Source organism: Streptomyces roseoverticillatus (genome assembly GCF_000719265.1).
Taxonomy (GTDB): domain Bacteria; phylum Actinomycetota; class Actinomycetes; order Streptomycetales; family Streptomycetaceae; genus Streptomyces; species Streptomyces roseoverticillatus.
This window is the reverse complement of record NZ_JOFL01000026.1, coordinates 1-56,697: the sequence shown is the minus strand read 5'-3', so window position 1 is coordinate 56,697 and position 56,697 is coordinate 1. Positions and strand designations below refer to the sequence as shown.

Genomic DNA, 56,697 nt, shown 5'->3' with positions numbered 1-56,697 from the left:
CCTGGCGCAGCCCGGCGACCTCCGCCCCGCGCCGCACCACGACCCCGGCCTTCAGGGCCCGCTCCTCCAGCACCCGCTCGGTCTCGTACTGCGGCGTGAGCAGGACGCCGGGGAAGCGGCTGGGCAGCCGGGACAGGTCGATCCCGACGCGGCCGAAGAACCGCACGCCCGGCATGAAGGACCCCGTGGCGATCAGGGCCTCGGCGATGCCGCGGGCGTCGAAGGTCTCCAGCGTGCGCGCGTGCACGGCGAAGGCCCGCGTCAGGTTCGACTCCTGAGCCCGTTTCTCCACCAGCGTCACCCGCACGCCGGCGGCGGCGAGATCCCCGGCGAGCAGCAGCCCGGTGGGTCCGGCGCCGACGACGAGGACGTCGGCGGGGGTGGCCTGGGAGGAGAGCGAGGAGGACATGACGGCACCTCGGATGGCTCGTGCGGGCATCTGGCCTTACAGCCAGTGCACACCCGCGTCCGAGATATGTCAACGCTTGTTGAATTAATCTGCGGCCCCACCCCCGCAGACGGCGCCGCCCACTCCAGAAGCCCCGCCTACGCGGGTAACACCGACTCCAGGAACGACTCCACGGCCTGGCGCCAGCCCTCGGGATGTTCGTAGTGGACGAGGTGACCCGCGTCGGGCACCTCGGCGTACTTGCCGCGGGGCAGGACGCGGACCATCTCCTGGGCCTCGGCGCGGCCGAGCTCGCCATCGGGGCCGCGGACGACGAGGGCCGGGCACTCGACGAGGGCGAGCTCCTCCCAGTGGGCGTCGTGGGCGTAGGTCTCGCGGGCCTGGAGCATCTGGCGGCGGGAGAAGGCCGGGCGCCAGCCGTCGGCGCGCTCGGCCATGATCTCGGCGTAGTAGTCCCCGCGGGCGGGCCTGGGGCGCTCCAGGGTGGGGTCGCCCTCGGCGAACCACTTGCGGACGTCCGCGAGCGTGGCGAACGGGACCGGCCACGAGCGGAACCACTCGCCCCACTCGCGCTGGGTGGTGGCGCCCAGAGCGGACGCCCGCATGTCGCAGATGACCAGCGCGCGGACCAGGTCCGGGCGGCGGGCGGCGAGCTGCCAGGCGGTGAGCGCGCCCATGGCGTGGCCGATCAGGACGACAGGGGCGAGATCCAGGCACTCGATCGCGGCCACGGCGTCGGCGATGTAGGCGTCCCGGGTGTACGGGCCCTCGGCCGGGCGCTCGCTGCGGCCGTGCCCCCGCTGGTCGAGGGCGACCGCGCGGTGCCGGCCGGACAGCCAGCGGGCGGTCTCCGCCCAGTGCGCGGCGCGGCCCATCAGACCGTGGAGCAGCAGCACCGCGCCGGCGCCACCCTCTCCGCCCCCGCAGGGGCGCTTGGGCGGATCGGCGAACTCCCAGGCCGCGAGCCGTACCCCGCCGCTCCCACTCACGTCGATGCGCCGAACCATGAGACCTGGCACCTCCTACTCTTCCCCGAGCAGTTCCACGATCACGATATAGAACCTGCGTTCGATTGCATGCTCAACGCGCACAACACCCCTCGTTCGAGTGACCTCAGGGAAGGGTTGACCGGCGGCGCCCAGGGGATTAATCGACCTGGGCGCGGACTGCTCGGGGAAGAAGGTCCGCGGGGCGGACCCTGGGAGCTCGGGGCTCCGGGTCGCCACGGGGGTAAATGGGGAGGCAGGGCCCCGGCTGCCCGCAAGGGCGCCGGGGCCCTTGTCACGCCCCGCCGGCCTCATCGCAGCCCCCCTCCCCGAGACAGCGGCGTGCCGCGCATATGCGCGCCAGCGCCAGCGTGGCACGGCCGGGGCGGCTCCGTGCCGGTTCCGCCGACTCCAGCCAGATTCAGGGGAGTTGACGCAGCAAGACGCCCCGCGGCGGGCTGCACGGGGCAGCCCGGTCCGGCGGGGCGTGAGTGAGGCGCGAGGCGGCGGCTCAGTGCTCGGCGGCGAAGCGGCTCAGCGCTTGGCGACGAAGACGTGCGCCGCGATGTCCGGCTCCAGCTCCGTGGCCTCACCGCTGCTGCCGACGATCACACCGCCCGCCGAATCCGTCACGCTGACCACCGCGCCGGGCTGCACGCCCGCGCGCCGCAGCGAATACATCAGCTGGGCGTCCGTCTGGATGGGCTCACCGATCCGGCGTACGACCACGGTCTTGCCGTCGGACCCGGCGTCCAGGTCCATCAGGCTGACCATGTCCTCATTGAGCAGCGGGTCCGGCTCGGCCTTCTCGCCCAGCTCCTCCAGGCCCGGGATGGGATTGCCGTACGGCGACTCGGTGGGGTGGCGCAGGAGCTCCAGCACGCGGCGCTCCACCGCCTCGCTCATCACGTGCTCCCAGCGGCAGGCCTCGGCGTGGACCTGCTCCCACTCCAGGCCGATCACGTCGACCAGCAGGCACTCCGCGAGGCGGTGCTTGCGCATGACGCGCGTGGCCAGCCGGCGGCCCTCCTCGGTGAGCTCCAGGTGCCGGTCGCCCGCGACGGACACCAGGCCGTCGCGCTCCATGCGTGCCACGGTCTGGCTGACCGTCGGGCCGCTCTGGTCGAGCCGCTCGGCGATTCGGGCACGCATGGGGACCACACCCTCCTCCTCCAGCTCGAGAATGGTGCGGAGATACATCTCCGTGGTGTCGATCAGTCCGGACATGCGTGCCCCTCGATAAGTCGTGCGCGTGGCCCCTGGACCCAATTCTGACGCATGCCACCGAGAACGGTGGCGGGCACGGCCCCGGGCCGCCCGCCGTATTGACAGGGCCCTGGTCCAGACCGCAACGTGATCCGCGCCACGAGCGTACGCCCAGACCGTACGCGCCACCGGATCTCGATCTAAGGAGCCCCGCAGCGATGAGCGAGAACAAGCTGGCCGGGCAGTTCTTCGACGCCGCGATCGGGCTGCTGCAGCGGGTGCGCGACGAGGAGGCGGAGCACATCACGGCCGCGGCCGCCCTCCTCGCCGACACCGTGGCGGACGGCGGCCGGCTCTTCGTCTTCGGCGCCGGCCACTCCTCGCTCCCCGCCCAGGACGTCGTCTACCGCGCGGGCGGCCTCGCGCTGATCAACCTCCTCGCCGTCCCCGGCGTCGTCGGCCTCGACGTCATGCCGGCCACGCTCGGCAGCGCCCTGGAGCGCGTCGACGGCCTGGCCGGCGCGGTCCTCGACACCAGCCCCGTCCAGGCCGGCGACGTCCTGGTCGTCATCTCCCTCTCCGGCCGCAACTCCCTGCCCGTCGAGATGGCCATGAACGCCCGCGCGCTGGGCGTCCGCGTCATCGGCGTCACCTCCCTCGCCTACGCCGAGCACACCAAGTCCCGCCACTCCTCCGGCACCTTCCTGAAGGACCACTGCGACCTCGTCATCGACAGCAAGATCGGCATCGGGGACGCGGAGCTCACGGCGGACGGCATCGCGGCCCCCTTCGGCCCCGCCTCCACGGTCGTCACCAGCGCCCTGATGCAGGCGGTCGTCGCCACCGCCGCGGGCGAACTCGCCGCCCGCGGCATCGACCCGCCGATGCTTCGTTCCGGGAACGTCGACGGGGGGCACGACTGGAACGGGCGGGTGCTGGACGAGTACGGGGACCGGATCTTCTTCCGGCGCCGGTGACGCTCCGCGGGGCGGGGGTTACGGCGTCGGGCCCGCCAGGTCGATCGACGCCGCCACCCGGCACGAGATGTCCTCCGCGTACGTCGCGTCCGAGCGGTCGAACGGGCGGCGGGACGGGCCGCGGAGGAAGGTGACCGCGCCCAGCGTCCGGCCGCGGCTGCGGAGGGCCGTGGCGAGGGCGTGCACGGTGCCCTCGGGCCACTTGCGGGCGGTGGCCCAGGTCTCGGTGCAGTCGGAGGCCGCGCGGACCGAGCCGCAGCGTTCGACGGCCTGCAGGGCGGGGTGGCCGTCCGGGTACGGCACCGGGAGGCCGCCGCGGCCCGTGGCCGGGCAGGGGCCCGGCGTGCCGGCGGGCGTGGCGGTGGCCCTGATCAGCCGGACCGGGGAGCCGGGGGTCGCCTGCGGCTCGGGGAGCAGGTCGATCAGGGCGTGGTCGGCGAAGCCGGCGAGGGCGAAGTCGAGGTAGAGGGAGGCCGCTTCCATGGGGTCCTCGCACTCGGCGACGGCCCGCCCGGCCCGGTGCAGCTGGCTGGCGCGGAAGCGCAGCCGGGCGCTGTCCTGCTCGGTGAGGCGGGCGGCGGTGACGTCCAGGAACAGCCAGGCCACGCCCAGCGGCACGGGTTCCTCGGCGAGCGGCGAGGCCAGCCGCACGAAACCGCTGCGCCAGCAGCGCCGCTCGGGCGGGGCGCCGCCCTGGTCGCGGAGGGTCACCCACAGGTCGGTGGGGGCGGGCGGGGCGCCCGCCGCGAGGACGTGCTGGAGGGCGCCCTCGACCTCCTCCACGCCCTGCTCCAGCAGTTCGCCGAGCGGGCGGCCCAGGAGCGCGGTGCGGCCCGTGCGCAGGGCCCGCGCGGCGTGGGCGTTGGCGAGGGCCGGCCGCAGGTCGGCGTCGACGAGCACGACGCCCCATGACGCGTCCCCGAAGAGGGCCTCGCTGAGCGCGATGGAGCGCTCCAGGTCGATCTGGGTGTGGACCTCGCTGAACGCGCAGTACACCCCGGCGGGCCGTTCGCCCGCGCCCGGAACGGCCGACAGCTGGGTGCGGACCAGCACCCGCCCGCCGTCCTTGGTCAGCAGCGCGAACTCGTGGACGTGCCGCCCGGGGGTTGCCATCGCCCCGTCCAGCCGCGCCGCGACCTCGGCGGCGTCCGCGGGCCGCACCGCCCAGCCGGCCAGGCCCTGCCGGCCGACGGCCTCCGCCGCGGTCCAGCCCAGTATCCGTTCGGCCTCGCGGTTCCAGTGGGTGACCGTGCCGTCGGCGTCGAAGGCGCACAGCGCGGTGTCCATGCCGTCGAGGAGCGCCGCGAGGAGGCCGGAGTCGTCGCTGTCGGGGGCTCGTTCGGAGGCGCGTTCGGCGTCGCCCGCGGCTTCCCCGGCACCGGGCGCCGGGGTCGCCGGGCGGGCAGGGCCTGATTTGTGTGGTGCGGTCACGAGGTACCCCCAGCTGGACGCGTCTGCATGTCCTGCACGACGGGTCATTCAACTCGACCGTGATGGGCACCACACCGTCTTCGGGGAAATCGTTGCCCACCGGAAATTCGGTTGTCGCTCACCCACGCGCTTCCTAGGGTGGTGCGCACACGAGAAGGGAGGTGGTTCGGGACATGGTTTCATTCCGGACGCGTGAGGTGACTGCGGGCTAGCGCCCGTCGTCGCGCCAAGCGCAGCGCCGGGGCCTCCCAGGCTGCAGCTGGGGGATCTGCCGGCCAATCCCAAGCAGTCACCCGATCCGTGGGCCGCCGAGTCGTCCGCTCGGCACCGCCGCGCCCCAGGGCGCGGCGGTAACCGGCCCACGGATCGCCTGCTTTATCGCTTTATCGCCTTTCGGGCCCCGCAAGCCTTACGGGCCTCCCGAGACATGAGACCGCAACGGGCCTCGCAAGCCTTACAGACGGACCATACGAGGCTTACGGGCCGAGCCGTTCCACCCGCCAGCTCTCGCCGCCCTCCCTCACGTACCGCAGCCGGTCGTGCAGCCTGTTCTCGCGCCCCTGCCAGAACTCCACGCTTTCCGGGGTCACGCGATAGCCGCCCCAGCCCGTCGGCACGGGCACCGGCTCCCCTTCCGGATAGCGGGTCAGCAGCCGCTCGTACGCGGCGTCGATCTCCTCGCGCGACGACACGACGGCCGACTGCGCGCTCGCCCACGCGCCCAGCTGCGAGCCGCGCGGCCGCGAGTGGAAGTAGACGGCCGTCTCCGCCACATCCACGCGCTCGGCCGTGCCGGCGACGATGACCTGACGGCCGATCGGGTGCCAGGGGAACAGCAGCGAGACGTACGGGTTGCGCGCGAGGTCGGCGGCCTTGCGGGAGCCGTAGTTGGTGTAGAAGACGAAGCCGTGGTGGTCGTAGCCCTTGAGGAGCACGGTCCGGGAGCTGGGCCGGCCGTCGGCGTCGGCCGTGGAGACGACCATGGCGTTGGGCTCCCGGAGCCCCGCGGCGAACACCTCGGCGAACCAGATGGCGAACTGCTCGTACGGATCGGGGGCGAGGTCCGACTCCGAAAGGCCTTCGGAGCGGTACTGCTCGCGCATGGCTGCGGCGTCCAGCGCGCCGCCGTGGAACTCGGGGGCGGGGAACTCGTCGGCGTGGGTCACGGGCCCATCCTGACAGCAGGCGCGCCCGGATCAGCAGATGTACCTGCCCTCCGGCGGCCCTCCGTAACCCTCCCGCGGCCAAAACCCCCACTGTGCCGGACATCACCTTTCGCCGCATGTGGCGAACCCCCCAAAATCGCAGGGCGGGAAGCTGTGGTACCCGCACATCACCGGCTATCGTTTCCGGCCGGAATCCGGAACGAGCCCGCCCGTCAGGGGTCCGGGCGCGGAACCGGGTGAAGACCCGCCGCACGGGGCATGACCCGGTTGACCGATGACGGATCGCAAGGCCGTACGCAGCGACGCACGGACCGCGGACCGCACCAGGGACAGGCAGCAGCCGCGCCCGACCGGGCCTCGCGCCCCAGCTGTCGCACACGTCATGAGGAGCCGCCTGATGTCCGACTTCGTACCCGGACTCGAAGGAGTCGTCGCGTTCGAGACGGAGATCGCCGAACCCGACAAGGAAGGCGGCTCTCTCCGCTACCGAGGCGTCGACATCGAGGACCTGGTCGGCCAGGTGTCCTTCGGCAACGTCTGGGGCCTGCTGGTCGACGGCTCGTTCAACCCGGGCCTGCCGCCCGCCGAGCCCTTCCCGATCCCCGTCCACTCGGGTGACATCCGCGTCGACGTCCAGTCCGCACTCGCGATGCTGGCCCCCGTGTGGGGCCTCAAGCCCCTCCTCGACATCGACGAGGCCACCGCCCGCGACAACCTCGCCCGCGCCGCCGTCATGGCCCTCTCCTACGTCGCCCAGTCGGCGCGCGGGCAGGGCCTGCCGATGGTGCCGCAGCGCGAGATCGACAAGGCGGAGACCGTCGTCGAGCGCTTCATGAAGCGCTGGCGCGGGGAGCCCGACCCCAAGCACGTCAAGGCCGTCGACGCCTACTGGACGTCCGCCGCCGAGCACGGCATGAACGCCTCCACGTTCACGGCCCGCGTCATCGCCTCCACCGGCGCGGACGTGGCCGCGGCGCTGTCCGGCGCGGTCGGCGCCATGTCCGGCCCGCTGCACGGCGGCGCGCCGTCCCGCGTCCTCGGCATGATCGAGGAGATCGAGCGCACGGGCGACGCGGTGGCGTACGTCAAGCGCGCCCTGGACAACGGCGAGCGCCTCATGGGCTTCGGCCACCGCGTCTACCGCGCGGAGGACCCGCGCGCCCGCGTCCTGCGCCGCACGGCCCGCGAGCTGGCCGCGCCGCGCTACGAGGTCGCCGAGGCCCTGGAGAAGGCGGCCCTGGAGGAGCTTCACAACCGCCGTCCGGACCGTGTCCTCGCCACGAACGTCGAGTTCTGGGCGGCCATCGTCCTGGACTTCGCCGAGGTCCCGGCGCACATGTTCACATCGATGTTCACCTGCGCCCGCACCGCCGGCTGGAGCGCGCACATCCTGGAGCAGAAGCGCACGGGCCGCCTGGTCCGCCCGTCGGCCCACTACGTGGGCCCGGGCCCGCGCGACCCGCGCGAGATCGAGGGCTTCGCGGACATCACGGGGAAGACGGCGTCGGCGGCCTGACCGCGAGGGCGGTTGCGCGGCAGGCGCAACCGCCCTCCCTCACAGCAGGTTGCTGAGGACCGCCGTCCAGTGCCGGACCACCCGTTCACGGCGGGCGGTGTCGTCCGTCAGGAGGTGGGCGAGGCCCAGGCCGCGGCACATGTCGAGGAAGCCCTGGACGGTTTCGCGGACGCCGGGGCGGCGCTCGTCGGCGCCGAGGAGTTCCACCGCCATGCGGTGCACCTCGCGGCCGACGCGCGCCTCCAGTTCGGTGACCGGGCCCCGCAGCGCCGCGTCGTTCGCGGCGGCCACCCACAGGTGCAGGGCGGCGCGGAACAGCGGTCCCGTGCACAGCTCGACGAGCTGGCCGACGGCCATGTGCGTACGGGCCGGGCCGGTGATCAGCTGCACCTGGGGCAGCAGGCCGCGCACGGCTGCCGACCGCTCTTCGGCGACGTACTCGACGGCCGCGGTGAAGAGCTCCTCCCGTGTGCGGAAGTGGTGCTGGGCGGCCCCGCGCGAGACGCCGGCGCGCTCGGCGACGACGGAGACCGTCGACCCGGCCCACCCGTGCTCGGCGAGGCAGGCGACCGCCGCCTCAAGGAGCCGCTGCCGCGTGGCGCGGCTGCGGTCCTGCTTGGGGAGGCTCAGCGGGCCCATACCGGTTCCCTGCGCTCAAGAAAGGCGGTCATGCCCTCACGGGCCTCGGAGGAGGCGAAGAGCCGGGCGGACAGGGCGGTGAGCCCCTCCGCGTCGCGGTCGAAGGCCCGCCGCACATCAGCCGTGGCCAGGGCCTTCGACTCGGCGAGGCCCTGGGGCGAGCCGCGCCGCAGCCCGTCCAGGATCGCGTCCAGCTCCTGTTCGCCGGCGGTGACGAGCCCGATCCGTACGGCCTCGTCGGCACCGAACCGCTCGCCGGTCAGGTAGTAGCGAGCCGCGGCGCGCGCGTCGAGGCGCGGCAGCAGCGGCAGGGATATCACCGCGGGCGCGAGCCCGAGCCGGGCCTCCGTGAAGGCGAACGTGGCGCCCTCCCCCGCCACGGAGATGTCACAGGCGCCCAGCAGCCCCAGACCTCCGGCACGCGCGTGGCCGCCCACCCGCGCCACGACCGGCTTGCGCAGCTCGACCACGGCGCGCATGAGCCGCACGAGGGCCTGCGGCCCGTCAGGGCCCGCCTCCGTCAGATCGGCCCCGGAACAAAAGGTGTTGCCGGTGTGGGTCAGCAGAACGGCACGCGCCTCAGCGTCCTCCCCCGCCTCCTCCAGCCCTTCCAGCAGTCCGGCGACGAGGCGGGACGACAGGGCGTTGCGGTTGTGCGGGGAGTCCAGGGTCAGGGTGGTGATGCCGTGCTCGGAGGAGCGGCGGACCAGCGTCACAGAAAGCCACCTTTCTCAGTACGACTTGGGGAGGCCCAGGGTCGTGTGCGACACGTAGTTGAGGATCATCTCCCGGCTGACCGGGGCGATCCGCGTCACCCGCACCGCGGTGAGCAGGGAGGCCAGTCCGTACTCGCTCGCCAGGCCGTTGCCGCCGAGGGTGTGCACGGCGTGGTCGACGGTGCGGACGGCGGCGTCGGCGGCGGCGTACTTGGCCATGTTGGCCGCCTCGCCCGCGCCCATGTCGTCGCCGGCGTCGCAGAGGTGGGCCGCCTTGAGCATCATCAGCCGGGCGAGCTCGATCTCGATGTGGGACTGGGCCAGGGGGTGCGCGATGGCCTGGTGGGCGCCGATGGGCTCGCGCCAGACGGTGCGCGTACGGGCGTAGTCGACGGCGCGGGCCAGGGCGTAGCGGGCCATGCCGAGGGCGAAGGCGGCGGTCATGATGCGTTCGGGGTTGAGCCCGGCGAAGAGCTGGAGGAGCCCGGCGTCCTCGTCTCCGACGAGGGCGTCCTCAGGCAGCCGCACCTGGTCGAAGGTGAGCTCGAACTGCTTCTCGGGGGCGGCGAGTTCCATGGGAATGGGAGCCTTCAGAAAGCCCGGAGCGTCCCTCTCCACGACGAACAGACAGGGCTTGAGCTTCCCCGTGCGCCTGTCCTCCGTACGGCCCACGATCAGCGTGGCGTCCGCGATGTCCACACCCGAAATGAAGACCTTGCGGCCGTTGAGCACCCACTCACCCCCTTCCCGGCGCGCGGTCGTCGTGATGCGGTGGGAATTGGATCCCGCGTCCGGCTCGGTGATGCCGAAGGCCATGCGGTACGTCCCGGAGGCGATGCCGGGAAGCCACTTCCGCTTCTGTGCCCCGGTGCCGAAGCGGGCGATGACGGTGCCGCAGATGGCGGGTGAGACGACCATCATCAGCAGGGGGCAGCCCGCGGCGCCGAGCTCTTCCAGGACGATGGCGAGCTCGGCCATGCCGCGCCCGCCGCCCCCGTACTCCTCGGGAAGATTCACGCCGAGGTACCCGAGCGCGCCGGCCTCGGCCCACAGTTCGTCGGGGTACCGGCCGTCGCGGACGACCTCGGTGACGTAGTCGCGCCCGTAGCGCTTGCCGAGCGCGGCGACGGCGGCGCGCAGGTCGCGGTGTTCCTGGGATTCGATGAAGCTCATGGCGTCGGCTCCTCGGTGACGACGGCGAGCAGGGACCCGACCTCGACCTGACGGCCGGGGGCGGCGTGCAGGGCGGTGAGCGTGCCGGTGGCCGGCGAGACGATGCGGTGCTCCATCTTCATGGCCTCCAGCCACAGCAGGGCCTGGCCGGCCCGGACTTCACGGCCTTCGGCGACCCCCTCGGCGATGCGGACCACCGTGCCGGGCATGGGGGCCAGGAGGGACCCGGGGGCGGCGGGCGCGGCGGTGGGGTCGGGGAAGCGGGGCAAGAGGGTGAAGGTGTGGGCGCCGGACGGGCCGTCCACGTGGATGCGGTCGCCGTAGTCGGAGACGTCGTAGCGGGTACGGAGGCCGCCCGCCTCCAGCACCACGTGATCGCGGGACGCCTCCAGAAGGCGGACTCCGCCTTCGGCCTCCAGGCCGTTCCGGGTGAGGCGGTACCGCACGGTGCACTCCTCGCCGTCCGGCTCGGAGCGATAGCGCTTCTCCTGCGGCTGGGAGGGGAGGCTGCGCCAGCCGCCGAAGCGGGAGCGGCCTTGGGCATCCGCGATGGCGGCGGCGAGGGCCGCGGTGGCGACGTTCTCACTTCTCGGCGCGGTCAGCTCGGCCAAGTGCCGGTCATAGAAGGCGGTGTCCATACGAGCACCGGCGAACTCCTCGTGCCGGAGGGAGCGTACGAGGAGATCGCGGTTGGTTACCGGGCCGTGGATGCGGGCGCGCTCCAGCGTGCGGGCCAGCAGGCGGACGGCCTCCGGCCGGGTGGGGGCCCAGGCGATGACCTTTGCGAGGAGGGGGTCGTAGTGAGAGGTGACGGTGTCACCAGGCCCGAACCCCGTATCCACACGGACGTATCCCGCACCTGCGGCGCGGCTCTCCGCCCGCCTACCCGCCCGTTGAGGTTCGTCCGGCCCCGGGCCCCCGCCCCGGACCCCCACGGACAGCTCCCGCACCACCCCCACCCGCGGCCGCCACCCCGCCCCGGGATCCTCCGCGTACAGCCGGGCCTCCACCGCATGCCCCACCGGCACCGGCACCGGCGCCGGCACCGCGGAATCCAGCGCCGCCCCCTCCGCCACCCGGATCTGCAGCGCGACGAGATCCAGCCCGTACACCGCTTCCGTCACCGGATGCTCCACCTGCAGACGCGTGTTCATCTCCAGGAAGAACGGCCGCCCGTCCCCCGTCACGAGGAACTCCACCGTTCCCGCACCCACGTACCCGACCGCCCGCGCCGCGGCGACCGCCGCCGCGGTCAGCTCCTCGGCCAGCCCCGCGCCCAGCCCGGGCGCCGGCGCCTCCTCGATCACCTTCTGGTGCCGCCGCTGCAGCGAGCAGTCCCGCGTCCCCAGCGCCCGCACCGCACCGTGCGCGTCGGCGAGGATCTGCACTTCCACGTGCCGCCCGCCCTCCACGTACGGTTCGACGAACACCTCGTCGTCGCCGAACGCGGCCATGGCCTCGGCCCGGGCGGAGGCGACCTCGGCGTCGAGCACGGCGAGGTCCCGCACGACCCGCATCCCCCGCCCGCCCCCACCCGCGGCGGCTTTGACGATCAGCGGCGGCTCCCCCGCCACCAGCACCGGAACCCCCGCCTCCGCCATGATCCGCTTGGCGCGCGTCTTCGAGGCCATGGCCTCGATCACGGAGGGCGGCGGCCCGATCCACACCAGCCCCGCATCAACAACGGCCCGCGCGAACGCCGCGCTCTCGGAGAGGAACCCGTACCCCGGATGTACGGCGTCCGCGCCCGCGGCGAGCGCGGCCCGCACCACCAGGTCTCCCCGCAGGTACGTGTCCGCGGCGGCAGTCCCCGGCAGCCGGACCGCCACGTCCGCCTCCCGGACGTGCAGCGCACCGGCATCGGCGTCCGAGTGGACGGCCACGGAGGCGATGCCCAGCTCCCCGCACGTACGGAAGACACGGCAAGCGATCTCACCCCGGTTAGCAACCAGAAGCGATCCGATCATCGATCCCACACCCCCGAAGACCTTCCGAAGACCTTCACATCCGAAAGACGCCGAACCCGCCCCGCACGCCCTCGACCGGTGCCGAGTGGATCGCGGACAGGCAGATCCCCAGCACCGTCCGCGTGTCGCGCGGATCGATGACACCGTCGTCGTAGAGCCGCCCGGAGAGGAACATCGCGAGCGACTCCTCCTCGATCTGCCGCTCGACCAGCTCCCGCAGGGCCGCATCGGCTTCGTCGTCGTACGGCCGTCCCCTCGCCACCGCGGACTGCCGGGCGACGATGGACAGGACACCGGCCAGCTGCTGCGGGCCCATGACGGCCGACTTGGCGCTGGGCCAGGCGAACAAGAACCGGGGGTCGAAGGCGCGCCCGCACATGCCGTAGTGCCCGGCCCCGTACGAGGCGCCCATGAGGACCGACAGATGCGGCACGCGGGAGTTCGCCACCGCGTTGATCATCATCGCGCCGTGCTTGATGATGCCGCCCTGTTCGTAGTCGCGCCCCACCATGTACCCCGTGGTGTTGTGCAAGAAGACCAGCGGCACGTCACGCTGATTGGCGAGCTGAATGAACTGCGCGGCCTTCTGCGACTCCTCGCTGAAGAGAACGCCCTGCGCATTGGCGAGGATCCCCACGGGATACCCGTGAAGACGGGCCCAGCCCACCACCAGACTGCCCCCGTACCGCGCCTTGACCTCATCGAAGTCGGACCCGTCGACGACGCGCGCGATGACCTCACGAGGATCGAAGGGGACCTTCGGATCAGCCGGAACGACACCCAGCAACCCTTCCTCGCCGTACAACGGCGGGTCCGCGGCGCCCGGATCCTGGTGGGCCTTGCGCCAGTTGAGCCGGGCCACCACCCGCCGCGCGAGCCGCAGCGCATCCCGCTCGTCCACGGCGAAGTGATCGGCGAGGCCGGACACCGAGGCGTGCATCTCCGCCCCGCCCAGCGACTCGTCGTCGCTCTCCTCGCCGGTGGCCATCTTCACCAGCGGCGGTCCGCCGAGGAAGACCTTCGCCTGCTCCTTCACCATGATCACGTGATCCGACATGCCGGGCACGTACGCACCACCGGCCGTCGAGTTGCCGAACACGACCGCCACCGTGGGGATCCCGGCGGCCGACAGCCGCGTCAGGTCCCGGAACAGCCCGCCTCCCGGGATGAAGATCTCCTTCTGGCTGGGCAGGTCGGCTCCGCCGGACTCGACGAGCGAGACGACCGGCAGCCGGTTGGCGAACGCGATCTCGTTCGCGCGCAGGGCCTTCTTCAGCGTCCAGGGGTTGCTGGCGCCGCCCCGCACGGTCGGGTCGTTGGCGGTGATGACGCATTCGACGCCCTCGACGACACCGATGCCGGTGACGATCGACGCGCCGACCGCGTAGTCGCTGCCCCAGCCCGCCAGCGGGGACAGCTCCAGGAACGGCGTGTCGGGGTCGAGGAGGAGTTCCACGCGCTCGCGGGCGAGGAGCTTGCCTCGCGCCCGGTGCCGAGTGACGTACTTTTCCCCACCGCCCGCGAGCGCCCGCGCATGCTCGGCCTCGACGGCGGCGAGCCGCTCCAGCATGGACGTCCGGTTCGCAGCGTAATCGGCACCCGCCGCATCAAGGCGGGACGACAACACCGTCACAGCAACACCTCCGGTATGTCCACGTACCGGGAGCGCAGCCACTCCCCCAGCGCCTTGGCCTGCGGGTCGAAACGGGCCTGGGAGGCGACGCCGGCGCCGAGCAGCCCGTCGACGGTGAAGTTGAGGGCGCGCAGCCCGGGGTACGCGTACCGCGCGACGGGCAGCCGGGCGACCTCGGGCAGGAGCTGCCGGAAGCGGGAGCCGGTGAGCTCGTGGGCGAGCCATCGCCACGCCGCGTCGGACCGGACCCACACGCCCACGTTCGCCGAGCCGCCCTTGTCGCCGCTGCGTGCCCCCGCGACGAGCCCGAGGGGGGCGCGGCGGACGGGCCCGGGCGGCAGTGGGGCGGGCAGCGCGGGCGGCTCTACGGGGAGCGGCTCTTCGGCCGCCACCGGAGCCGCGGGCACCCGCAAGCGCGTCCCGTCCGGCAGTACGGCCGTGTGCCGGACGGCGTACGCGTCCACGGACGCGGCTTCGAACACGCCGTACGGGGAGCCCGGGCCGGGCGGCGCGGTCACGTGGAAGCCGGGGTAGCCGGCCAGGGCCAGCTCGACGGCCGCCCCGCTGACGGCGCGGCCGACCGCTTCCGGGTCGGGGTCGCGCACGGCCATGCGCAGGAACGCGCTCGCCTCCTCCTGCACGTCCGCGTCGGCGTGATCCGTACGGGCGAGGGTCCACCGGACCTCCGCGGGCCGGCGCTTCGCCAGGGCGTCCTCCATCTGCGCCCGTGCGAGACGGGCCTTGGCCTCGATGTCGAGACCCGTGAGTACGAACACGACCTCGTTGCGCCAGCCGCCCACCCGGGTGAGCCCCACCTTGAGCGACGAGGGCGGGGCCTCCCCGCGGACGCCGCTGATCCGTACGCGGTCGGGGCCGTCGTCCGTGAGCCGGACGGTGTCCAGCCGGGCGGTCACGTCGGGTCCCAGGTAGCGGGGGCCGCCCGTCTCGTAGAGGAGCTGGGCCGTGACCGTGCCGACGGTGACGGCGCCGCCCGTGCCGGGGTGCTTGGTGATGACGGCCGAGCCGTCGGGGTGGATCTCGGCGATGGGGAAGCCGGGCCGGAAGACGCCCTCCCTGGTGGCGCGTCCGGTGGCGCGTCCGGTGCCGTGACCGCTGCCGCGCTCGGCGACGCGCCCGGTGACGTGCCCGCTGCCCCGCTCGGCGCCATGCTCGCTGACGTGCTCAGTGACGTGCTCGGTGAAGAAGGAGTAGTTGCCGCCGGTGGCCTGCGTGCCGCACTCCAGGACGTGCCCGGCGACGACGGCGCCCGCGAGCCGGTCCAGGTCCTCGGCGAGCCAGCCGAAGTGCGCGGCGGCGGGGCCGGTGACGAGGGCGGCGTCGGTGACGCGCCCGGTGACGACGACGTCCGCGCCGGCGCGCAGGCAGGCGGCGATGCCGGCGCCGCCGAGGTAGGCGTTGGCGGTGAGGACCTCGGGGCCCCAGTCGCGCCCGGGCTCGTGCAGCAGGTCGTCGCCCTCGACGTGGGCGACGCGGACGTCGGCGCCGACGCGGCGGGCGAGGGCGCGGATCGCCTCCGCGAGGCCGGCGGGGTTGAGCCCGCCCGCGTTGGTGACGATCTTCACGCCGCGGTCGGCGGCGAGGCCGAGGCCCTCCTCCAGCTGGCCGAGGAACGTCTTCGCGTAGCCGCGGGAGGGGTCCTTGAGGCGGTCGCGGCCGAGGATGAGGAGGGTGAGCTCGGCGAGGTAGTCGCCGGTGAGGACGTCGAGGGGGCCACCGGTCAGCATCTCGCGGAAGGCGTCGAAGCGGTCGCCGTAGAAGCCGGAGGCGTTGCCGATCCGTAAGGGACGTGTCTGTAAGGGGCGCGTCCGTAAGGGGCAGGAGGGGTCTGTCACTGGGGGCCGCTCCCTCGGGAGGTCGTGTCAGGACGGAGAGAGCGTGTCAGTGCCAGGAAAAACAATCAAGCGTGCTTGCCTTTATTTTTCGGCCAGTTGTGGTCAGGCGCGGAGCGCCTCCGCGAGGAGCTCCGCGAGGTGCCGTGCGCGGGGGCCGTCGCCCGCGAGCTGGGCGATCTGCGTACGGCAGGAGAATCCGTCGGCGAGGATCGCGGTCGCGGCGTCGCCGCGCCGGGCCTCTCGCAGGGAAGGCAGCAACTGCTCCTCCGCGCAGGCCGCGGACACCTCGTAATGCCCCTTCTCGAAGCCGAAGTTGCCCGCCAGGCCGCAGCACCCGCCGCTCAGCTCGCCCACCAGGCCGGCGCGCTCGCGCAGGCGGCGCTCGGCGGTGTCGCCGAGGACGGCGTGCTGGTGGCAGTGGGTCTGCCCGGCCACGGGGCGGTCCAGGCGGGGCGGCTGCCAGTGCGGGGCGAGCTCGTCGAGAGTCTGGGCGAATGTACGGATGCTCCCGGCGAGTTGGCCGGCTCGGGGGTCGTCGGGGAGCAGTTCGGGGAGGTCGGTGCGGAGGGCGGCGGCGCAGCTGGGCTCCAGGACGGTGACGGGGAGGCCGGCGTCGAGGGCGGGGGCCATCAGGTCGAGGGTGCGGCGCAGGGTGCGGCGGGCGTGGTGGAGCTGGCCGGTGGAGATCCATGTCAGGCCGCAGCAGGGCGCCTTCGGCGGGAGGGCGACGCGGAGTCCGGCGTTGCGCAGGACGGTGACGGCGGCGCGGCCGACCTCCGGGGAGAGGTGGTTGGTGAAGGTGTCGGGCCACAGCACGAGGTCCGCTCCGCCGGCGCGGTCGTCTTCCCGCCCGTCCGCCCGTTCCCCGGGACCGGGCCTGTTACCGGCGGGGCCGCCGCCGAAGCGGCCGGCGCCGCCGGATGAGGAACCGCGGCCCCCGGAACCGGGCCGGCTGCCGGCGGGACCACCACCGGATGACGAGCCGCGTTCCCCGGATCCGGACGGCCCGCCAGCAGAAGGACCGCCACTTCGCCCTGGGGAAGCCGCCGGGCCCCGCCGGGGAGCCGGCTCCTCGCCGGCCGCCGGCCCACCGCCCGCGGGAGCCCCGCCGACCGGACCGGCCCCCGTCCGTGGGGCCGCCGAGGCCGACCCCGCGCGCCCCCGCTCAGCCCACCACCGCAGGAACGGCTCATCAGCGAGCCGCGGGATCGCGCGTTCCGGTGCGATCCCCCCGAGCCGCTTCGCGGCCGCGGCCACCGGCCCGACCGCGGTCAGCCGGTTGACGACCGACGCCCCGCGGACCGCCGCGACGCCCCGCAGCCACACCGGCAGCCACCCCATCGCGTAGTGCGCGGCGGGACGCAGCCGCCCCGCGTAGTGGTGGTGGAGGAACTCCGCCTTGTACGTGGCCATGTCGACGCCGACGGGGCAGTCGCTGCGGCAGCCCTTGCAGGCCAGGCAGAGGTCCAGCGCCTCGCGGACCTCCTCGGAGCGCCAGCCGTCCGTGACGACCTCGCCGGCCAGCATCTCGTGCAGGAGCCGGGCGCGGCCGCGCGTGGAGTGCTGCTCCTCGCGCGTCACCCGGTACGACGGGCACATCACGCCGGCCCCGTTCGCCGTCGTCTCACGGCACTTGGCCACGCCCACGCACCGCCGCACCGCGCCCGCGAAGTCGCCGCCGTCGTCGGCGTAGCCGAAGACCACCGGCAGCGGCCGCCGCGGCAGCACGTCGAAGCGGAGGTTCTCGTCCAGCGCGTAGGGCCGTACGAGCATGCCCGGGTTGAGGCCGGCGTCGGGGTCCCAGAGGTCCTTGAAGCGCTCGAAGAGCCGGACGATCTCCGTCCCGTACATCTTCGGCAGGAGTTCGGCGCGCGCCTGCCCGTCGCCGTGCTCGCCGGACAGGGATCCGCCGTGGGCGACGACCAGCTCCGCGGCCTCGCCGGAGAAATCGCGGAAGCGCCGCACCCCGTCCGCGCTCAGCAGGTCGAAGTCGATGCGGACGTGGATGCAGCCGTCGCCGAAGTGGCCGTAGGGCGCGCCGTGCAGGCCGTGGCGGCGCAGGAGGGCGCGGAAGGCGCGCAGGTAGGCGCCGAGGCGGGCGGGCGGGACGGCGCAGTCCTCCCAGCCGGGCCAGGCCTCGGTGCCGTCGGGCATGCGGGTGGCGGTGCCGGCGGCGTCGTCCCGTACGCGCCACAGGGCGCGCTGCCCGGCCTCGTCGGTGACCACCACGGCGCCGGTGGTCGCCGGGGCGGCGGCCCGTACGAGCTCCTCGGCCCGCGCCCGGGCCTCGGCGGCCGTGGCCCCGCCCGTCTCGGCGAACAGCCACGCCGCGCCCTCGGGAAGCCCGGCCGCCGCCGCGCGGCCCACCAGGTCGGCGGCCATGCCCTCGACCGTCAGCGGCCCGTGCGGCAGGAGCAGGTGGGCGGCGTCCGCGGCGGCGCTCTCGTCCGCGTACGCGAGCACGGCCAACGCGCGGGCCCGCGGCGCCTCCACGAGCCGTACGGTCGCCTCGGTCAGCACTCCGAGCGTGCCTTCGCTGCCGGTGAAGGCGCGGGCCACGTCGGTGCGCCGCTCCGGCAGCAGGGCGTCCAGCGCGTAGCCGGAGATGCGGCGCGGGAGGTCGGGGAAGCGGCTGCGCAGGGCCGCCGGCTCGCCTCCGACCAGGGCACGGAGGCCTTCGGCGAGCCGGTCCGGCAGCCCCGTCCACCCCTGTCCGAGCCGGGCCCGCTCCCCCGCGTACGTGAGGACGTCCAGCGCGTGCACGTTGTCGGCCGTCGTCCCCCAGGCCACGGAGTGCGCGCCGCACGCGTTGTTGCCGATCATGCCGCCGAGCGTGCAGCGGGCGTGCGTGGACGGGTCGGGGCCGAACGTCAGGCCGTGCGCGCCCGCCGCGTCCCGGAGCGCGTCGAGGACGACGCCGGGCTGGACGACGGCCGTACGGGCCTCCGGGTCGATCGCCGTGATCGCGTTCATGTGGCGGGTGAAGTCGAGCACCACGCCCTCGCCCGTGGCCTGGCCGGCGATCGACGTGCCGCCGCCGCGGGCGACGACCGGCACGCCGTGCGCGCGGCAGACGGCGAGCGCGGCCGCCACGTCGCCGGCGTCGCGCGGGGCGACCACGCCCAGGGGCACGCGCCGGTAGTTCGAGGCGTCCATGGTCACGAGAGCCCGGTCGGCGGCCCCGAAGCGGACGTCGCCGCGCACGTCCTTCCGGAGCGCGGCGGCCAGCTCCCCGCGCAGCCCTTCGCGGTCCGTACGGCCTACGCCACCGTCGCCGTCGCTGCCGCCGCCATCAGCGTCACTCTCCACAAGATCAGCCATACCCCCCATACTGCACAGCCCCCACCCGCCCCCGTCTCACCGAACGGACGTTTTACTGATCGGAAACTCCGCACGGACTAGGCTGCCTCCGTGGCTGATATCCAGATCCCCGCTGACATCAAGCCCGCCGATGGTCGCTTCGGCGCGGGCCCGTCCAAGGTGCGTACGGAGGCGCTCGCCGCGCTGGCTGCCACCGGAACCTCTCTGCTCGGCACGTCCCACCGCCAGGCCCCGGTCAAGAACCTGGTCGGCTCGGTGCGCGACGGCGTGCGCGAACTCTTCTCCCTGCCCGACGGCTACGAGGTGATCCTCGGCAACGGCGGCTCCACCGCCTTCTGGGACATCGCGACGCACGGCCTGATCGAGAACAAGTCGCAGCACCTCTCCTTCGGCGAGTTCTCCTCCAAGTTCGCGAAGGCCGCGAAGCTCGCGCCGTGGCTGGCCGAGCCGACCGTCATCTCCTCCGAGCCCGGCACCCACCCGGAGCCGAAGGCGGAGGCCGGCGCCGACGTCTACGCCCTCACCCACAACGAGACCTCCACCGGCGTCGCCGCGCCGATCCGGCGCGTCGAGGGCGCCGACGAGGGCGCGCTCGTGCTGGTCGACGCCACGTCCGGCGCGGGCGGCCTGCCCGTCGACATCGCCGAGACCGACGTCTACTACTTCGCCCCGCAGAAGTCCTTCGCCTCCGACGGCGGCCTGTGGCTCGCGGTCTTCTCCCCCGCGGCCCTGGAGCGCGCGGCGCGCGTCCACGCGTCCGGGCGGCACGTCCCCGAGTTCTTCTCCCTGCCGACCGCGATCGACAACTCCCTCAAGAACCAGACGTACAACACCCCGGCCCTCTCCACCCTCTTCCTGCTGAACCAGCAGCTGGAGTGGCTGAACGGCCAGGGCGGCCTGGACTGGGCGGTCCGCCGCACCGCGACCTCCGCCCGCACGCTCTACGGCTGGGCCGAGGCCTCCAAGCACGCGAGCCCGTTCGTGGCCGACCCGGCCAAGCGGTCGGCCGTCATCGGCACGATCGACTTCACGGACGACGTGGACGCGGCGGCCGTCGCCAAGGTCCTCCGCGCCAACGGCATCGTCGACACCGAGCCGTACCGCAAGCTCGGCCGCAACCAGCTGCGGATCGCGATGTTCCCGGCGATCGACCCGTCCGACGTCGAGGCCCTGACGGCCTGCGTCGACTACGTGATCGAACAGCTCTGACGGCTGGTCCCCTCCGGGGAGCGCCCCGGGCCTGACGGCGCCTCGGCGCGGTCAGGCCCGGCGGGGTGCCCCCCGCGTCCTTGCCGCAGGCAAGAACCCCCGCCGCAACGGCGAGCGGCCACAGCGGACGTATCCGGCGGCGCCGAGCCGGCCCGAGCCCGTACGGCACGGCCGGTCTCCGCCATCGCGGCTGATCGCCGCCGCGGCCGATTCAAGGATGCGAGCGCATCCTTGACCTGCCAGGGCCGGTGCAGGGGCGCGACCGCCCCTGAGCCCGTTCCCCCGCCGCAACGGCACGCAACCGAACCGGCGCGTACCGGCGGTGCCGCCGGACAACCCCGCGCCCGGGCTACCGGCCGCGCACAGCGCAGCGGCAACCGCAGCGGCAACCGCAGCGGCAACCGCGTCAGTCCCGGCGCCGCAGCAGCCGTCGCAGGCCCACCGCCGCGCCCGCGGCCACGGCGAGGGCGCCCGCGCCGATGAAAAGGGTGCGGTCGCCGTCGCCCGTGCCGCTGCCGGACGACGCCCGGGAGCCGCCGTCGCCGTTCTTCGCGTCGTCCGCCCGCTTGGGCACCGAGTCCGGCAGCAGGTCACCGTCCAGGGTGACCGGCTGCACCGTGCTGCGCTTGCCCTCCGAGCCGTACATCAGGGCCCGGCCGTCCGCCGTGAAGGTGACCGACTCGCCCTGGCGCTGCAGCGGTACGGCCGGGCTGCCGATCTCCTGGGGGCGGCCGTCCTGCCAGCGGTACTCGCGGGCGTCGAAGTAGCCGCGGACGACGAGCCGCGTGCCGTCGGGGGAGAACGCGCCGTCCGTGGCCCACAGGTTGATGTCGGCGGTCCGCCGGAAGACGTTGACGCCGGACGCGGAGAGCCGCTCCGGCGCCTCGTACAGGGCGCCCTTGCCCGAGCGCTTCTTACTGACGATGTACACCCGCCCCGTCTTGGGATGCACCATCAGCGACTCGGCGTCGCGCGGCCCGTCGTCGTAGCGGACGGTGTAGCGGGTGGGGGTGAGAGTGGTGTCCTTGAGGGTCTTCGGCTCGGGGAAGCGGTAAATCCACACCTCCGGCCAGCGGCCGCCGAAGTTGTCGCCGATGTCGCCGAGGTAGATGCTGCCGTCCGGTCCGACGGAGATGGCCTCGACGTCGCGCGGCTCGACCCCGGCGAGGGTGACGGTGGCGACCGTACGGCCGGTGCTGCTGTCGACGGCGTAGACGTACGCGCCGTCACCGCTGTCGTTGTGCGTCCAGTACACGCCGGGGTGGGTGCGGCTGGCCGCGAGGCCGCTGGACTCCTTGATCCGGGGGTCCTCGATGGTGAAGCCCGAGGCGGCCGGGGCGGAGGCGGAAGCGGAGGCACCGGCGGCCGGCTGCGCGGCGCCGTCGTCGGCCAGGGCCGGGCCGGCGGGCAGCACGGCCGGCGCGACCAGCGCGGCGGCTGCGAGGGCGGCGCGTGCGGCGGGGAACGGGCGTGGACGCATGGACCCAAGCGTGCCATCCGGGCAGGCGCCACGGGTGCGTGCACCGCCGCCACGCCCCACCCGCCCGGAACTCGACACTCCCCCTATCCCGCGCGCCCCGCTGATCTGCGCCGCGGTCCGGACGACGCGGCGAATTCGAAAAGTATTCGCCAACCCCACGGCCGAAAACCGTCTACAGAAAAGAACGCATTGGCGAATTCCCGCACTGCCGTACGCGGTCGACCCGTATAGGTTTCCGACCGAACGGCAACCAGTTCCAGGGAGGGAAATCGATGAAGCGCATCAAGCGCCGCCTGGCCTACGCGGCCGTGGGTTCGATCATGGCGGCCGGCACCAGCCTGGTGGGGGCCACGGCCGCCTCGGCCGCACCGGCGCCGCACGTCTCGTCCTGCGACAGCTACCGCAACAACGGGACCGTGTGGACGGCCAACTGCCACGTCGACTACGGCAAGTCCCAGTCGTGGACCCGCTGTTCCGACGGCACCGTGCTGTACGGCGCCTGGGTGGGCAAGGGCTACTGGATCTTCAGAGGGGACTGCTCCGGTCACGGCCGGGTCGTCAGCTACGGCCACACGGACAGCCCCTGACCGCCCACGGCCGGTGAGGGCCGAATCGAGGTGATGGCTCCGTCCCGCCGGAACGCCGGCGGGGCGGAGCCCCCGCTTTTCCGGACCGCCCCGCCAACCGCATTTCCGCATTTCATGACCGCACCCGGCGAAATACTCCGTTCACACACCACGGAAAAGCGGAACGGAAATCCACGGCGGCGCGCCGGCCCCGTACCCGACCCTCGTGCGCCCCGCCCGCCCCGCCATCCGCGATGATGTGCACATGCGGATCATGTTCGTCGGCGACTCGATGACCATCGGTAGCGCCGGTGACCTCACTTGGCGCTACCGCATGTGGCAGCACCTCAACGCGACGTACGGCGGCCCGTACAAGATCGTCGGCCCGCGCCGCGAGCTGTACGACCCGGCCGCCGACGCACCCGTCTCGTACGCCTACGGCGCACCGGACTTCCCCGAGCGCGCCCGCGCGCACCTCGCCGGCTGGGGCGAGGGCTGGCTGCACATGGCCCCGCTCGTCGGGGACGCGGTCCGGGCCGGCCGCGCCGACACCCTGCTCGTCTCCCTCGGCCTCATCGACCTCGGCTTCTACACCAACGCCGAGCAGACGGCCGAGAACGTACGGCGCTTCGTCGCCGAGGCGCGCGCCGCCAACCCGCACGTACGGGCCGTGCTGATGCCCGTCATCCGGAACGTCCGCGCCAACAACGACCCGCCGTTCGCCGCCGAGTGCGAGCGCTTCAACGAACTCCTCGACAAGACCGTCGCCGACCTCGGCACCCCCGGCTCGCCGCTGCTCCTCGCGTCCCGCCCGGACGGCTGGGACATAGACCGCGACACGTACGACGGCACGCACCCCAACGCGTCCGGCGAACACCACCTCGCCGCCGCCTTCGCGGACGCGATGCACCAGGGGTGGGACGTGGGCGAGGCGTACGCAGCGGCGGCCTAGCGCAGCCGGCACGTACGCACACGCCTCCGCCCGTACGTCCATACGTACGGGCGGAGGCGCCCGCAGCATGCCTTGCTCAGGGCCTCACCAAGCGAACGCCTCCGGCGAGGGCCCCGGCCCCGGGAAGATCTCGTCCAACTGGCCGCGAAGCTCGGCGGAAAGCTCCAGCTCCACGGCGCGCAGCGCCGACGCGAGCTGGTCGGCCGTGCGCGGGCCGACGATCGGACCGGTCACTCCCGGCCGGGTGAGCAGCCAGGCGAGGGCCACCTCGCCCGGCTGCAGGCCGTGCTTGTCGAGCAGGTTCTCGTAGGCCTGCACCTGCTCGCGGACCTTGGTGTTCGCGAGCGCGTCCGCGGACCGGCCGGACGCCGCGCGGGCGCTGCCGCCCTCCCGTTGCTTGCGGATGACGCCGCCGAGCAGCCCGCCGTGCAGCGGCGACCAGGGGATGACGCCGAGGCCGTAGCCCTCGGCGGCCGGGATGACCTCCATCTCGGCGCGCCGCTCGGCCAGGTTGTACAGGCACTGTTCGCTGACGAGCCCGAGCGAACCGCGCCGCCGGGCGGCCTCGTTGGCCTGGGCGATGTGCCAGCCGGCGTGGTTCGAGGAGCCCGCGTAGACGATCTTGCCCTGCTGGACGAGGACGTCGATCGCCTGCCAGATCTCGTCCCACGGGGTCGCCCGGTCGACATGGTGGAACTGGTAGAGGTCGATGTGGTCGGTCTGCAGCCGCTTGAGGCTCGCGTCGACGGCGCGCCGGATGTTCACGGCGGACAGGCGGTCGTGGTTCGGCCAGTCGGCGCCGTCCGGGCCCATGTTGCCGAAGACCTTGGTGGCGATGACGACCTTGTCGCGGCGGCCACCGCCCTTGGCGAACCAGGTCCCGATGATCTCCTCGGTCCGGCCCTTGTCGTCACCCCAGCCATAGACGTTGGCGGTGTCGAAGAAGTTGACGCCCGCGTCGAGCGCGGCGTCCATGATGGCGTGGCCGCCGGCTTCGTCGGTCTGCGGACCGAAGTTCATGGTGCCGAGGACGAGCCGGCTGACCTTGAGGCCTGTGCGTCCGAGCTGCGTGTACTCCATGGCGCCCTAGCCAACGCCCTCAAGCGCGCTCAAGGCAAGGGTGACCCGCCCACCCACCGGGTGAGCCCGGCATCTACCACACCCCACTCCGCAGCGCAACGACTTGTGCACGACGGGTAGTTGACCCGCTACGGTTTCCGCAGCGCTGCAGAAGCGTCCTCCCCTCTCAGAGGAGACCCGTCGTCGGGCTTCTCGCCCAGGGGGTCCGAACCGGGACCTCCTCCGGAGCGGTCACCGGAACTCTGGCCGCAACCCGATGAGGGAAGAACGCCAATGGGGCGTCACTGCCAAAAGAAGCTGACCATCAAGAAGCGGCTGGCAGCTGTCCGCCGTGAACTGAAGGAGTGGTTTCTCGGACGGTGAAAAAAGTCGGTACCGGACGGTGACCGGCAGTCCTCACAAGATCTGAGGGCTCCCGGTCAGTGATCCGTCCGTGCCGGCTTGGTCCTCGCCATGGAAATCCGGTCCGTGGCGGGGACCTCCTTTGTACCGTAACGAGCCGCCCCTCGGGGCGACAACAGGGGAGGGACCATGGACACCCTTGAGTGGGGCCTGGGAGCGTTCGCCTACATCAGTGCCGGACTGGCGTTCTGTGCGGTCACGAAGACGACGCCGTCCGCATGCCTGGCGGAGCAGGCGTCGGAGCCCGATCCCTTGTCCCCCGCCGCCGTCCGTACCATCTGTGTGATCGTCGTCGCCCTCTGGCCGATCGCGCTGGTCCACGACGCCGACTGGGCGCTCTGGGCCCACCGCATCGCCCGCCACCCCCGGTGGAACTGCCTCGACGAGAACGATATGTACGACCACGACGACCACCCGGCGTGCCGGCGCACGCGGTGGACCTGGCTGCTGGGCCGCTGACCCGAGCGCGCGTCCCCGGCGGGAGCGGCCGGGCCGGGGTCACTTCACCGCTGCCACCACGGCGACGACGACGAGGATCGCGGCGAGCGCGGCGGTCATGATGCGGTTTCTGGTCTTCGGGTCCACGCATCGAGCGTAACCGGAAGGGCGGGGGCGCCCTGTCCGCGGGCCGGTCCGCCCTTTCGTGGCCGGTCTACCCGCCCAGCTCCCACACCGCCACCGTCTCGTAGCGCGGGCGCTCGCCGGGGACGCCGCCGCCCGGGAGCCGGCTGCGCATGAGCTCCAGCCGATGCACGGTCCAGGGCGTGCCGCTGAAGCCGGCGAGGCTCTCGGCGTACGGGCGGAGGTGCACCGGGCCCGCGGCGCGGGCGAGGGTCAGGTGCGGGTGGAAGTCGTGCGTGGCGTCGACGGCCACGCCCGCCCGGCGCGCTCCGGCCGCGGCCGAGCGGGCCAGGTCGCGCAGGATCGTCCGCTCGCCGTCCGCGCCGACCCACAGGATCCGGTCCCCGAACCGCCCGCCCCCGGCGAACCGCAGTTCGTGCGGCGGGTGCCGGTGGGCGGCGCGGCCGAGCCGCTCGGTCAGCTCCGGCAGCAGGGCCGGGTCGACCTCGCCGAGGAAGGCGAGCGTGAAGTGCCAGCCGGCCGGCTCGGTCCAGCGCAGCCGGTCCGCGCCGGGCAGCCCGCGGAGGGCGGCCGTGGCCCCGGCCAGCTCGGCGACGGGCGTCTCCGGCGGCACGACAGCGGCGAAGAGTCGCATAGGACCAGTCTCCCCTTTGGGCAGGGCTTCACGAACGCGGCGCCGCGCCCGGTCGTGGCAGGGGCGCGGGGCGCGAGTGGCTTCGGCACCGCCGAGACGGCGTGGCGCGGCTGTTCGCCGTCGCGGCGGGATCTTCCTGCCGGCGGCGTGACCGTACCGAGGCCGTACCACCCCCCTCCCGCCGCAATGGCGGCGAGCCACCGCGGCACCGCCCGGCGGTGCCGACGAGGCCCGGGATGCTCCGGCGCCGCCGCGACGGCGGCCCCGGCGGCCCACGCCGCCGAACCCCTGCCGGAATTGGCCGCGCCGTACCCCTCGGCCCGGCAGCGGACGTGCCCCCGGCGGACGGCGGCTACGCCGTCGCCGCCAGTTCCTCCGGACGCGCCGGCTGCCGCGGCACGAACGCCACGTGCGTGTGGCCGCGCCGCAGGTCGACCTTCAGCCGCAGGCCGCCCACCCGGGCCAGGACCAGGCCCACGCCGACCGCCGCGAGCGTGGCGACCGCTCCGCCGGCGAGGAAGCCGACGCGGGCGCCGTAGACGTCGGTCACCCAGCCGACCAGCGGGGCGCCGAGCGGCGTTCCGCCCATGAACACCATCATGAACAGGCTCATGACACGCCCGCGCATCGCGGGATCCGTGCCGAGCTGGATGCTGGAGTTGGCGGTCACGTTGATGGTGAGGCCGAACATGCCGATCGGCACGAGCAGCGCCGCGAAGACCCAGAACGAGGGCGCGAGCGCGGCCGTGATCTCCAGGAGGCCGAAGAGCAGGGCGGCGCCGACGAGGAGCCGCAGCCGCGAGCTGCCCCGGCGCGCGGCGAGCAGGGCGCCCACCAGGGAGCCGCCCGCCATCAGGGTGTTGAGCAGGCCGTACGTGCCGGCGCCGGCGTGGTAGACGTCGTTGACGAAGGCCGTGAGCCAGATGGGGAAGTTGAAGCCGAAGGTGCCGATGAAGCCGACGAGGACGATCGGCCAGACGAGGTCGGGCCGCCCGGCCACGTAGCGCAGGCCCTCGCGCAGCTGGCCCTTGCCGCGCGGCGCGCGGTCGACCCTGTGGAGCTCGGCGGTGCGCATCAGCAGCAGCCCGGCGACGGGCGCGACGAAGGACAGGCCGTTGAGGAGGAACGCCCAGCCGCTGCCCACGGCGGTGATCAGCACACCGGCGACGGCGGGCCCGACCAGCCGGGCGGACTGGAAGTTGGCGGAGTTGAGGCTGACGGCGTTGCGCAGGTCGGCGGGGCCGACCATCTCCACGACGAAGGCCTGGCGGGCGGGGTTGTCGACCACGGTGACGAGACCGAGGACGAACGCGGTGAGGTAGACGTGCCAGACCTGCACGTGGCCGGAGAGGGTGAGGAGGGCGAGCGCGAGGCCGGTGAGGCCCATGGCGGCCTGGGTGAGGACGAGCAGCCTGCGCTTCGGGCAGCGGTCGGCGATGACGCCGCCGTAGAGCCCGAGGAAGAGCATGGGCAGGAACTGCAGGGCCGTGGTGATGCCGACGGCGGCGGAGGAACCGGTGAGGCTGAGGACCAGCCAGTCCTGGGCGATGCGCTGCATCCAGGTGCCGGTGTTGGAGACGACCTGGCCGGTGGCGAAGAGGCGGTAGTTACGGATTCTGAGGGAACTGAAGGTGCCGCCCTTGGCTCCGGGCTCCGGGCTCGTGGCCGGTCCGGGCTCGTGCAGGGCGGCGCTGCGTATGGCGTCGTCGTGGCTGTTCGGTGCGGGTGCGGAGTCTGCTCCGGGTCCCGTACTCAAAGTGGGTTCGCCTCCTCCTGGCGCGTCTTACAGGTGCGCGAGTTTCTCGAGGACGGGTGCGGCGGCGCGCAGCGTCGCCCACTCCTCCTCGTCGAGCCGCCCCACGAGCTCGGTGAGCCAGACGTTCCGCTTGCGGCGGCTCTCTTCGAGCATGGCCTCGGCCCGCTCGGTCTGGGTGACCACCTTCTGGCGGCGGTCCTCGGGGTGCGGCTCCAGCCGGACCAGGCCCTTGGCTTCGAGCAGGGCGACGATGCGGGTCATCGACGGGGGCTGCACGTGCTCCTTGCGGGCGAGCTCGCCCGGGGTGGCGCTGCCACAGCCGGCGAGCGTGCCCAGCACCGACATCTCCGTGGGGCTGAGCGATTCGTCGACCCTCTGGTGCTTGAGCCGACGCGACAGGCGCATGACACCTGAACGCAGGGAGTTCACTGCGGCGGTATCGACTTGGGGGTCCCGGTCCGACATGTCTTTAGCCTAACTCATTACCCGAACTAAATAAAGTGGATACGGCGGGGCGCCCGGTGGCACGCACCACATCGCCGGAAGCAGGCCGCCTCACGGCCCTCGCGCCCCACGCGCGGGGGCAAACCGTACGATCGCCAGATCATTACCGCGAATCGGCACCACTGACAAAAGTCATGCGCGGTCGGTGATCGACGGCACTGCCGGAGCCCCCGGCCCGGCCGCGAAAATAGGAGCACCGGAAGCCGTACGGCTACGGGACGCATCACAGCCCCGGGGGACTCTGATCATGAGCGACACGGCCACCGCCGCGCAGACGCAGACCCAGCCCCAGACCCGGACGACTACCGCTGGAGGGGCCGCCCCGGCCGTCCCGCGCGGGCGGGCGCTCTGGGACAGCTTCGCGCCGCTCGTCGTGGACGCCGTCCTGCCGATGGCCGCGTACTACGCGCTCAGCAAGGGATTCGGCATGGGCACGATCGCGGCCCTGGGCTGGAGCAGTGCGCTGCCCGCCGCGCGGACCGTCTGGGGCCTGGCCAAGGAGCGCCGGGTCAACGGGCTCGCCGCGCTGATCCTCGTCGTCAACCTCGTGGGGCTGGTGCTCAGCGGCGTCAGCGGGGACGCCAGGCTGATGCTGGCCAAGGACAGCGCGGTGAGCAGCGTCGTCGGGCTCGTGGTGCTGGTCTCCGCGGTCGCCGGGCGGCGGCCGCTGATGACGGCCGGGCTCAAGCCGTGGGTCGTCAAGGGCGATCCGGCGCGGCAGGCCGCGTGGGACAGGCTGTCGGCCCGCGACGCGCGGTTCCGGCGGACCGAGCGGACGTTCTCCGTCGTGTGGGGCAGTGCGCTGCTGGCCGAGTGTGTCGCGCGGGTCGTCGGCGCGTACACCCTGCCGGTCCACACGATGGTGTGGCTGGGGAACGTGATCCTGGGCGTGGCGATCGTCGCCGCGATGGTGATCGCCGGCGGGCTGGCCGCGGACCCGATGGAGAAGATGGTCGACGCTGAGACGGCTGGGGCTCGTCCCGCCGCGGGCTGAGAACCGGGCCTACGCTGGAAGTGCGGCCCAGTGAACGAACCCCCAGGAGGCCGTCATGACCAGGAAAGTCGCCGACTGCCGCAGGTTCCCCAGCGAGACGGACTGCTCGCTGACCATCACCGGCGAGGAGGACGAGGTCATCCGCGCCGCCAGCGAACACGCCGTCTCCGTGCACAAGCACAAGGACAGCCCCGCGCTGCGGGAGCAGATCCGGGAAATGCTGGAGGACGAGCAGGCCAGCGCGTAGCCCGTCGGGCGGATCACGCGTAACCGTCGGGCGGATCACCGGACGGGATGGCCCCGGCGGGCATCCGCGGCGCGCCCTGCGCGGGGCTGCCCTCGGGCCCTACGCCGGGAAGCGCCGGCCCACCCAGCGCCACGCCAGCTCCAGCGCAGCGGCCGCCACCGCCGCGATGGCGACGGCGGCCCACGGCATGGTCTCGCCCACCAGCTTCAGCGCGAAGAAGTGCTGGAGCCAGGGCGTGGCGAGCACGACGAGGAAGCCCGCGGCCATCGCCAGGACCAGCCCGATCCGCCACCACGTGTACGGGCGCGCGATGATCGCGAGGACCCACAGCGAGGTCAGGAACAGCGTCAGCGTCGCCGCGCTGGTCTCCGCGTCCAGGGCGCCGGGGCCCGTGTAGTAGTGCCGCGCCAGCAGGTACGCGGCGAAGGTGGCGACCCCCGCGATGACGCCCGCCGGGATCGCGTACCGCATGACCCTGCGGACGAAGTGCGGTTTCGCACGCTCCTTGTTCGGCGCGAGGGCCAGGAAGAAGGCCGGGACACCGATGGTGAGCGTGGAGAGCAGCGTCAGGTGGCGCGGGAGGAACGGGTACGGCACCTGGGAGCAGACCACGAGGATCGCGAGCAGCACCGAGTAGACCGTTTTGGTCAGGAACAGCGTCGCCACGCGCGTGATGTTGCCGATGACGCGGCGGCCCTCCGCGACCACCGACGGCAGTGTCGCGAAACTGTTGTTCAGGAGCACGATCTGGGCGACGGCCCGGGTCGCCTCGGAGCCCGAGCCCATCGAGACGCCGATGTCGGCGTCCTTCAGCGCCAGGACGTCGTTGACGCCGTCGCCGGTCATGGCGACGGTGTGCCCGCGGTGCTGCAGCGCACCGACCATGTCCCGCTTCTGCTGCGGGGTGACCCGCCCGAAGACCGCGCCCTCGTCCAGCGCGCGCCCCATCGCCTCCCGCTCCGCGGGCAGCTTCCGCGCGTCGACCGGCCCCTTCGCGCCGGTCAGCCCGAGCTTGGCGGCCACGGCGCCGACGGAGACGGCGTTGTCGCCGGAGATGACCTTCGCGGAGACCTCCTGCTCGGCGAAGTAGCGCAGGGTGGCGCCCGCGTCCGGGCGCAGCCGCTGCTCCAGGACGACCAGCCCGGTGGGCCGTGCGCCGTCGGTGACGCCGGGGTCGTCCAGGCCGCGCGTGGCGCGCGCGAGCAGCAGCACCCGCAGCCCCTTGGCGTTGAGCTCCTCGACGTGCGCGAGGGCGGGGTCGTCCGCGGGCAGCAGCACGTCGGGGGCGCCGAGCAGCCAGGTGGCGCTCTCGCCGTCGGGGGCGCGCAGGGCGGCGCCGCTGTACTTGCGGGCGGAGGAGAAGGGGAGGGAGTCGGTGCACTGCCAGTGCGGGCCGTCCGGCGCCGGATAGGCGTCGATGATCGCCTGGAGGCTGGCGTTGGGGCGGGGGTCGGCTTTGCCGAGCGCGCCGAGCACTTGGCGCACGTACGCTTCGCCCTTCCCGGGGGCTGTTCCGGCCGAGGCCGCGCCGTCGAGCAGGCGCAGCTCGCTGACGTCCATGCCGCCCTCGGTGAGCGTGCCCGTCTTGTCCAGGCAGACGACGTCGACGCGGGCCAGGCCCTCGATCGCGGGCAGCTCCTGCACCAGGCACTGCCGGCGCCCCAGGCGGATCACGCCGATCGCGAAGGCCACGGACGTGAGCAGCACCAGGCCCTCGGGGACCATGGGCACGATCCCCGCGACCATCCGCCGGACGGCCTCCCTCCAGTCGTGGTCCTGGAGGATCCACTGGCTGAGGATCAGGCCGGTCGCGGTCGGGAACATCATCCACGTCACGTACTTGAGGATCCGGCTGATGCCCGTACGCAGCTCCGAGTGGACGAGCGTGAACCGGGACGCCTCCTCCGCGAGCTGGGCCGCGTACGCCTCCCGCCCGACCTTGGTCGCGGCGAACGCGCCCCCGCCGGCCACGACGAACGAGCCGGACATGACGGGGTCCCCGGGCCGCTTCAGCACGGGGTCGGCCTCGCCGGTCAGCAGCGACTCGTCGATCTCCAGCCCGTCGGCCTCCAGGACGCGCCCGTCCACGACGCACTTGTCGCCCGGCCCGAGCTCGATCACGTCGTCGAGGACGATCCCGGACGTGGGGATCGCGCACGGCGCGCCGTCGCGGCGCACGGTCGGCCTGGCCTCGCCGATGACGGCGAGCGAGTCGAGGGTCTTCTTGGCCCGCAGCTCCTGGACGATACCGATCGCCGTGTTGGCGACGATCACGAAGCCGAAGAGGCCGTCCTGGATGGGGCCCACGACGAGGATGATCAGGAAGAGGACGCCGATGATGGCGTTGAAGCGGGTGAAGACGTTGGCCCGCACGATCTCCGCGGTGGAGCGCGAGGAGCGGACGGGCACGTCGTTGACGTCGCCCCGGGCCACGCGCTCGGCGACCTCGGGCGCGCTGAGGCCCGGGTGCGGCGCGGGCAGGTGCTCCTCGGTCGCGGTCTGCGCCGGATCGCTCATGAGTCCGACGGTACGGGGACGCTGGGCGCTCTGCCTTTCGAATGGACGGCAACCGGCCGCGCCCGGGCATGGGTGCGCGCACCCATGAACCCGCCGCGGCTGGGGGCACCTCCCAGCGGTAGCCGGGGGAGCTCAGCCCCCCACGGGCGTTGTCCGGCGGTGCCGTGCTCACCTCAGGCGGGATGGGCACCGGCGGGCAGGCTGCCGGTGGTGATGCGCCGTTGCGGCGGAGGCAAGCGGAGGGCGCCGCGCCTAGTGGGTCGGCGCGGACTCGGCCGCCGCGCGGCGGATCGCCGCATCGCGCTTGCGTACGTACCAGACGCCGATCAGGCCCAGCCCGCCGCCGGCCAGGCACGTCCACAGCCACCACAGATGACCGTGGTCGTCGAACCAGCCGTAGAAGGGCAACTGGACGAGGAAGAGGACGAACCAGATGACGGTGCCGCCGGTGATCGTGGCGACGACGTTGCCCTCCAGGGGCTCGGGCGCTTCGTGCCTGGGTGTCCACTTCGTCATGAGGTGAAGCGTAGTCCGTGAGGGCCTGCGGCCCGCGCGAGCCCTTACGGGCAGCGCACGCCCGTACGCGGAGCCCTTGACCCATAAGGGTCTACGCGCGGAGATAGCAATCCCGCGCTTGTTTATTCATACTGAATCGAACGGAAGATGACCGGCTGATTTTGTCTGATCATACAACTCACTGCCGATTCATGATCCACGTTCATGAACCACGTTCGTGATCCAACCGCGTGTCCCCCCGCCGCCTGCGCCCCCGCAGGCCCACCCGACTGAGGTCTCGTATGCCCACCTCGGCCACTTCCCCGGTCGACGCCCAGCAGCCGTCCCCGCCGCCGTCCTCCCAGCCCAAGGGCGCCCTCGACCGGTACTTCCGGATCAGCGAGCGGGGCTCGTCGATCTCCCGGGAGCTCCGCGGCGGCCTGGCCACCTTCTTCGCGATGGCCTACATCGTCGTGCTGAACCCGATCATCCTCGGCGCCGGCCAGGACAAGTTCGGCCACCAACTGGACAACGGCCAGCTGGTCACGGCCACCGCCCTGATGGCCGGCCTCAGCACCGTCCTCATGGGCGTCATAGGCAACGTGCCCATCGCGTGCGCCGCCGGCCTCGGCATCAACGCCGTCGTCTCGCTCCAGCTCGCGCCCAAGATGAGCTGGCCCGACGCGATGGGCATGGTGGTGCTCGCGGGCCTCGTGCTGATGGTGCTGGTCGCCTCCGGTCTGCGGCAGCGCGTCATGGACGCCATCCCGGGCGGGCTGCGGCGCGCCATCGCGATCGGCATCGGCCTCTTCATCTCGCTGATCGGCCTCGTCGACTCCGGCTTCGTCACCCGCAACCCGGACGCCGCGCACACCACCGTCCCCCTGGGCCTCGGCCAGGGCGGCCAGCTGCACGGCTGGCCCGTGCTGGTCTTCGTCGTCGGCCTCGCGCTGACGTTCATCCTGGTCGTCCGCAAGACGCGCGGCGCGATCCTCATCGGCATCGTCGCCATGACGTTCGTGGCGATCGTCATCAACTCCCTCGCCAAGATCCCGGGCACCGGCTGGGGCCTGTCCGTCCCCCAGGTCCCGGACAAGATCGTGGGCGCCCCCGACTTCGGCCTCATCGGTCACATCAGCCTCTTCGGCGGCTTCCGCGAGGTCGGTCTGCTGACCGGGTGCCTGTTCGTCTTCACCGTGCTGCTGTCGGGCTTCTTCGACGCGATGGGCACGATCATCGGCGTCGGCGAGGAGGCCGGGCTCACCGACGAGAACGGCCAGCTGCCCAACATGGGCAAGATCCTCATGGTCGACGGCCTCGCGGTCGCCGGCGGCGGCCTCGGCTCCGCCTCCGCCAACACCTGCTTCGTGGAGTCCACGGCCGGCGTCGGCGAGGGCGCCCGTACGGGCCTCGCCAACCTGATGACCGGCAGCCTCTTCCTCCTCACCCTGGTCTTCACCCCGCTCGCCACGGTCGTCCCCTCCCAGGCGGCCACACCCGCCCTGCTGGTCGTGGGCTTCCTGATCATGGCGGCGAACGTCAAGGAGATCGACTGGAGCGACTTCACCATCGCGGTGCCGGCGTTCCTGACGATCATCGCGATGCCCTTCACGTACTCGATCACCAACGGCATCGGCATGGGCGTCCTCGCCTTCATCCTGCTGCGGATCGCCGACCGGCGCGGCCGCGAGATCCCCTGGCTGCTGAACGTGGTCGGGCTCTGCTTCCTCGTGTACTTCTTCCTGGACCCGATCGAGCAGATGCTGGGCGTGAAGTAACGCCGCTTGCTTCTTGCTCCGCCCGCCCCCGGTGGCGGCCCGTTCGGGCCGGCGCCGGGGGCGGGGCGCGTTGCGGGGCCGGGTGCGGGGTGCGGGGTGCGGGATGCGGTTGCCCGGCCGGGCGGATGGCCGCACCGGTCCGACCCGCGCAACCGGTAAAGGGAGTCCGCCTACCGATACAGGAGTCCATCTACCAGTACTGGGTCCGCCTACCGGTACAGGAGTCCATCTACCAGTACTGGGTCCGCTTACCGGGACAGGAGTCCATCTACCAGTACTGGAGTCCGCCTACCGGTACATCAGCCGGCGTAGGACCACCTCCACCGGGCCCCGCCACCCCCGGCGCTCGAACGCATACGCCCCGGCCACCGTCACCAGCCACACCCCCACCGCGAACAGGGCCATCGTGGCGCTGGTCAGGTGGGCGCCTATGCCCAGGCCCCAGGCCGCGAGCAGCGGGGCGAAGAGCAGCGAGTGGGCGAGGTAGCTGGACAGCGACCGCTTGCCGACGGCGGATATAGCCGACACGGCCACCGCCGCCTTCGTACGGGCCCGCGCCGGCCGCCCGCTCCACCAGTGCACGAACAACGCCACCACCGCGACATAGCCGAGCCCGGCCCCGTATCCGGTGAGCTCCCGGAGCACCGTCAGCGCCCCGGTCTCGCTCTGTGCGTCGTCCGGCACGTCGAGCGCTCCGATATGGGCGAGCGCCGCGGGCAGCGCCCCGAGCCAGCCGACCGCGATGCCGAGCACGGCCGTGCGGCGCAGCAGCGGCAGGTGGCGGCCCGGTTCCTCCAGGATGCGGCGGCGCGCGGCCCAGAAGCCGAGCAGGAAGATGACGTAGCCGCCGCCTATCAGGGAGAAGGGCGCCGCGGTGAAGGTGACGAAGAGGCCGGTCATCAGCCGGGTCCCGGCCGCCGCGAGCCAACTCCCCTCGCCCGCCCCGTAGGCAGCGGCCCCCGGCTCCGCACTCGCGTCCCCCAGCGACCCCAGCTCCCCCTGGAGCAGCGCCGATATGACCGGTTGCGCGGATACGAGGACCAGCTGCGCGGCGCCGATCGCGATCCACCACTTCAGGGCGCGGTCGCTCCGCCGGAGGAAGAGCGCGCCGAGGGCGAGGCTCAGCAGTCCGTAGTAGCCGACGATGTCGCCCGCCATGAGCAGGGTGGCGTGAGCGAGCCCGATGACTATCAGGAGGAGGCTGCGCCTGCGCAGGATCCTGACCGCGTGGCGCTCGCCGGCGCCGGCGGCGGTCAGGCGCAGGAAGAGCTGCATCATGCCGTAGCCGAAGAGGAAGGCGAAGAGCGGGTAGACCCGGAGGTCGAGCGCCGTGATCATCGCGAACTGGACCGCGTGGTCGAGCCGTCCGCCGGTCACGGGCTGCCACCCCGAAGGCCCGTACGCGGAACGCCACAGGTGGAACGCGGTGTTCGACAGCACGATGAACAGCAGCATGATCCCGCGCGCCAGATCGGGCGCGAGGGCCCGCTCGGCGGCGGCTCGCGCGCCTGCGGGGCAGGGCGCGGGGGCGGCCGGCGCCGGCGTGCCGCGGGCCTCTTCTCGGGTGTCGAACGTCATGCTTCGACGCTAGGGAAACGGAAGGTGGCTAGGCGTCCGTCTTTGGTCTACGAGCCCCTGACCTTGGTCTAGGGCGTGTCCGTGGGTCGTGCTGCTGGTGACCCACCGGACAGGATGTGAACCGGCCCGCGACGGCCCCCGGGTCGATCAGTTGTCGCTGATCGCTGCCATGAGGCGGGTGGCTATGCCGGTCGCGCTGCCGCTGTCGGGAGTGGCCGTGCCGTAGCCGTAGACGATGTGGCGGTTCAGGTCCGGTGTGGCGAAGGCTGCGCTGCGGTAGCCGAGGTCATTTCCTGTCTTGCCCCACATCACCGAACCGTCCGGCAGTGGGACGGACATCAGGGCCGTGCTGAAGCAGGCAGTGCCCTTCTCGGGGCCGGTGTTGCAGTGGGAGCCGTCCGCATAGGGCAGAGGCTTGCCGTTCGCGTCACGCGGGACGGCGAACAGTTCGGCTGTCTGGGCCGGACGCAGGAGACGGCCGCCGAGGAGAGCGGTTATGAAACGGTCGAGGTCGGCGGTCGTGGAGATCATGCTGGACGGCAGGCCGCCTTGTTCATTGACGTCGACCTGTTCACCCTTGCCGGTGGGCACGTATCCGGGCACGTACGGGCCCGGTATCCGGGCGGTACGGATCGGGGCGGAGGTCTCCTTCATCTTCAGGGGCACCAGAATGCGGGTGGTCACCTCGTGCTGGAAGGAGTGGCCGGTGAGTTTCTCGATGAGCTCGCCGGCGATGCGGTAGCCGAGGGAGTTGTACTCCTGCTTGGTCCCGGGGGCGAACCGCGGGCCCGGCCGGTTCCGGCCCTCGGGCCGAAGCGTCTGTTGAATGATCTGGTCGAAGGTGTAGAAGCCGAAGCGGCCTTCGACGACCTCGTCCTGGGACGGTGCGGGAGCGCCGTCGAACTCCTGGGGCAGGCCGCTGGTGTGGTTGAGCAACTGCCGTACGGTGATGGCGTCGAAGGTGTCCGGCAGCAGGCCGGGCAGGTAGTGCTGCACGGTTTCGTCGAGGTTCGCCCGGCCCTCGGCGGAGAGCTGCAGCAGGATGACCGCTTCCATCGGCTTGGCGATGCTGCCGATCCGGAAATGCGCGCCGGGTACGACCCGCTTGCCACTCACGACGTCACCGGACGCGCCCCGCCAGGAATGCCCGGACTTGTACACCTGGGCCACGGCACCGGCCATACCGTCGCCCGGGTGGACTAAGACCGCTTCGCGCAGCGCCGCGTCCAGTTGCGCGGGTGTGTGCGCGACCGGCACCGCCTGCGCAGATGCGCCCGCCGCCGGAGACAGTAATACGGCGGCCGCAGCCACCGAGGTCAGAACCGAAGAGCGGCGCACGGGAACTCCAATCAGGGAGGGAACGAACTCCCGAAGCCTTCCAGGCCAAGATCACCCGCCCATCCGGGACGGCCCTGACCCGCCCCTGACGCAGCCCTGAGGACCTCTCGGGGGAACGGCTCCGAGACCCACCGGACATTCCCTGGGCCCGCCGCCATCCGGTTGGGGGCGGGGTGGCGCGGAGGGGTGGTGGCGTGGGGTGCGGCGTGCGGGGCGGTTGGGGTGAGCGGCTGACTTCTCAGCCCACTTGTCCGCCACGCACGACCACCAACCCGATTGATTTCCGGGCCGAGAGGGCATCAGCCCCCTCCCTCCGCAGCGGAATGCCCGACCGGACGGTTCCGCAGCCACGGCAGTGGACCTCGCCGCGCGTGCGGGTGGTCCAGCCCGCGCGGTGGGTGCACATCCGCGCGGTCATACGCCTCCGCCCGCCCCGCCCGCCATGTGCACGGTGCGCCAGTGACGGCGCAGCACGAACGGCGCAGCACGACCAGGGCCTCCCCCGTCCTGACCGGATCGCCCCCGGCAACGGCCTCGTTGTACGCGGCCTGCAACTGCGCGCACTCCGCGCACCCGTACATCGGCCGTGACCCGGCCGGCCACAGCCCGGCCGCCTCCCGGTCCTCCCGGGTGGCGAGTCGCAGTGAGGCGAACGGCGCCTCCCATTCAAGCCCGCCGCCGGGCCGCCGCAACGTCACACGGCTCCCCGCCGCCCCGATCACCTGCGCGATCTTTCCCTCGCGGGTGTCCACCACGAACGCGCCGATCCTGTAGGTCATCGCCTCACGCCTTCCCGATTTGGCACGCATGCCTTTCGCAGGAGCCTCACACTGAGCCAGGCGATCCTTTCGGTCGATACTTTCGCCAGAAAGTTGACACGATGGAGTGAACGGGAAGCCTCTGCCGCGGAGTTGATGTCGGTAGAGTCACCCCACACGGAGGTGATCACATGCCCGACGTCACGCCCACTCTGCTACGTCGAAGGCTCGGGGCGATCTTGAAGACGATGCGCGTGAGGGCCGGGCTCAACCTTGCGGAGGGGGCCGGACTGCTCGGCATGTCCGGGCCGACATTGAGCAAGATCGAGAACGGAAGGCAGCGCCCCGACCTGGAGAAGCTCTTTGCTGCATACGGGGTCACAGACGAAGCGCGCATCGCGGAGACGGTGGAGATCGCAAGGCTCGCCAACAGCGCCCGGCAGAGGAGCATTTACGCGCAGTACAAGGACGTGATTCATCCACAGTTCGCCGACTTCATCGAGCTGGAGGAGATCGCTACCCGCACCGACCACTACTCGGCCATCGTCATCCCAGGACTGCTGCAAACGGCGGAGTACGCCCAGGCTGTCATCGAAGGCGGCAGCGCGTGGAGCACACCACGTGAGGTGCGGAATTTTGTCGATCTGCGGATGAAACGGCAGGAGATCCTCACCGTTGTACCTGGCGGGGATGCCGGTAGGCCTCCGCTCTCACTGCGGTGCGTCCTTGACGAGTCCTGCCTTCGACGCGAGATGGGTGGTCCGGGGACACTCCGAAGGCAGCTTGAACACCTGCTCGCCAGGTCGATGGAGCCGAACATTGAACTACAGGTTCTCCCGTTCAAAGCTGGCGCGCACAATGGAATGAACGGCAGTTACACGGTCTTTCACTTCGGTGTGGGGGATCCTGTCGTCGCAGTGGAACCGCTCGCGATCTCCGTGTACCTGGACGAGGACGCCCGCGTCACGCGGTACACCGCTGCATTCGATCGCCTGCGGGCACAGGCGCTGGACGCGGACACAAGCCGCGACTTCATCGCAACGATCGCCAAGGAGACACGATGAGGTTCAGGAAGAGCAGCTACAGCTCCGTCGTCGAGGACTGCGTAGAGATCGCACTCCCAGAGGACCTCGACCCCGTCCTCATACGCGACTCCAAACGGCCCGGAGGGCCAGCCCTCCGCATCGCGGCCGCGCCGTATCGTTCCTTCGCGCAGGCCATCCGTAACCGTGAGTTGGGGACCACGTGACCGACACCCGCTGGGTCAGCAGTTCCCTGCCCTACCTGCAGGCCCGCCCCGACGGCAGTCCCGACGCGTGGAGCGCGGAAACCACCGCGCAGGGGCGGCGCGGGCGGCAGAAGATCGTCCATGCCGGTGAGGCCCCCGCACCGGACGGCGTCGCCGAACTGCTCGGCGTCCCGCCCGGGGAGGCCGTTGTCGTGCGGCGGCGGCTCATGCTGCTCGACGACCGGCCCAGCGAGCTCACCGACACCTACTACCCCGCCCCCATCGCCCGCGGCACCCCGCTCGCCGGGGCGGCCAAGATTCCCGGCGGGGCCGTCACCCTGCTCGCCCGCCTCGGGCACACGGGAGCGACCGTCCGCGAGGACGTCGTCGCGCGGATGCCCACCGACGGCGAGCGGCAGTCGCTCGACACCGCCCCCGACGAACCCGTCCTTCAGCTCACCCGGCTCACCCTCGACCGCACCGGGCGGCCCATCCAGGTGGACGTCATGGTCATGCCCGCCCACCGTCAGCGCCTCCACTACGAGATCGCCCTGCCCTGAGGGTCCCTGCCCTGAGGGTCGTCGATTTGCCGTTCGAGTGAGGGGGAAGCCCGATACCGTACCGGCAAGGGACCGTTGCACCGGCACCGTCGGGAGGGGACTGCTCCATGGCCACCCAGGGCGCAGACGAAAAGAACGGGCCGTTACCGGGCGTCTACCGCATCGACCCCGAGGCATCGAGGATCCGGTTCCGGATGCGGGCGCTCTTCGGGCTGTTCCCCATCAAGGGGAGCTTCTCCGTCGCGCACGGCCGCATCGCCGTCGCGGAGACCGAATCCGCCTCCACCGTCGAGGCCGTGATCCCCGTCGACAGCTTCGCCAGCGGGAACGCCCAGCGCGACCGGCACGTCCGTTCAGCCGATTATCTCGACTCGGCGCTCCACCCCGAGATCCGCTTCCGCGCCGGCGACGTCCGGCGCACGGATGGAAGCCCGGACGGAGATGTGACGGTGCACGGCGAGCTGACGGTGCATGGCGTCACCCGGCCGGCGGTTCTCACCCTGAGGGAGGTCATCGCGGACGGATCGCGGCTGAGCGTACGGGCCACGACCGTCGTCGACCGCTATGCCTTCGGGGTCACCCACGCCAAGGGAATGACGGGCCGTCGGCTGCGGATCGCCCTCGACGTCGTGGCCGTGCGCTGAGGTCCCGCGCGCTCCCCGCGCCACCCCGTTCCCCCTGTCACGGTCGTGCGGAACCGGTACCTTCGGGGGGAAAGCGGCCGGTGGTCTCAGGCGGCCCTAGGCGGTCTTAGGGGATTTCGGTGGGGATCGAGAGCGATCAGCTTGTGTACGACTATCTGAGCCGGGTCGGTGACATCGCCCAGCGGCAGGCGGAGCTCACCTCCGCCGACCGCATGCGGCTGGTGTCCCGGCTGCGGACGGAGATCGAGCGCCGCAGGGCCTCCGAAGGCGCCGACACGCCCGCCGCCGTCCAGCGCATCCTCACCGGCCTCGGCACGCCGGACGAGGCGGTCGCCGGTGCGGGGGCCTCGGCGGGGGCCGCCGCGGGCGGGCGCACCGACGCCGGAGGCCGCGTCCCGGCGCCCCGGCGCGAGGGGGAGCGTGTCCGGGCAGCCCCCGCCGTCCCTTCCGGACCGCCCTCGTACGCCGCGCCCGAACGGCCCACGGCCGATGTGGCCGCGGGCGCCGCAGGGACGGCCCCCGGGGCGGGCGACGCGCCGGACTGGTGGAGCGTCGAGGGCGCCGCCTCCCCGCTGGCCTCACCCTTCGCGGGCACGGATACGGCGCAGAGCACGATCCACGGCTTCACCGGCGGCATCGAGATCCCCGACATACTGAAACCGCCCCCGCGCCCCGGCGACGACCGTGACGAGCCCGGAGAAGCCGCCGCCCGGCAGGGCGAGCACGGCTCGGAAGGCACCTGGGACGAGGAGGACGACGCGGACGGCCCGCGCCGCCCGAGCCTCTTCCGGCGCGCCGACGGCGCCCCCGTCCCCCCGCTGCTGCTGCTCGTCGCCCTGGTCCTGGTCGTGGGCGCCGTGCTCAGCAACTGGATCGTCCTCGCGGCCGGCTGGGGCCTCGCGTACCTCACCCGCAAGCTCTCGCAGACCGAGTCCAAGTGGGCGGTCATGGGCGTGCCCGGCCTCGTCGCGGCCGCCGGCATCGTGTGGCTGTGGGGCCGTACGGAGGGGCGCTGGGGCGATCCCGTGCCGGACGGCGGCCTGGGTGCGGCGATGTCGGACACGTGGCCGTGGGTCCTGCGGGGGGCGGCCGTCGCCTCCGCGGCGTTCGTCGTGTGGCGGTCGCGCCGCCCGGGCTGACGGGACGGCTCCCGCCTCGGCGGACGGTGTTGCCGGGTGAGGGCGTCTCGCCTTGTCCCCGTCGCGACGGGGATCGGCCACCGCGACGGCCTCCGGCGGTGCCGGGCCCCTGAGCCCGTACGGCACCGCCGGACACGACCGTCGTGGTCGCGCACTGCCGCGGCGGATTCGAGAACCGCGTCAGACGGCTCTGGTGTCGACGGTGTCGACGGCTCCGGCATTGCCGGGCTCCGTCTCCCACGGCTGCCCCGGCACCACCAGCGGGCTCCCCGTCACCGGGTCCGGGACGACGACCGACTGCAGGCCGAAGACCTCCCGTACGAGGTCGGCCGTCACGATGTCCGCCGGGCGGCCCTGGGCGACGACGCGGCCCGCCTTCATCGCGACGAGGTGGTCGGCGTAGCGCGCGGCCTGGTTGAGGTCGTGGAGGACGGCGACGACCGTGCGGCCCCGCTCGCGGTTGAGCCGCCGCACCAGGTCCAGGACCTCGACCTGGTGGGCGATGTCGAGGTACGTCGTGGGCTCGTCCAGGAGGAGCAGGTCCGTCTCCTGGGCGAGGGCCATGGCGATCCAGACGCGCTGCCGCTGGCCGCCGGAGAGTTCATCCACGGCCCTTTCGGCCAGCGCGGTCGTGTCCGTACGGGCCATGGCGTCGGCGACGGCCCGCTCGTCGTCCTCCGACCACTGCTGCCACCAGCGCTGATGCGGCTGGCGGCCGCGGGCGACGAGGTCCGCGACGGTGATGGCCTCGGGCGCGACGGGTGTCTGCGGGAGCAGGCCCAGCGACTTGGCGATCGCCCGGGTGGGTATGCGGGCAAGGTCCTGGCCGTCGAGCAGGACGGTGCCGCGGGCGGGCTTGAGCAGCCGCCCGAGCGCCCGCAAGAGCGTCGACTTCCCGCACGCGTTGGGGCCGATGACGATGGTGACCTCGCCGTCGGGCACGGCCAGGTCGAGGCCGTCGACGACCGTGCGGTCCTCGTAGGCGAGGGTCAGGTCGCGGGCGGCCAGCCGGCTGCCCCGCGCGCGCTCCGTCACGCTGTTCCTCCCGTGCTCCGGGTGCTGTGGCCCTTGATGATGAGCCGGATGAGGTAGGGGGCGCCGACCGCCGCGGTCAGCACGCCCACGGGCAGTTGCGTCGGCTCCAGCAGCTTGCGCCCCAGCAGATCCGCGACGACGACGATGACCGCGCCGGTCAGCGCCGAGGACAGCAGCGGGATCTGCGCGGTGCGCGTCATGCGGCGGGCGAGCTGCGGGGCGAGCAGCGCCACGAAGTCGACGGGACCGGCCGCGCCCGTGGCGATGGACGCGAGGACGACGCCGAGGAGGACGAGCCCGCCCCGCACCCGGTTCAGCCGCACGCCCAGCGCGGTCGCCGTGTCGTCGTCCAGGGTGACCGTGCGCTGCGCGCGGGCGGCCCAGCAGAGGCAGGGCGCGAGCACGAGCAGCGCCCAGGCCAGCGGGGCGGCCTCGTCCCAGCCGGGGCCGTTCAGCGAGCCGGTCATCCACACCTGAGCCCGCTGGGCGACGAGGTAGTCGCCCTTGGTCATGAACAGGTGGGTGACGGAGCGCAGGGCGACGGCGAAGCCGATGCCGATGAGGACGAAGCGGGTGGCGTGCAGGCCGCCGCGCCACGCGAAGGCGTAGACGAGGGCGGCGGCGATGAGGCCGCCGGCGACGGACACGTAGGGCAGGGCGGCGTACGAGGTGACGCCGAAGGTCATCGCCCCGACGGTCAGGGCGCTCGCGCCCTGGGTGATGCCGATGACGTCGGGGCTGGCGAGCGGGTTGCGGGCGACGGTCTGGATGAGCGCGCCGCCGGCGCCGAACGCGAGGCCGACGAGCAGGCCCACGGTCATGCGCGGCAGCCGCAGGGTGCCGACGGTGACCTCCTCGCGCGAGGGCTCGCCGAGGAGGACCTTCAGCACCTCGCCGGGCGCGGCGTAGGTCTTGCCGACGCACAGGTAGGCGAGGCAGGCGGCGGCCAGGAGGACGATCAGGCCGGCGGCGACGGCGGTGCCGCGCCGGTGGACGAGGAAGGAGCCGCGCCCGGCCCGTACGAGGGCGTAGCCGGCGGGGCGGGCGGCGGTCCCGCCTCCACGGACAGCGGTTCCGGCGCCCCGGGCAGCAGTACTCATACGGCGGCCACCCGCTTCCGGCGGACGAGGGCGACGAGGAAGGGCACGCCGATCAGGGCCGTCATCACCCCGGCCGGGACCTCGCCCGGCGGGAAGAAGACGCGGCCCGCGGTGTCGGCCGCCAGCAGGACGACGGGGCCGAGGAGGGCGGACATGGGCAGCAGCCAGCGGTGGTCGCCGCCGACGAGCGCGCGGGCGATGTGCGGCACGGCGAGGCCGACGAAGGCGATGGGGCCGGCGGCGGCCACGCCGGCGCCGGTCAGGACGGTGGCGCCGAGGCCGCCCGTGATACGGACGGCGGCGACGTTCCGGCCGAGGCCCTTCGCGACGTCCTCGCCGAGGGCGAGGGCGTCCAGGCCGCGGGCTACGGACAGCACCAGCACCGCTCCCACCAGCAGGAACGGCCAGATCCGGCCGGCCAGGCCGGTGTCGCTCGCGGAGAGCGAGCCGACCTGCCAGAAGCGGAACTTGTCCAGGACGGACGCCTGGGTGGTGAGCACGGCGGTGGTCAGCGAGACGAGGAGGGCGTTGATCGCGGCGCCGGCCAGCGCGAGTTTGACGGGCGAGGCGCCGCCGCGGCCGCGCGAGGCGATCGCGTAGACGGCGACGGAGGCGAGCGCCGCGCCGCCGAAGGCCCACCACACGTAGCCCGTGACGCTCTCCACCCCGGCGAGCATGATCGCGAGGACGACGCCGACGGCCGCGCCGTGGCTGATGCCGAGGATGCCGGGGTCGGCGATCGGGTTGCGGGTGATGCCCTGGAGGGCCGTGCCGGCCAGGGCGAGGCCCGCGCCGACCATCAGACCGACGAGGGTGCGCGGCAGCCGCATCTCACGGACGACAGCTGTGTCCGTTGCGTACGTGCCGTCTCCGCCGTGCAGCAGGGCGTCGAGGACGTGGCCGGGGGCGACCGGGCGGGCGCCCACGGCGAGGCTGAGGAGCACCGCGACCAGCAGGGCGGCGACCGCGGCCACCGTCCAGCCGATGCGGCGCCTGACCAGGGAGGATCTGGGGGTGCTGAGCGGGACGGCGGCTGACATCGCTTCCACGGGGGTCGGACGGCCGAAAAGCCGGAATGAGGTGGTTAGGGCAGGCTAAGTGTACGTAGCGGCTGTGCCGGGAGACCGGGGCGGCCCGGTCAAGCAGGGAAGCGGGGGGGGCGACCCCGCGCAGCCGGAGGCGTTGCGACCCGGCCCGACCGGGAGCCGAACTGCCCCGCCGGAGGCGGCCCCCGCACAATGGCCCCATGAGTCCCACCGCGCGCACGCCCCGCTTCACGGTCGGCTTCGACCTGGACCTCACCCTGGTCGACTCCCGTCCGGGCGTCCGGGCCGCGTACGAGACGCTCGTCGCCGCCACGGGCGCGGCCATCGACATCGACCTCGTGCTGAGCCGGATCGGGCCGCCGCTGGAGCAGGAGCTGGCCAACTGGTTCCCCGCGGACCGCGTCGCCGAGGCCGCCGCCCTCTACGTGGCCGCCTACCCGGACCACGGCATCGCCCCCTCCCCCGCCCTGCCGGGCGCCCGCGAGGCCGTGGCCACGGTGCGCGAGCTGGGCGGGCAGGCGGTCGTCGTCACCGCCAAGAACGCCCGGAACGCGCGCCTCCACCTCGATCACCTGCGCATCGAGCCGGACGTGCTCGTCGGCTCGCTGTGGGCGGAGGGCAAGGCCGTGGCGCTGCGCGAGCACGGCGCGGACGTGTACGTGGGCGACCACGTCGGCGACGTGCGCGGTGCGCGCGCGGCGGGGGCACTGTCGGTCGGCGTCACGACCGGGCCCTGCGCGGCGCACGAGCTGCGGGCGGCGGGCGCGGACGTCGTCCTCGCCGGCCTGACGGACTTTCCGGAGTGGCTGCGCGGCTACCTGGCCGCGGGCGAGCCCGTCGCGCAGGCGCGCGCCTGACGCCGCTGGGCGGCGATCGACCGCAGCACCCCGGCGCCCGCGATGAGGAATCCCACCCCCATGAGCATGCAGACGAAGTACGCTGCCGGGGGCAGCGGATCGGCGCCCAGGAACAGCGGGGCGACCGTCGCCAGGGTGGCCACCGCGCCGACGAGGAAGACGATGGCGCCGATGCGTACCAGCAGATCCCCGGCCCGGGGCGTTTCGCTACTCACCCGACCAGGGTAGATGCCAGGGCGTGGGGTGGGACCGGGGACATCTTGTCACCGGGCCCGGGACCATTAGCCTTGGGGGGTAGCGGGTCTTGCGACCCGCTGTAGTGCTATCCAGAGCTGTTTTTCCGTCGATCGTCATCGATTTCCGGTGGTTTCGGCGGTCTCCCCATTCAGTTCCCCAATTCCGACGAGACACGAGGACGAGGACAGACGTGCCTACCGGCAAGGTCAAGTGGTTCAACAGCGAGAAGGGCTTCGGCTTTCTCTCCCGCGACGACGGCGGAGACGTCTTCGTGCACTCCTCGGTGCTCCCGGACGGGGTCGACTCCCTCAAGCCCGGCCAGCGGGTGGAGTTCGGTGTCGTGGCCGGCCAGCGGGGCGACCAGGCCCTGTCGGTAATGCTGCTCGACCCCACGCCGTCGGTCGCGGCCGCCCAGCGCCGCAAGCCCGACGAGCTGGCGTCGATCGTCCAGGACCTCACCACCCTGCTGGAGAACGTCACCCAGCAGCTCGAGCGCGGCCGTTACCCCGACAAGGTCCACGGCGCCAAGATCGCCGGCATGCTGCGCGCGGTCGCCGACCAGCTGGACGTCTAGCCGTCCGGCTCGTCCCTGTACGCGCCGGCTTCGGCCGGGTTCGGATTCCGCCGGACCCCCGCCGTGGGGGTTTCCCGCCGTTGCGGCGGGCATTTTTCCGCGGCGACCGTCGCCGGTCATGCCGCTCGGCCGCACCCGGCGGCATGGCCTTCCACCGGATTTCCCGGGCTGTGGCCCGGGAAATCCGGTGGGCAGCACTCCGCGTGACAGCCGCTCAGACGAACGCCAGCGCATCCGGGCCGAGGGGCGGTACGAGCCCCTCGGCCGCGGCCCGGGTCAGCAGCCCGCGGACCGCCGCATAGCCGTCCTCCCCGAGGCCCGCCGTGAATTCGTTGACGTAGAGCCCGATGTGCTGGTCGGTGACCTTCGGGTCCATCTCCTGCGCGTGCTCCAGCACGTACGGGCGCGAGGCCTCCGGGTCGTCCCACGCCATGCGTACGGACGTCCGTGCGGCTTCCGCCAGTTCGCGCAGCCGCTCCGCGCCCAGTGAGCGCTTGGCGATGATGGCGCCCAGCGGGATGGGCAGGCCGGTGGTGTTCTCCCAGTGCTCGCCCATGTCGGCCAGGCAGTGCAGGCCGTACTCCCCGTACGTGAAGCGCGCCTCGTGGATCACCAGGCCCGCGTCCACCTTGCCGTCCCGGACGGCCGGCATGATCTCGTGGAACGGCAGGACGACGACCTCGCCGACGCCCCCCGGCACCTCCGCGGCCGCCCACAGGCGGAAGAGCAGGTACGCCGTCGAGCGCTCGCTCGGCACCGCCACGGTCTTCCCGGCCAGCGAGGACGGGCCCTCACCCGCCTCCCGCGTGAGCACCAGCGGCCCGCAGCCGCGGCCCAGGGCGCCGCCGCACGGCAGCAGGGCGTACTCGTCCAGCACCCACGGCAGGACCGCGTAGGAGACCTTCAGGACGTCGAATTCGCCGCGCTCGGCCATGCCGTTGGTGACGTCGATGTCGGCGAACGTGACGTCCAGGGCGGGCGCGCCGGGGACCCGGCCGTGGGCCCAGGCGTCGAAGACGAACGTGTCGTTCGGGCAGGGCGAGTAGGCGATCTTCAGGGGCTCGCTCATGAGGTGCTCCAGGTCTCGGCGGGAGCCGCCCGCAGCGCCTCCCGCAGCGCGGCGGAGGCCCCGGCGAGGGCCTCCAGGGCGTCGCCGATGCGCCACGCGGCACGGTCGCGCGGGCCGACGGGGTTGGAGACCGCCCGGATCTCCAGAACGGGCACGCCGTGCACGGCCGCCGCCTCGGCCACGCCGAAGCCCTCCATGGCCTCGGCCAGCGCCCCGGGCCGCGCGGACACGAGAGCCGCGGCCCGCTCGGCGCTGCCGGTCACGGTCGACACCGTGAGCACCTCGCCGCGCTGCGCCCCGGCCGCCTCGGCGACGGCGCGCACCAGCGCCTCGGGAGGCCGGTGCTCCACGGTCCCGAAGCCGAGGTCGGTCACGGGGACGAAGCCGGCGGGCGTCTCGGCGCCCAGGTCCGCGGCCACGATCGCGTCGGACACGACGACGGACCCCACGGCTGCGCTGCGGCCGGGGGCCGGGGTCGTGAAGCCGCCGCCGATGCCCGCGGAGACCGCCAGGCCGTAGGGGCTGCCGGCGAGCGCAGCGGCGGCGAGGGCCGTCGCCGTGCCCGCGGCCGCGGCGGCCGGGCCCACGCCCGCGGCCAGCACGTCGATGACGAGCGGATCCGGGCCGGCCGGGGCGGTCCGGTGCAGCACGTAGCCGGGCACGGCGAACTCGACGACGGGCCCGGACGCCTCTTCGGCCGCGCCGGGCGTCTCTCGGGCCGCGCCGGGTGCCTTACCGGCCGCGCCGGGTGCCTTCCCGGCCTCGGCGGTGCCGGTGGCGGCCGCTGACGCGCCGCGGACGACCGCGTCGCGCTCCGCCGCGACGGCGGTGACGACGAGGACGCGCATCAGCGGGACCGCCGGTCCGTCGCCCCGGGGCCCGCCGGGCCCCGGCCTGCCGGCCGCCGCCCCGTCAGCGCTCGTGCGCTCAGCCCTTGTCCAGTTCGAGCTTGACGTTCCACACGCCGTCCTCGGTGATGACCGACAGGATCACGTCCTTCTCGAAGCGCTGCTCCATCCGGTTGACGAAGAGCTGCTCGCCGTTGAGCGACGTGTAGGTCTGCTTGAGCTGGTTGGTCTGCTGCTGGGCGTTGATCGCCACGAGCCAGCCCTTGTCGGCCATCTTGGGGTCGACGCCGACCCGGACCTTGTCGCCCGGCTGGACCTTCACGGTCTTGACGGACTTGTCGGCCATGCACTTGCTGAGAGCACCCTGGTCGAGCTTCTTGCCCTCGTCGAAGCAGGCGGCCTCGGTGGTCACGGTGGTCGAGCCGACGGTCACCGTCGCCAGGGGCGTCGGCTTGTCGCAGGCGGACAAGGCGACGAGCCCGAAGGCCACGGCGCCGACAGCGGCAGCGGCGCGGCGGCGCTTGCCCCGGAAAATCGCAGCGGTCATGCGGGCAGGCTATCGGGCCGCCCAGGTCAGGCCACGCGGGGGTGCGGTGAGCCACGCCGTGCCGCGGTCAGCAGACCCCGTACGGCTGTCGCGACCCCCAGGGCGAGGACCGCGGCGGCGACCGCCATGCCGAGCGTGCCGTTGAGCGGCAGCAGGATGCCGATCGCGCCGCCGACCACCCAGCTCATCTGCAGCAGCGTCTCGGAACGGGCGAACGCGGAGGTGCGGACCGCCTCCGGCACGTCCCGCTGGATGAGGGAGTCCAGGGACTGCTTCCCCAGCGCCTGGGAGATGCCCGCGACGGCCGCGATGACGACCACGAAGAAGGCCCCGTAGAACACGGTCGCGACGACGGCCGTGCCCAGCGACACCGTCAGGACGAGCGCGATCGTCTTCTCCGGGCCGCGCGAGCGCAGCAGCGCCCCTATCGCCGTGCCCAGGGCGTTGCCGGCGCCCGCGGCGACCGCGACGACGCCCAGGGAGAAGGCCGGGCTCAGGCCGCCGAGGGGGTGGACGCGCAGGAGGAAGGCCAGGAAGAAGGTGAGGAAGCCGGACAGCATGCGCAGCGCGCTGTTGGCCTGCAGCGCGTGCAGGACGGAGCTGCCGACGGTGCGGAGGCCGGGGGGCCTGTTCTTCCCGGTCTTTCCGGCGCCGTTCTTCTTGCCGCCTTTCCGGTCTTTCCGGATATTCCACCCGTTCCAGCGATTCCCGCCCCTTCTGCCGGATTTCCCGGCGAGGGCCGGGGTCCGGCGGAGGCGGTGCGAGGGGGGCTCGCCGGACACGAGCCGGGCCCGGGCCTCGCCCTTCGCCGAATCGACCTTGTGCGGGAGCGAGAACGACAGCACCGTGCCGAGGATGAACACGACGAAAGCCCCGTAGAGCGGGAATTCCGGCCCGATTTTGTGCAGCCCCGCTCCCAGCGGGGCCGCCACGCCCGTGGCCAGCAGCCCACCCAGGGTCACCCGGGAATTGGCCTTCACCAGCGAGATCCGTGGCGGCAGCAGCCGCGGCACGACCGCCGAGCGCACCACCCCGTACGCCTTCGACGCCACCAGGACGCCGAGCGCCGCCGGATACAGCTCCAGGCCGCCGGTGGCCACCGCACCCGACATCGTCAGCGCCAGCAGAGCCCGCGTCAGCATCGCGCCCGCCATCGCCGCCCGGCGGCCGTGCGGCAGCCGGTCGAGGAGCGGCCCGATCACCGGGGCCAGGAGGGTGAAGGGCGCCATCGTGATCGCCAGGTAGAGCGCCACGCGGCCGCGCGCCTGGTCCGTGGGGACCGAGAAGAACACCGTGGACGCCAGTGCGACCGTGATCAGCATGTCGCCCGCGGAATTCACGGCGTGCAGCTCGATCAGCTTGCCCAGGCCCGACTCGCCCGCGCCGTGCGCGTGCGTCGCCCTGCGCACGCCCCGCGCGGCAGCCGTGAACGGGGCGCGCAGCACGCGGCCGGCGCCCCGGGCCGTGCGGCGCAGCGGCCCGCCCTCGACCGACCGGATGGCTCCCACCACGCCATACTGCCCCAACTCGCACGGCGCAGGGCACTTTCACCGCCGCGGGCGGCCGTCCCCGACCGGGTCGGCGGACGGGCCGGAAGAGGGCTCGCCGCGGCCCGGCTATCCCCGGCGCCTCCGAGCGGGGTAGCGTGCGTAGCGCGCCACCGGCGGTCGTTCCTGGCCGCGCTCCGAGTCTCGATCCCGCAGAATGGGAGGGACTAGGTGTGCCCGAAACCGTTCGGGCGCGGACGTCGACGCGGTCCTGCGGTCCGCTCCGTCCGCCGACCCGGCCGATCGGCTGGCGCACTCGTGAGACGCGCGTGGAAGAGAGAATCGATTCTTGTGAGTGCTGCGATGCGAAGCCGTACCCCGGACCGCCTGTGCGCCGAGGCGGTCGACATGGCCCGTGCGGCGGCCGAGGAGGCCGCCCTGCCCGGCACGGTCGGCGAGCACGTCCAGGCCGTAGCCGACGGGGACCGCGTCGTCACGCACTACTTCCTCTGCCAGGACCCCGGCTACCGCGGCTGGCGCTGGGCCGTCACCGTCGCCCGCGCCTCCCGCGCCAAGGTCGTCACCCTCGACGAGACGGTGCTGCTGCCCGGGCCTGACGCCCTCCTCGCCCCCGAATGGGTGCCCTGGAGCGAGCGGCTGCGCCCCGGCGACATGGGCCCCGGCGACCTGCTGCCCACCGACGCCGAGGACCTGCGACTGGAGCCCGGCTGGAGCGGCGAGGACGTCCCGCCGCCGAACTCCGCCGTCTCCGAGGAGATGGACCGCCTCGCCGACGCCGAGGACGCCGACGTCGTCGCCGGCTCCCCCGCCGCCCAGCCGGCCGTCCCGGCGCGCGGCACGATCTCGGCCATCGCCGAGGAGCTCGGGATGCGGCGCGCCCGCGTCCTCTCCCGCTACGGGCTGCACACCGCCGCCGACCGCTGGGACGAGACCCACGGCGGCAAGACCCCCATGGCCCAGGCCGCGCCGGCCTCGTGCGTCAGCTGCGGCTTCCTCATGCCGATCGGCGGCTCCCTCGGCCAGGCGTTCGGCGTCTGCGCGAACGAGTTCGGGCCGGCGGACGGGCACGTCGTGTCCCTGTCGTACGGCTGCGGCGGGCACTCCGAGGCCGCGGTCATGCCCAAGCCGCCGCGGCCTGCGCCGCCGGTGATCGACGAGACGCTCGTCGATCCCCTGCCGCTTCGCCGTGCGGCGGACGAGGTGGAGACGGGGCCGGAGTCGGACGAGGAGCTCGGCCACTCCTGAGGCGCCCCGGGTGCGGGGTGCCCCGGTATCGCGCCCCGGGGGGCGCTCGTCCTCAAGCGCCGGACGGGCTGGGGTGTGGTGAGCGCACCGTATTCCGGCCGGCTGGGCCCTGACACCTGCCCGGTGGGCCCGGAGCGGGGATGTCCTCACGGACGAGCTCAGCCGAGAACAAGCCCGTCCGGCGTTTGAGGACGAGCGCCCTGGCGCGGTCAGGCCCGGCCCCGGGGGCGCTGCACCCGGCACAACAGGGGTGGCCACCGTCGGTCGCAACCGCCGCGCGGTACGTTCTGCCGTAGGAACACCACCGGCGGCAGGAGACGACACGTGAGCGGCACGGCAATGGTGCGGGGCGCGGCCGAAGGGGCGGATCCGTTCGGGACCGGCCGCCTGCGGCGTGGCGTGCTGGACGCCTGGGCGGCGTCGCCGGCCCGTTTCAGGGAGGACGCCAACGCCGAGGAGGACCTGGCGCTCGGCGGCTACCGCGACCGCCTCGTCGTCGAGCTCGCCCAGAACGCCGCCGACGCGGCCGCCCGCGCGGGCGTCCCCGGCCGGCTGCGGCTGACGCTGCACGCGGGCCGCAACGGCCGCCCGGCCGTGCTCGCCGCGGCGAACACCGGCGCCCCCCTGGACGCGGTGGGCGTCGAGTCGCTGGCCACGCTCCGGGCGTCGGCCAAGCGCAGTGAGGAGAAGGGCAGCGTCGGCCGGTTCGGCGTGGGCTTCTCCGCCGTCCTGGCGGTCAGTGACGAGCCGGCCGTCGTCGGCCGCTCCGGCGGCGTCCGCTGGTCCCTCGCGGAGGCGAGGGCGCTGGCGGCGCGCGAGGCCGTCCAGGCCCCCGGCCTGGCCGAGGAGATGGCCCGCCGCGAGGGCCACGTGCCGCTGCTCAGACTGCCGCTCCCCGCCGAGGGCTCCGCCCCGGCCGGATACGACACGGTCGTCGTCCTGCCGCTGCGCGACGGCGCCGCCGAGGACCTGACCGCCCGTCTGCTGGCGAGCGTCGACGACGCGCTGCTGCTGACCCTGCCGGGCCTGTCCGAGGTCGTCGTCGAGACGGACGGCGTCGTACGGACCCTGACGCGCCGCCAGGAGGGCCCGTACGTCCTGGTGGACGACTCCGAGCGCGGCTCGGCGGCCCGCTGGCGCATCGTCCAGGAGGCCGGGCCCCTGGATGCCGCTCTGCTCGCGGACCGCCCCGTGGAGGAGCGCCTGCGCCCGCACTGGTCCGTGACGTGGGCCGTGCCGGTGGGCGAGGACGGCGCGCCCGTACGCCCCTCCACCGCGCCCGTCGTGCACGCCCCGACGCCGACGGACGAGCCGCTGGGCGTCCCGGCGCTGCTCATCGCCACGTTCCCGCTGGAGCCGACGCGCCGCCACGCCGCGCCCGGCCCGCTCACGGACTTCGTCACCGGGCGCGCGGCGGAGGCGTACGCGCAGCTGCTGCGGGACTGGCACCCGGTGGGCCCGGGCACCCTCGACCTCGTGCCGTCGCCGCTGGCGCAGGGCGCGCTGGACGCCGAGCTGCGCCGGCAGGTCCTGGACCGGCTGCCGCGCGTCGCGTTCCTGCCGAGCGCGGCCGGAGGCCCCGCCCAGGAGCCGGCCGCGCCGCGGGGCGGCGGTGTGGAGGGCGTCCCGTGGACGGAGGGCCCGGACGCGGCCCGGCAGACGCCGGAGCCGTCCCCCGCCCCGGCCGGCGCCCCGGAGGACGCCGACACGTGGGACGACCCGTTCGCGAGCAGCGGCCCCGAGCCGTACGCGCTGCGGCCCGCCGACGCCGAGGTCGTGGAGGGCGCGGGCGCGGAGACCGTCGCCGTGCTCGGCGAGCTGTTCCCGAACCTGCTGCCCGCCGGGCTGGAGCGCCGCCCCGAGCTGCGCGCCCTGGGCGTCGCGCGGGCGCCGCTCGGGGAGGTCGTCGACCGCCTCGCGGGCGTCGAACGCGCCCCGTCCTGGTGGCAGCGGCTCTACGACAGCCTCGCCGGCATCGACCCCGACCGGCTCAGCGGCCTGCCCGTGCCGCTCGCGGACGGCCGTACGGCCATCGGCCCGCGGCAGGTGCTGCTGCCGCCGCCGGACGGCGCGGACTCGGAGCGGCTCTCCCGCCTGGGCCTGAAGGTCGCCCACCCCGACGCCGCGCACCCGCTGCTGGAGAAGCTGGGCGCCACGCCGTCCTCGCCGCGCGCGGTCCTGACGACCCCGCAGGTGCGGGCCGCGGTGGCGGCCTCCCTGGACGCCGACGAGATCTGGGACGAGGACGCGCTCGACGCGGACGCCCTCGCCGAGCTCGTCCTCGGACTCGTGCGCGACGCCGGGCTCGTCCCCGGCGACGAGCCGTGGCTCGCCGCGCTCGCCCTGCCCGACGAGGACGGCGAGCTCGCGCCCGCGGGCGAGCTCGTCCTGCCGGGCAGCGCCTTCGAACGCATCATCCGCCCCGGCGAGCTCGCCGCCTGCGACGCCGGCCTCGCCGAGCGCTGGGGCGAGCAGCCGCTGACCGCCGTGGGCATCCTGGCCGGCTTCGCGCTCGTCCGCGCCACGGACGTCGTCCTCGACCCGGACGAACTCGAACCGCGCGACGGCGACTTCCCCGAGCCCGACGACGCCGGCCTGCTCGACGCCGTCGACGTCTGGTGCGAGGACGTCCTCGACCAGCTGCCCCGTACGCCCGTGCCGCCCGTCGCGACGGAGCTCGTCGCCGTCCGCGACCTCGACCTCGTCGACGACGACGCGTGGCCGGAGGCCCTCGCCCTCCTCGCCGAGCCGCCGCTGCGCGACGCCCTGACGGCGCCGGTGCGCGTCCTGCTGCCCGACGGCACCACCGAGTCCGTCCGCCCGTACACGGCCTGGTGGCTGCGCGGCCACCCCATCCTCGACGGCCGCCGCCCGGCGGGCCTGCGCGTGGCGGGCGGCGACCCGCTCCTGCGCGGACTGTACGAAGCGGCGGACGCGGGCGACCTGGCGGACGAGCAGGTGCTGCGCGCCCTGGGCGTCCGGACCTCGGCCGCCGCCCTGCTGGACGAGCCCGGCGGCGGCGCGGAGCTGCTGGCCCGGCTGGCCGACCCCGGCGCCGACGTCGGCGCCGCCCAGCTGCACGCCCTCTACGGCCTCCTCGCCCGCCTCGACCCCGACCAGGTCACCCTCCCGGACGAGCTCCGGGCCGTCGTGGACGGCGAAGTGCGGGTCGTGGACGCGGCGGACGCGGTCGTGGCCGACGCCCCGGACCTGCTCCCCCTCGCGGCCGGCCACGCCCTCCTCCCCGTGCCGCCCGCGCACGCCGCCGACCTCGCCGAACTGCTGCAGGTGCGCCGCCTGAGCGAGACGCTGGAAACGACCGCCCCAGCGGGCGAGGGCGAACTCCGCGAGGTCCCTGAAGGCGTACGGGCCCTGCTCCCGGGCGCCCCTTCCGCATACGTGGAACACGAAGAACTCCTGGTCGACGGTGTCGAACTGGACTGGCACCTCGCCCCCGACGGCGTCCTGCACGCGGCGACGCTGGAGGGGGTGGCCGCGGGCCTCGCCTGGGCCGCAGGCGCGTGGTCCCGCCGCTTCGAAGCGGCAGCCCTCCTGGAGGACCCCAGCCGTACGGAGGAGCTGGCGCGGGCCCGCTGGTTCGACTAGGCCCTCGGGGACGTGACGTGCGACCGGGGTCTCCGGGACGGGGCCCCGGTCTGCCTATGCTGCTCCGATGACTGAAGCGGACGTGAAGAAGCCGGCGGCCCTCCCCGGCGGGAACGTGGACCGGGGCGGGTACTTCCTGTTCACCCTCGTCGTGCTGGTGATCGGCTGGATCACCGCCGCGGTGAACACCGGGATCTCGTACCTCACGCCGGGCACCGAGGTGATCTCCATCATCACCGGCTGCATCGGTTGCCTTGTCTTCGCGATCCTCCTCCGTTTCCTCCACCACGCGTGGTGGCTCGCCGCACTCTCCGTGCTGCCGTCGCTGTTCGTCCTCGTAGGCTCGGTCCAATACCCCCGCGAGGCCGCGCTCGACAGCCGGGGTGTGCGCGAGACCGTCCGCATCACCGCCGACAGCGCTGACGCCGACGGCAGTTCCAGTCACCGCTTCACCCTCGTCGGCCCGTCGGGCGAGCTCAAGGAGACCCTGGACTACGGCGGGGACCACCCGTCGTGGAAGGTGGGCGACCGCCTCGTGGTCATCAGCGACCCGGACCGCGCCGTGCCGCTGGAGGCGGCCTCCGACGTCGACCCGGACGGCCAGCTCGGCTCTCTCATCGCAGGCGTCGCCGGATGGACCGGCATCACCCTGCTGGCCGGCCGTCGCGGATTCATACGGCGCCGCGCGGGCCGGCATCCCCTCTTCGAGGACCGCGACTGATACCCCCCGGCTGGTCGGGCTAGCGCGCGGTCCACTGGTCCGTCTCGGCGAACGTCCTGCCGGGCAGGGGCTTGCCTATGAGCGCGATCGGGATGAAGAAGTTCACCTGGCTGATCGCGATCATCAGCGTGGCGAGGGCCTTCTCGTCGTAGTGCTCGCCGACTTCGGCGAACAGCTCGTCCGAAACCCGCTCGCCGCCGTCCTGGCCGGGCTCCAGCACGGCCTCCACCAGCGCCAGCGCGGCCCGCTCAGCATCCGAGAAGTACGGCGCGTCCCGCCACGACGCCACCGCCGCGATGCGCTCCTCCGACTCCTCCGCCTTTCGCAGCAGCGACGAGTGCAGCACGGTCAGGTAGGTGTTGCCCACGATCTGGCCCGCCCGCAGGTGCATCAAGCCGATCGTGGCCCGCGGCACGGTCCGGTTGCCGACGGCCTTGAACAGGGCCCCGGCGATCTCCGCGATCTCGGGGACGAACTCCTGGGGGTCGGACATCCGGGAACGCATGGCAGACATGGCTTCCTCCGCAGTGATCGAGCGTGTTTTCGTTGCCGTTCACTGCTTTGACGGATCGCGGAGGGCGAGTGTGACAGCGGCCGCGATCTTTTTTCCGGGCCCGCTGGGGTGCGGGTCTGTTCGGGTGCGGGTCTGTTCGGGTGCGGGCTCGCTTGGGTGCGGGTCTGTTCGGGTGCGGGCTCGCTTGGGTGCGGGTCTGTTCGGGTGCGGGTCCGCTTGGGTGCCGGTGGTGGGGGCTCCGGGGTGGGGGTCCGGGGCCGTATATTTACGGGCCCGTTGCCGTAGACGTCGAGGGTGCCCCGGTATTGGGCCCACAAATACACGTCAGCGCCCCGGACCCCCACCCCTGCGCCCCC

General features: G+C 73.2%; 49 protein-coding genes (1 of these 49 only partly in view). 19 read left to right on the top strand and 30 right to left on the bottom strand.

Annotation, left to right across the window (positions count from 1 at the left end):
- The 3 genes from IF61_RS0126735 to IF61_RS0126725 form a co-directional block, all read right to left on the bottom strand.
- Positions 1 to 409, bottom strand: partial view of an FAD-dependent monooxygenase gene (locus tag IF61_RS0126735; protein ID WP_052393075.1) — the start only. The gene continues 1,019 nt to the left of window position 1, outside the view; 409 of the gene's 1,428 nt are visible here — the first part of the coding sequence; it begins with the start codon at positions 407 to 409; its stop codon lies beyond the left edge, outside the window.
- Positions 410 to 546: 137 nt separating this feature from the next.
- Positions 547 to 1,416 carry an alpha/beta fold hydrolase gene (locus IF61_RS0126730; protein ID WP_030369086.1) on the bottom strand — a complete coding sequence of 290 codons (870 nt, stop codon included), beginning with the start codon at positions 1,414 to 1,416 and terminating at the stop codon, positions 547 to 549.
- 513 nt (positions 1,417 to 1,929) lie between these two features.
- Positions 1,930 to 2,622 (bottom strand): iron-dependent transcriptional repressor DtxR, encoded by a 693-nt coding sequence (locus IF61_RS0126725; protein WP_030369085.1) that lies wholly within the window; start codon positions 2,620 to 2,622, stop codon positions 1,930 to 1,932.
- Between the two features lie 197 nt (positions 2,623 to 2,819).
- Here IF61_RS0126725 and IF61_RS0126720 point away from each other — a divergent pair, with 197 nt between their 5' ends.
- Positions 2,820 to 3,578, top strand: coding sequence for an SIS domain-containing protein (locus IF61_RS0126720; RefSeq protein WP_030369084.1), 759 nt, complete (start codon positions 2,820 to 2,822; stop codon positions 3,576 to 3,578).
- 18 nt (positions 3,579 to 3,596) lie between these two features.
- On the opposite strand, the gene IF61_RS0126715 is transcribed toward IF61_RS0126720, so the two are convergent.
- Together IF61_RS0126715 and pdxH are read right to left on the bottom strand one after the other, a co-directional pair.
- Positions 3,597 to 5,057, bottom strand: coding sequence for a PAS domain-containing protein (locus IF61_RS0126715; protein WP_078660516.1), 1,461 nt, complete (start codon positions 5,055 to 5,057; stop codon positions 3,597 to 3,599).
- A gap of 428 nt (positions 5,058 to 5,485) precedes the next feature.
- The gene (gene pdxH, locus IF61_RS0126710; RefSeq protein ID WP_030369082.1) at positions 5,486 to 6,112 is read right to left on the bottom strand and encodes a pyridoxamine 5'-phosphate oxidase; all 627 of its coding nucleotides are present in this window, start codon (positions 6,110 to 6,112) and stop codon (positions 5,486 to 5,488) included.
- A 460-nt stretch (positions 6,113 to 6,572) separates the two neighbouring features.
- Between pdxH and IF61_RS0126705 the strand changes: the two genes are divergently transcribed.
- Positions 6,573 to 7,691, top strand: coding sequence for a citrate synthase 2 (locus IF61_RS0126705; RefSeq protein WP_030369081.1), 1,119 nt, complete (start codon positions 6,573 to 6,575; stop codon positions 7,689 to 7,691).
- A gap of 39 nt (positions 7,692 to 7,730) precedes the next feature.
- Here the strand turns inward: IF61_RS0126705 and IF61_RS0126700 are convergent, their stop codons facing one another.
- From IF61_RS0126700 to IF61_RS0126670, 7 genes are all read right to left on the bottom strand, one after another.
- Positions 7,731 to 8,330, bottom strand: a complete 600-nt coding sequence (locus tag IF61_RS0126700) for a TetR/AcrR family transcriptional regulator (protein WP_030369080.1) — start codon at positions 8,328 to 8,330, stop codon at positions 7,731 to 7,733.
- Positions 8,318 to 9,046 (bottom strand): enoyl-CoA hydratase family protein, encoded by a 729-nt coding sequence (locus IF61_RS0126695; protein ID WP_030369079.1) that lies wholly within the window; start codon positions 9,044 to 9,046, stop codon positions 8,318 to 8,320. Before IF61_RS0126695 ends, IF61_RS0126700 begins: the two co-directional genes overlap by 13 nt.
- A 15-nt stretch (positions 9,047 to 9,061) precedes the next feature.
- A complete protein-coding gene (locus IF61_RS0126690; protein ID WP_030369078.1) occupies positions 9,062 to 10,219 on the bottom strand; it encodes an acyl-CoA dehydrogenase family protein in 1,158 nt (385 codons plus the stop codon).
- The gene (locus tag IF61_RS0126685; protein ID WP_030369077.1) at positions 10,216 to 12,186 is read right to left on the bottom strand and encodes an ATP-binding protein; all 1,971 of its coding nucleotides are present in this window, start codon (positions 12,184 to 12,186) and stop codon (positions 10,216 to 10,218) included. Before IF61_RS0126685 ends, IF61_RS0126690 begins: the two co-directional genes overlap by 4 nt.
- Positions 12,187 to 12,220: 34 nt before the next feature.
- Entirely contained in the window at positions 12,221 to 13,819 is a 1,599-nt protein-coding gene (locus IF61_RS0126680; protein WP_030369076.1) for an acyl-CoA carboxylase subunit beta, read from the bottom strand.
- Entirely contained in the window at positions 13,816 to 15,564 is a 1,749-nt protein-coding gene (locus IF61_RS0126675; protein WP_245684638.1) for an acyclic terpene utilization AtuA family protein, read from the bottom strand. Before IF61_RS0126675 ends, IF61_RS0126680 begins: the two co-directional genes overlap by 4 nt.
- A 210-nt stretch (positions 15,565 to 15,774) precedes the next feature.
- Positions 15,775 to 18,993 carry an FAD-binding and (Fe-S)-binding domain-containing protein gene (locus tag IF61_RS0126670; protein ID WP_078660515.1) on the bottom strand — a complete coding sequence of 1,073 codons (3,219 nt, stop codon included), beginning with the start codon at positions 18,991 to 18,993 and terminating at the stop codon, positions 15,775 to 15,777.
- 90 nt (positions 18,994 to 19,083) lie between these two features.
- Here IF61_RS0126670 and serC point away from each other — a divergent pair, with 90 nt between their 5' ends.
- Positions 19,084 to 20,202 carry a phosphoserine transaminase gene (serC, locus tag IF61_RS0126665; RefSeq protein ID WP_030369073.1) on the top strand — a complete coding sequence of 373 codons (1,119 nt, stop codon included), beginning with the start codon at positions 19,084 to 19,086 and terminating at the stop codon, positions 20,200 to 20,202.
- A 406-nt stretch (positions 20,203 to 20,608) separates the two neighbouring features.
- On the opposite strand, the gene IF61_RS0126660 is transcribed toward serC, so the two are convergent.
- Positions 20,609 to 21,682, bottom strand: coding sequence for a TolB-like translocation protein (locus IF61_RS0126660; RefSeq protein WP_030369072.1), 1,074 nt, complete (start codon positions 21,680 to 21,682; stop codon positions 20,609 to 20,611).
- A gap of 272 nt (positions 21,683 to 21,954) precedes the next feature.
- Between IF61_RS0126660 and IF61_RS32765 the strand changes: the two genes are divergently transcribed.
- The gene (locus IF61_RS32765) at positions 21,955 to 22,269 is read left to right on the top strand and encodes a hypothetical protein (protein WP_245684631.1); all 315 of its coding nucleotides are present in this window, start codon (positions 21,955 to 21,957) and stop codon (positions 22,267 to 22,269) included.
- 244 nt (positions 22,270 to 22,513) lie between these two features.
- On the top strand, positions 22,514 to 23,200 hold the full coding sequence (locus IF61_RS0126650) for a GDSL-type esterase/lipase family protein (RefSeq protein ID WP_030369071.1): 687 nt from the start codon (positions 22,514 to 22,516) through the stop codon (positions 23,198 to 23,200).
- 84 nt (positions 23,201 to 23,284) lie between these two features.
- Here IF61_RS0126650 and IF61_RS0126645 read toward each other — a convergent pair whose 3' ends face one another.
- Entirely contained in the window at positions 23,285 to 24,280 is a 996-nt protein-coding gene (locus IF61_RS0126645; RefSeq protein WP_030369070.1) for an aldo/keto reductase, read from the bottom strand.
- Between the two features lie 531 nt (positions 24,281 to 24,811).
- On the opposite strand from IF61_RS0126645, the gene IF61_RS0126640 reads away from it, so the two are divergent.
- Positions 24,812 to 25,141: a hypothetical protein gene (locus tag IF61_RS0126640; RefSeq protein ID WP_030369069.1), complete on the top strand. Its 330-nt coding sequence runs from the start codon at positions 24,812 to 24,814 to the stop codon at positions 25,139 to 25,141.
- A gap of 193 nt (positions 25,142 to 25,334) precedes the next feature.
- Here IF61_RS0126640 and thpR read toward each other — a convergent pair whose 3' ends face one another.
- The 3 genes from thpR to IF61_RS0126620 form a co-directional block, all read right to left on the bottom strand.
- Positions 25,335 to 25,898 (bottom strand): RNA 2',3'-cyclic phosphodiesterase, encoded by a 564-nt coding sequence (gene thpR / locus IF61_RS0126630; RefSeq protein WP_030369068.1) that lies wholly within the window; start codon positions 25,896 to 25,898, stop codon positions 25,335 to 25,337.
- 352 nt (positions 25,899 to 26,250) lie between these two features.
- A complete protein-coding gene (locus IF61_RS0126625) occupies positions 26,251 to 27,654 on the bottom strand; it encodes an MFS transporter (protein WP_030369067.1) in 1,404 nt (467 codons plus the stop codon).
- Positions 27,655 to 27,681: 27 nt separating this feature from the next.
- Entirely contained in the window at positions 27,682 to 28,119 is a 438-nt protein-coding gene (locus IF61_RS0126620) for a MarR family winged helix-turn-helix transcriptional regulator (protein ID WP_030369066.1), read from the bottom strand.
- A gap of 286 nt (positions 28,120 to 28,405) precedes the next feature.
- Between IF61_RS0126620 and IF61_RS0126615 the strand changes: the two genes are divergently transcribed.
- Entirely contained in the window at positions 28,406 to 29,152 is a 747-nt protein-coding gene (locus tag IF61_RS0126615; protein WP_245684630.1) for a VC0807 family protein, read from the top strand.
- A gap of 55 nt (positions 29,153 to 29,207) precedes the next feature.
- Positions 29,208 to 29,399 (top strand): DUF1059 domain-containing protein, encoded by a 192-nt coding sequence (locus tag IF61_RS0126610; RefSeq protein WP_030369064.1) that lies wholly within the window; start codon positions 29,208 to 29,210, stop codon positions 29,397 to 29,399.
- A 99-nt stretch (positions 29,400 to 29,498) separates the two neighbouring features.
- On the opposite strand, the gene IF61_RS0126605 is transcribed toward IF61_RS0126610, so the two are convergent.
- Both IF61_RS0126605 and IF61_RS0126600 read right to left on the bottom strand, forming a co-directional pair.
- A complete protein-coding gene (locus IF61_RS0126605) occupies positions 29,499 to 31,916 on the bottom strand; it encodes an HAD-IC family P-type ATPase (RefSeq protein WP_030369063.1) in 2,418 nt (805 codons plus the stop codon).
- Positions 31,917 to 32,168: 252 nt separating this feature from the next.
- On the bottom strand, positions 32,169 to 32,432 hold the full coding sequence (locus IF61_RS0126600) for a DUF2530 domain-containing protein (RefSeq protein ID WP_030369062.1): 264 nt from the start codon (positions 32,430 to 32,432) through the stop codon (positions 32,169 to 32,171).
- 281 nt (positions 32,433 to 32,713) lie between these two features.
- Between IF61_RS0126600 and IF61_RS0126595 the strand changes: the two genes are divergently transcribed.
- Positions 32,714 to 34,189 (top strand): NCS2 family permease, encoded by a 1,476-nt coding sequence (locus IF61_RS0126595; protein ID WP_030369061.1) that lies wholly within the window; start codon positions 32,714 to 32,716, stop codon positions 34,187 to 34,189.
- Between the two features lie 288 nt (positions 34,190 to 34,477).
- Here IF61_RS0126595 and IF61_RS0126590 read toward each other — a convergent pair whose 3' ends face one another.
- Complete coding sequence (locus IF61_RS0126590) at positions 34,478 to 35,767, bottom strand: DUF418 domain-containing protein (protein WP_030369060.1); 1,290 nt, start codon at positions 35,765 to 35,767, stop codon at positions 34,478 to 34,480.
- Between the two features lie 147 nt (positions 35,768 to 35,914).
- Positions 35,915 to 37,024, bottom strand: coding sequence for a serine hydrolase domain-containing protein (locus tag IF61_RS0126585; protein WP_245684636.1), 1,110 nt, complete (start codon positions 37,022 to 37,024; stop codon positions 35,915 to 35,917).
- 1,030 nt (positions 37,025 to 38,054) lie between these two features.
- On the opposite strand from IF61_RS0126585, the gene IF61_RS0126575 reads away from it, so the two are divergent.
- The 5 genes from IF61_RS0126575 (at position 38,055) to IF61_RS0126555 (ending at position 41,434) form a co-directional block, all read left to right on the top strand.
- Positions 38,055 to 38,927, top strand: coding sequence for a helix-turn-helix domain-containing protein (locus tag IF61_RS0126575; protein ID WP_030369057.1), 873 nt, complete (start codon positions 38,055 to 38,057; stop codon positions 38,925 to 38,927).
- Entirely contained in the window at positions 38,924 to 39,112 is a 189-nt protein-coding gene (locus tag IF61_RS0126570) for a DUF397 domain-containing protein (protein WP_030369056.1), read from the top strand. The genes IF61_RS0126575 and IF61_RS0126570 overlap by 4 nt, the downstream gene beginning before the upstream one ends.
- Positions 39,109 to 39,651, top strand: coding sequence for a GntR family transcriptional regulator (locus IF61_RS0126565; RefSeq protein ID WP_030369055.1), 543 nt, complete (start codon positions 39,109 to 39,111; stop codon positions 39,649 to 39,651). The genes IF61_RS0126570 and IF61_RS0126565 overlap by 4 nt, the downstream gene beginning before the upstream one ends.
- A gap of 107 nt (positions 39,652 to 39,758) precedes the next feature.
- A complete protein-coding gene (locus IF61_RS0126560) occupies positions 39,759 to 40,295 on the top strand; it encodes a YceI family protein (protein WP_030369054.1) in 537 nt (178 codons plus the stop codon).
- A 119-nt stretch (positions 40,296 to 40,414) separates the two neighbouring features.
- On the top strand, positions 40,415 to 41,434 hold the full coding sequence (locus IF61_RS0126555) for a hypothetical protein (protein ID WP_030369053.1): 1,020 nt from the start codon (positions 40,415 to 40,417) through the stop codon (positions 41,432 to 41,434).
- A gap of 180 nt (positions 41,435 to 41,614) precedes the next feature.
- Here IF61_RS0126555 and IF61_RS0126550 read toward each other — a convergent pair whose 3' ends face one another.
- Genes IF61_RS0126550 through IF61_RS0126540 form a run of 3 tightly spaced genes read right to left on the bottom strand, consistent with a single transcriptional unit; the run spans position 41,615 to position 44,609 of the window.
- Positions 41,615 to 42,469: an ABC transporter ATP-binding protein gene (locus IF61_RS0126550; protein WP_030369052.1), complete on the bottom strand. Its 855-nt coding sequence runs from the start codon at positions 42,467 to 42,469 to the stop codon at positions 41,615 to 41,617.
- Positions 42,466 to 43,569 (bottom strand): FecCD family ABC transporter permease, encoded by a 1,104-nt coding sequence (locus tag IF61_RS0126545; protein ID WP_030369051.1) that lies wholly within the window; start codon positions 43,567 to 43,569, stop codon positions 42,466 to 42,468. The genes IF61_RS0126550 and IF61_RS0126545 overlap by 4 nt, the downstream gene beginning before the upstream one ends.
- A complete protein-coding gene (locus tag IF61_RS0126540) occupies positions 43,566 to 44,609 on the bottom strand; it encodes a FecCD family ABC transporter permease (RefSeq protein ID WP_030369050.1) in 1,044 nt (347 codons plus the stop codon). Before IF61_RS0126540 ends, IF61_RS0126545 begins: the two co-directional genes overlap by 4 nt.
- Before the next feature lie 206 nt (positions 44,610 to 44,815).
- On the opposite strand from IF61_RS0126540, the gene IF61_RS0126535 reads away from it, so the two are divergent.
- Positions 44,816 to 45,472: an HAD family hydrolase gene (locus IF61_RS0126535; protein WP_030369049.1), complete on the top strand. Its 657-nt coding sequence runs from the start codon at positions 44,816 to 44,818 to the stop codon at positions 45,470 to 45,472.
- Here IF61_RS0126535 and IF61_RS0126530 read toward each other — a convergent pair.
- On the bottom strand, positions 45,430 to 45,687 hold the full coding sequence (locus tag IF61_RS0126530) for a hypothetical protein (protein ID WP_030369048.1): 258 nt from the start codon (positions 45,685 to 45,687) through the stop codon (positions 45,430 to 45,432). The two genes, IF61_RS0126535 and IF61_RS0126530, sit on opposite strands and share 43 nt — an antisense overlap.
- A gap of 212 nt (positions 45,688 to 45,899) precedes the next feature.
- Here IF61_RS0126530 and IF61_RS37510 point away from each other — a divergent pair, with 212 nt between their 5' ends.
- Positions 45,900 to 46,283, top strand: coding sequence for a cold-shock protein (locus IF61_RS37510; RefSeq protein WP_030369047.1), 384 nt, complete (start codon positions 45,900 to 45,902; stop codon positions 46,281 to 46,283).
- Positions 46,284 to 46,497: 214 nt separating this feature from the next.
- Here IF61_RS37510 and IF61_RS0126520 read toward each other — a convergent pair whose 3' ends face one another.
- The 4 genes from IF61_RS0126520 to IF61_RS0126505 form a co-directional block, all read right to left on the bottom strand.
- Positions 46,498 to 47,352, bottom strand: coding sequence for a 1,4-dihydroxy-6-naphtoate synthase (locus IF61_RS0126520; RefSeq protein ID WP_030369046.1), 855 nt, complete (start codon positions 47,350 to 47,352; stop codon positions 46,498 to 46,500).
- Positions 47,349 to 48,200, bottom strand: coding sequence for a futalosine hydrolase (locus tag IF61_RS0126515; protein WP_030369045.1), 852 nt, complete (start codon positions 48,198 to 48,200; stop codon positions 47,349 to 47,351). Before IF61_RS0126515 ends, IF61_RS0126520 begins: the two co-directional genes overlap by 4 nt.
- Before the next feature lie 79 nt (positions 48,201 to 48,279).
- Positions 48,280 to 48,747 carry a hypothetical protein gene (locus IF61_RS0126510; RefSeq protein ID WP_030369044.1) on the bottom strand — a complete coding sequence of 156 codons (468 nt, stop codon included), beginning with the start codon at positions 48,745 to 48,747 and terminating at the stop codon, positions 48,280 to 48,282.
- Positions 48,748 to 48,773: 26 nt separating this feature from the next.
- Positions 48,774 to 50,255 carry an MFS transporter gene (locus tag IF61_RS0126505; protein ID WP_030369043.1) on the bottom strand — a complete coding sequence of 494 codons (1,482 nt, stop codon included), beginning with the start codon at positions 50,253 to 50,255 and terminating at the stop codon, positions 48,774 to 48,776.
- Between the two features lie 342 nt (positions 50,256 to 50,597).
- Between IF61_RS0126505 and IF61_RS0126500 the strand changes: the two genes are divergently transcribed.
- From IF61_RS0126500 to IF61_RS0126490, 3 genes are all read left to right on the top strand, one after another.
- A complete protein-coding gene (locus tag IF61_RS0126500) occupies positions 50,598 to 51,500 on the top strand; it encodes a DUF3027 domain-containing protein (RefSeq protein WP_030369042.1) in 903 nt (300 codons plus the stop codon).
- A gap of 339 nt (positions 51,501 to 51,839) precedes the next feature.
- Complete coding sequence (locus tag IF61_RS0126495) at positions 51,840 to 55,106, top strand: sacsin N-terminal ATP-binding-like domain-containing protein (protein ID WP_030369041.1); 3,267 nt, start codon at positions 51,840 to 51,842, stop codon at positions 55,104 to 55,106.
- Between the two features lie 67 nt (positions 55,107 to 55,173).
- Positions 55,174 to 55,827, top strand: a complete 654-nt coding sequence (locus tag IF61_RS0126490; RefSeq protein ID WP_052393070.1) for a hypothetical protein — start codon at positions 55,174 to 55,176, stop codon at positions 55,825 to 55,827.
- Positions 55,828 to 55,846: 19 nt separating this feature from the next.
- Here IF61_RS0126490 and IF61_RS0126485 read toward each other — a convergent pair whose 3' ends face one another.
- The gene (locus tag IF61_RS0126485) at positions 55,847 to 56,341 is read right to left on the bottom strand and encodes a carboxymuconolactone decarboxylase family protein (protein ID WP_030369039.1); all 495 of its coding nucleotides are present in this window, start codon (positions 56,339 to 56,341) and stop codon (positions 55,847 to 55,849) included.
- Between the last annotated feature and the right edge of the window lie 356 nt (positions 56,342 to 56,697).

Coding starts and splice junctions, on each gene's coding strand:
- IF61_RS0126600 (WP_030369062.1), bottom strand. CDS start 32,432: ATGACGAAGTGGACACCCAGGCACGAAGCGCCCGAGCCCCTGGAGGGC.
- IF61_RS0126715 (WP_078660516.1), bottom strand. CDS start 5,057: ATGACCCGTCGTGCAGGACATGCAGACGCGTCCAGCTGGGGGTACCTC.
- IF61_RS0126720 (WP_030369084.1), top strand. CDS start 2,820: ATGAGCGAGAACAAGCTGGCCGGGCAGTTCTTCGACGCCGCGATCGGG.
- thpR (WP_030369068.1), bottom strand. CDS start 25,898: ATGCGACTCTTCGCCGCTGTCGTGCCGCCGGAGACGCCCGTCGCCGAG.
- IF61_RS0126490 (WP_052393070.1), top strand. CDS start 55,174: ATGACTGAAGCGGACGTGAAGAAGCCGGCGGCCCTCCCCGGCGGGAAC.
- IF61_RS0126495 (WP_030369041.1), top strand. CDS start 51,840: ATGGTGCGGGGCGCGGCCGAAGGGGCGGATCCGTTCGGGACCGGCCGC.
- IF61_RS0126575 (WP_030369057.1), top strand. CDS start 38,055: ATGCCCGACGTCACGCCCACTCTGCTACGTCGAAGGCTCGGGGCGATC.
- IF61_RS0126590 (WP_030369060.1), bottom strand. CDS start 35,767: ATGACGTTCGACACCCGAGAAGAGGCCCGCGGCACGCCGGCGCCGGCC.
- IF61_RS0126570 (WP_030369056.1), top strand. CDS start 38,924: ATGAGGTTCAGGAAGAGCAGCTACAGCTCCGTCGTCGAGGACTGCGTA.
- IF61_RS0126545 (WP_030369051.1), bottom strand. CDS start 43,569: ATGAGTACTGCTGCCCGGGGCGCCGGAACCGCTGTCCGTGGAGGCGGG.
- IF61_RS0126645 (WP_030369070.1), bottom strand. CDS start 24,280: ATGGAGTACACGCAGCTCGGACGCACAGGCCTCAAGGTCAGCCGGCTC.
- IF61_RS0126685 (WP_030369077.1), bottom strand. CDS start 12,186: ATGATCGGATCGCTTCTGGTTGCTAACCGGGGTGAGATCGCTTGCCGT.
- IF61_RS0126535 (WP_030369049.1), top strand. CDS start 44,816: ATGAGTCCCACCGCGCGCACGCCCCGCTTCACGGTCGGCTTCGACCTG.
- IF61_RS32765 (WP_245684631.1), top strand. CDS start 21,955: ATGAAGCGCATCAAGCGCCGCCTGGCCTACGCGGCCGTGGGTTCGATC.
- IF61_RS0126560 (WP_030369054.1), top strand. CDS start 39,759: ATGGCCACCCAGGGCGCAGACGAAAAGAACGGGCCGTTACCGGGCGTC.
- IF61_RS0126675 (WP_245684638.1), bottom strand. CDS start 15,564: ATGCTGACCGGTGGCCCCCTCGACGTCCTCACCGGCGACTACCTCGCC.
- pdxH (WP_030369082.1), bottom strand. CDS start 6,112: ATGCGCGAGCAGTACCGCTCCGAAGGCCTTTCGGAGTCGGACCTCGCC.
- IF61_RS0126595 (WP_030369061.1), top strand. CDS start 32,714: ATGCCCACCTCGGCCACTTCCCCGGTCGACGCCCAGCAGCCGTCCCCG.
- IF61_RS0126485 (WP_030369039.1), bottom strand. CDS start 56,341: ATGTCTGCCATGCGTTCCCGGATGTCCGACCCCCAGGAGTTCGTCCCC.
- IF61_RS0126640 (WP_030369069.1), top strand. CDS start 24,812: ATGGACACCCTTGAGTGGGGCCTGGGAGCGTTCGCCTACATCAGTGCC.
- IF61_RS0126725 (WP_030369085.1), bottom strand. CDS start 2,622: ATGTCCGGACTGATCGACACCACGGAGATGTATCTCCGCACCATTCTC.
- IF61_RS0126730 (WP_030369086.1), bottom strand. CDS start 1,416: ATGGTTCGGCGCATCGACGTGAGTGGGAGCGGCGGGGTACGGCTCGCG.
- IF61_RS0126510 (WP_030369044.1), bottom strand. CDS start 48,747: ATGACCGCTGCGATTTTCCGGGGCAAGCGCCGCCGCGCCGCTGCCGCT.
- IF61_RS0126520 (WP_030369046.1), bottom strand. CDS start 47,352: ATGAGCGAGCCCCTGAAGATCGCCTACTCGCCCTGCCCGAACGACACG.
- IF61_RS0126605 (WP_030369063.1), bottom strand. CDS start 31,916: ATGAGCGATCCGGCGCAGACCGCGACCGAGGAGCACCTGCCCGCGCCG.
- IF61_RS0126700 (WP_030369080.1), bottom strand. CDS start 8,330: ATGGGCCCGCTGAGCCTCCCCAAGCAGGACCGCAGCCGCGCCACGCGG.
- IF61_RS0126615 (WP_245684630.1), top strand. CDS start 28,406: ATGAGCGACACGGCCACCGCCGCGCAGACGCAGACCCAGCCCCAGACC.
- IF61_RS0126660 (WP_030369072.1), bottom strand. CDS start 21,682: ATGCGTCCACGCCCGTTCCCCGCCGCACGCGCCGCCCTCGCAGCCGCC.
- IF61_RS0126500 (WP_030369042.1), top strand. CDS start 50,598: ATGCGAAGCCGTACCCCGGACCGCCTGTGCGCCGAGGCGGTCGACATG.
- IF61_RS0126670 (WP_078660515.1), bottom strand. CDS start 18,993: ATGGCTGATCTTGTGGAGAGTGACGCTGATGGCGGCGGCAGCGACGGC.
- IF61_RS0126620 (WP_030369066.1), bottom strand. CDS start 28,119: ATGTCGGACCGGGACCCCCAAGTCGATACCGCCGCAGTGAACTCCCTG.
- IF61_RS0126650 (WP_030369071.1), top strand. CDS start 22,514: ATGCGGATCATGTTCGTCGGCGACTCGATGACCATCGGTAGCGCCGGT.
- IF61_RS0126705 (WP_030369081.1), top strand. CDS start 6,573: ATGTCCGACTTCGTACCCGGACTCGAAGGAGTCGTCGCGTTCGAGACG.
- IF61_RS0126610 (WP_030369064.1), top strand. CDS start 29,208: ATGACCAGGAAAGTCGCCGACTGCCGCAGGTTCCCCAGCGAGACGGAC.
- IF61_RS0126515 (WP_030369045.1), bottom strand. CDS start 48,200: ATGCGCGTCCTCGTCGTCACCGCCGTCGCGGCGGAGCGCGACGCGGTC.
- IF61_RS0126540 (WP_030369050.1), bottom strand. CDS start 44,609: ATGTCAGCCGCCGTCCCGCTCAGCACCCCCAGATCCTCCCTGGTCAGG.
- IF61_RS0126690 (WP_030369078.1), bottom strand. CDS start 10,219: ATGAGCTTCATCGAATCCCAGGAACACCGCGACCTGCGCGCCGCCGTC.